A 54484-nucleotide genomic window follows, 5' to 3' on the forward strand; every position below is an offset into this window, starting at 1 on the left:
CGAGGGGGCAGGGCGGCACGCGGGCCCGGCGGGCGCGGAGCCGGAATCGCGGGAGGGCCGGGCCACTGAGCAGGTCGACCTGGCGATCATCGCGGTGCCCCCCGCCCACGTGGCGACCGAGCTGCTCGAGCTGCAGCGGCTCCAGGCGGCCAGGTTCTACACCGACGTCGCCAGCGTCAAAGCCGAGCCCATCCACCGGGCCGCGCAGCTCGGCTGCGACCTGTCCGCCTACGTCGCCTCCCACCCGCTCGCCGGCCGCGAGAAGTCCGGCCCGGGGGCGGCGAGGGACGACCTCTTCCTCGGCCGGCCGTGGGCGCTGTGCCCCACGGAGGAGGCCGACCCCGAGGCGAAGGCGGCTGTGCTGCGCCTGATCGAGTTGTGCGGCGCCAACGCGGTCGAGGTCAGCGCCACCGACCACGACCGTGCTGTGGCCGTCGTCTCCCACGCGCCCCACGTCGCGGCCTCCGCCGTGGCCGCGCGCCTGGCCGACGCCACCGATGTCGCCCTCGGCCTGGCCGGGCAGGGCGTGCGCGACGTCACCCGGATCGCGGGCAGCGATCCCGGGCTCTGGCTCGGCATCCTGTCGGGCAACGCCTCCCCGGTCGCCGAGGTGCTGGAAGCCGTCGCGCACGACCTGGCCGACGCGGCGAGCGCGCTGCGGGCCCTGGCCGAGGGCGACGGCACCGCGACCGGCGAGATCACCCAGCTGCTCAAGCGGGGTGTCGTCGGGCACGATCGCATCCCCGGCAAGCACGGCGGCCCCGCCTCCTCCTACGCCGTCGTCCAGGTCGTCATCGGCGACCGTCCGGGCCAGCTGGCCCGGCTGTTCCAGGTGTGCGACGAGGTCGGCGTCAACGTCGAGGACGTGCGCCTGGAGCACGCCCCAGGGCTGCCGCTGGGCATCGCCGAGCTGTCGGTGGAGCCCGACGCGGCCGCCACGCTCTCCGAGGCCCTGCGCGAACGCGGCTGGCAGGTTCCCTAGCCGCCGATGTCACATCCGAGCCTCCTCGATCCGTCTTCAGGGCGAATCGAGGAGGTGAGGAAGATGAGTGACATCCTGGTTCTGGGCGCGGGTTACACCGGCATGGCGGCGGCCGTCAGGGCCGCCTCCAGAACCCGCCGCGTGGGCGGCAGGGTCACGCTGGTGAACGCCTCACCCACCTTCACCGAGCGGCTGCGGCTGCACCAGACGGCGGCGGGGCAGTCGCTGGCCGTGCATCCGCTGGAGGAGATCGTCGCGGGCACCGGCATCGACGTCGTGCTGGGCCGGGTCACCGGGCTCGACGCGGAACGCCACGAGGTACGCCTCGATGACGGGCGTGTGCTCGGCTTCGACAAGCTGATCTACGCGCTCGGCGCCGTCACCGACGCCTCGGTGCCCGGAGTCGACAGCCACGCGTACACCTTCGCCGACCACGAGCGGGCCGTACGGCTTTCCGAGCAGCTCGGCTCGCTTCGCAGCGGCACGGTGGTCGTGGTGGGCGGCGGGCTGACCGGCGTCGAGTCGGCGGCGGAGATCGCCGAGGCGCACCCGCGCCTGCACGTCGTCCTGCTGTCGAGGGAACGGCTCGGCTCCATGATGGGGGAGTGCGCCCGCGCGCACCTGGATGCGGTGCTGGAGCGGCTCGGCGTCGAGGTGCGCACCGGCGTGGAGGTCCGCAAGGTCCTGCCGGACGCCGTCGAACTGGTCGGCGGAGAGCTGATCCACTCCGACGCGACGCTCTGGACGGCCGGCACCAGGGGCCTGCCCCTGGCCGCCGGGTCCGGGCTGAGCGTGGACACCCGTGACAGGATCGTGGTGGACTCGGTGCTCCGCTCGGTGTCACACCCCGACGTGTACGCCGTCGGCGACGCCGCCGCGGTCACCCAGAAGTTCGGGGTGCTGCACGGCACCTGCCAGGGCGGCATCCCCACCGCCCTGCACGCGGCCGACTCGCTGGCCGCCACCCTGCGAGGGAAGACCCCGAAACAGTTCAGGTTCGGATATATCCACCAGCCGGTCAGCCTGGGACGGAAGGACGCCGTCATCCAGTTCACCCGGCCGGACGACAGCCCCCGCCGGTGGTATCTGAAGGGACGGCTCGCCGTCGCCTACAAGGAGGCGGTCAGCAGCAGCCCGCTGCCGACGTACTGGCTGCTCAAACGCGGGCTCGTGCCCGTCAGGGCGTTCGCGCTGAGCGCAGGGCTCCCGTGAGACGTGAGCGGCGCGGCGGGCGGGACCCCCAGTCCCCGCCCGCCGCGTCCCAGCGAGTCAGCGTTTGGTGACGGCCTCGCTCACGGCGTTCGGGCCGTCGTACTGGCGGTCGGGCATGGCCTCCAGGGCTTCGACGATGTCCTTGCTCGCGTTGTGGTCGCGCGCGGCCTTGATCAGATCGGCCTTGTTGGCCGGGTAGTCGACGCCACCCAGGTGTTTCTGCAGGTCGATCGGGTTAGGTGCGGTACTCATGACCGCCTGCTGCCCCCGTTCCGCGAGACGTAACCGCACGCCCGTGCTCAGCCGCCGGCCCGTTCCAGCCGCCGTCGTGCCCGCTCCACGGCACGTGGCAAACCCCGTCTGTCCGCCAGCGCTCCTGGAAGGCGCGGTACGGCCGTGCGCAGCCCTTCCCACCCGGCGGGTCCCGCACGCAGGGCGTCGAGCGCCCGCCTTGCCACCACAGGCCACGGGCGGCGCAACACCGCGGTCAGCACGGCGTTGCGCAGGGCCAGCGCCTGCCTGCCGCGCGGGTCCTTGGCAGGCGACGGGTGGTGGTGGGCCACGACGTCGTCCACGTACGCCAGCCCCCATCCCTTCGCGGCCAGGTCGACCGCCAGGCGCTCCTCCTCGCCGAAGAAGAAGATCACGTCGTCGAAGCCGCCCGCCTCCAGGAACGCGTCCCTGCGCACCACCGCCCCGCACGCCAGGAACCCCAGCACGCTCGGCCCCGGCAGGTCGGGCTCCATGCCGAGCGGCGATTGCCGCATCAGCTCCGACACCGGATCCAGCCGCTCCTCGGGGCCCACCAGCACGCGCGCGCCGAGCACGGCCAGCCGGGGATGGGCGTCCAGCACGTCGGCGGCCCGCTCCAGCGCTCCAGGCGCCCACCAGGAGTCGTCGTCGGCGAAGGCCACGTACGGCGTTCCGGCCATCCGCACGCCCAGGTTGCGGCCGGGCGCGCCGAGATTGGCACCCGGCTCGACCAGCAGGACGTCGGGGAAGTGGCGGCGCACGAACCAGGCCGTACCGTCGGTGGAGCCGTTGTCCACGAGGATCACCGGCCGCGGGTGCATCGGGAGGGATCGGGCCAGTGCCCGAAGCCTGTCCTTGCTGGCCACGACGACTGTGACGCGTGCTCCGTCTGTCACAAGAGGTCACTTACCGGGGCGGCGGCCGTTAGTCCTGCCGCGCCCGGCCCGCCGCTCGGTCGGTCACCCCCCTTCAGGTGAGCTCACTGTTTCGGGATGCGCTGGGTGATGGCGTGTTCGAAACCGTCGAGGATGGCGTGCAGGCCGAACTCCTGGGTCGTGGTGGCCGAAGGGGTGGCATGGGTGGTGGCGAGCAGCGGGAACCGGTCGGCGTTGAGGAGGAGCAGGTCGCGCATGATCGGGGCGGCGTCGCCGTCTGTCCAGATCTGGGTGCCGGGGGTGGCGGCCGCGTGGGTGGCGCGGATGTGGTTGGACACCAGCATGATCGCGTCCAGGCGTTCGGGTTCGGTCAGGGGGGTGTCGGCCAGGGCGCTGAGGGCGCTTTCCGGCCACGCGGTCTCGCGCGGGCCCATCACGCGGTCGCCCGTGGTGACCGACGGCAGCCAGGGGTGGAGCCGCCAGGCCGCGGAGAGCTCGCGGGCGTACTCTTCCAGCTTGGCCCGCCATCCGGCGACCCCGCTCAGCCGGGGGGCTGCGCCGACCGCGGCCTCGATCATGACGGCGATCAACTCGGCCTTGTCGTTGACGTAGCGGTACAGGGCCATCTTGGTGAAGCCGAGCTCGGCGGCGATGCGCTGCATGGAGACCGCCTCCAGCCCCTCGGCGTCGGCGACCTGCACGGCGGTTTCGGCGATCTGGGCGACGTCGAAGGCGGGCCTGGGGCCTCTGCTGGGCGGTTTCCTGAGGCCCCACAGCAGTTCGGCCAATGCTTTCGGATCCTCGTTGGCCGACATCGCCGCCCTCCCTCTTGCCATGCTCCGTGAACTGTATCTATCGTACACAGTGTCCGCAAGAAACAGTTTACCTCCGAGAGGCAGAGAAAACGATCATGGGTAAGCTCCGCGTCCACAACTTCACGATCTCGCTGGACGGCTTCGGCACCGGCGAGGGCCAGGCCGCCGATGCCCCGTTCGGCCACGCCGGCGAGCGCATCCACGACTGGATGTTCGCCACCAGGTACTGGCACGAGATGGGCGGCGGCAGCGGTGGGAGTGCCGGCGCCGACAACGCTTTCGCCGTGATGCACGGTCGCGGCATCGGCGCCGAGATCATGGGCGCCGGCAAGTTCGGCCCGCCCGGCTGGCAGGACGACCCCGGCTACAAGGGCGCGTGGGGGCCCAACCCGCCCTTCCACACGCCGGTCTTCGTGCTCACCCACCGGCCGCGGCCATCGATCGAGATGAAGGGCGGCACCACGTTCCACTTCCTCGACGCCGCACCCGCCGAGGCGCTCAAGATCGCCTTGGAGGCGGCCGGCGGCCAGGACGTGCGCCTCGGCGGCGGGCCGTCCGTCATCCGCGACTTTCTCACCGAAGGGCTGGTCGATCACATGCACGTCGTCCAGGTCCCGATCCTGCTCGGCCGCGGCGTCCGGCTCTGGGACGGCCTGGAGTCGCTGGAGGAGGCGTACCACATCGAGGCGGTCTCCACGCCTTCCGGCGTCACCCACCTGACCTTCACCGCCAAGAGCCGGTGACCGCGACCGCGACCGAGTCGTAGGGAAGTGGAGACCATGGACACCTTCATCAAGGACGTGACGTCGCTGGTCAGCGGCATCGACGACGAGTACGAGCTCACGAATCAGATCGCGGCCCGGTTGTCCGACCTGCTGGCCGGCGACTACCGCCTACCCCGGAAGTTCACCCGGGCGTCGGACGAGCACCATGTCACGTACCCGCTGTACATCGCCCCCGACGCCAGCTGGTCGCTCGCGTGCGTCGTCTGGAACGTAGGCCAGCGCACACCCGTGCACGGACACGAGACATGGGGTGTCGCCGGGATCTACTCGGGGGCCGAACGCGAGTTCCGCTACGTCAAGCCCGCGGCGTCCGAGCAGGGCAGGCCCCTGACGCCGGCCGGAGAGCAGGTGTGGGAACGCGGGCAGGTCACCGTGTGCTGTACGACCGACGACGACGTCCACGCCGTCACAGCCCTCGGCGACCAGCCCACCGTCGGGATCCACGTCTACGGAGGCGACATCGGCACCATCAGCCGGCGGTTGTACGATCCAGCCACTGGAGCGGTCCGGTGGTTCGTCTCCGGCTGGGACAGCCCGGCAGACGCATGAGAGCGCCCGGCCCTTCCGGCCCTTCTGGTCCTCTCCGGCCCTTCCGGCCCTCGCGCCGTTCGCGGACGGATCCAGGCCCACCTCGTCGCCCAGCTCCGGCCAGGACCCCGGCCATGTGCTCGCCGGCCTGAGACGCGGGTGACGCTCCCGCGGGAGCGGTCGCCGCCCCGCACCCGCCGGCCAGGGGGCGCCCGGCTCGTATGGAAGCTGGATCGCCGACCGAGCCGGAGGCTGTAGCCTCTTCAGGTCGGGTGGAACAAACGTGAAGAAGGAGAGACCGTGACCGGTCTGGTCGTCGCCATGGACGGCCCTTCGGGGTCGGGCAAGTCGAGCGTCTCGCGCGGAGTGGCCCGCGCGCTGGGCCTGCGATACCTCGACACCGGGGCGATGTACCGCGCGATGACCTGGTGGATGCTCCGGCAGGGCGTCGACCTGGCCGACCCCGGCGCGATCGCGGCCCGCTGCGGCGAGCCGCTGATCGTCTCCGGCACCGACCCCGACAGCCCGGCGATCCATGTCGACGAGGTCGACGTCGCGGGGCCGATCAGGGAGGCCGACGTCACCGGCGCCGTCTCCGTCGTCGCCGCCGTCCCAGAGGTGCGCGCCCGCCTGGTCGCGCGGCAGCGGGAAATCATCGGCGCCGGCGGCATCGTGGTCGAGGGCCGCGACATCGGCACGGTCGTCTGCCCCGGTGCCGCCGTCAAGATCTACCTGACGGCCAGCGCCGAGGCCCGCGCCCTGCGGCGCAGCGCGGAGCTGGCCGGCTCGACCGTCCGGGCGCAGCAGGAGGCCATGGCCAGGCGTGACACCATCGACTCGACACGTAAGGCCGACCCACTCTCGATGGCGGATGGCGCCGTCGAGCTCGACACCACCGCGATGAGCCTCGACGAGGTCATCGCGGAGGTGCTGAGACTGGTCGCCGAGCAGACGGGCCCTGGCGGGCCCGGCGGCGACCGCATTCGCGAGCGCACCTGACGAGCAGGTGCGGTACTCACTAAGGACGAAACATCGTGTCAACGGGGGATTGGGTCGAGGCCGACCTCGACGATCTTGAGATCACCGAGCACGGCGACGCCGTGCCGCTGCCGGTCGTCGCCATCGTGGGGCGGCCGAACGTCGGCAAGTCCACGCTGGTCAACCGCATCATCGGCCGCCGCGAGGCGGTCGTCGAGGATGTGCCGGGCGTCACCCGCGACCGCGTCACCTACGAAGCCAACTGGCGCGGCCGCCGCTTCACCGTGGTCGACACCGGAGGGTGGGACCCTGACGCGACCGGCATGAACCTGCGCATCGCCGAGCAGGCCCAGATCGCGGCCGAGCTGGCCGACGTGATCGTGTTCGTGGTCGACACCACCGTCGGCGCGACCGACGCCGACGAGACCGTGGGCTCGGTCCTGCGGCAGTCGGGCAAGCCGGTCATCCTGGCCGCCAACAAGGTCGACAACCAGCAGCTGGAGCTGGAGGCCGCCGCGCTGTGGTCGCTCGGCCTCGGCGAGCCCTACCCCGTCTCCGCCCTGCACGGCCGCTCCAGCGGCGACCTGCTCGACGTGGTGCTCGACGCGCTGCCGGAGACGCCCGAGATGACGTTCGGGGCCGAGCGCGGGCCCGCCCGCGTCGCCCTGCTCGGCAAGCCCAACGTCGGCAAGTCCTCCCTGCTCAACAAGCTGGCGGGAGAGGAGCGGGTCCTGGTCGACCCGATGGCCGGCACCACCCGCGATCCGGTCGACGAGCTGGTCGAGCTGGGCGGGCGCACCTGGCGCTTCGTCGACACGGCCGGCATCCGGCGGCGCGACCGCGAGCTGCAGGGCGCCGACTTCTACGCCGCCATGCGCACGCGCGCCGCCCTGGAGCGCACCGAGGTGGCGATCGTGCTGATCGATGCCAGCCAGCCGCTCACCGAGCAGGATCTCCGCATCATCGGCCTGGTCATCGAGTCGGGCCGGGCAATGGTGGTCGCCTTCAACAAGTGGGACCTGGTCGACGAGGACCGCCGCTATTACCTGGAGAAGGAGATCGACCGGCAGCTCGTACGCACTCCGTGGGCGCTGCGCGTCAACATCTCCGCCAAGACGGGGCGGCACGTCGACCGGCTGGTCCCCGCGCTGGAGAAGGCGCTCGACTCGTGGTCCACGCGGGTGCCCACGGCCCGGCTCAACGCGTTCCTGACCGAGCTGGTGCAGCAGACGCCGCCGCCGGTGCGCGGCGGCAAGCAGCCGAAGATCCTCTTCGCCACGCAGGCTTCAGTTGAGCCGCCCAAGTTCGTGCTGTTCACCTCGGGCTGGCTGGAAGACACCTACCGCCGCTTCGTCGAGCGCCGCATCCGCGAGGAGTTCGGCTTCGCCGGGTCGCCGATCGAGGTCACGATGAAGATCCGGGAGAAGCGCTCGAAAAAGGACCGATAGCGCGTTGGGGGCGGCAAAGGTTTTGCCGTCCCCTCCACGAGCTCGTAGGATATACCGCAAACGACGACGGAGACGAGTAGCCGAGGTCCCGCACGGGCCGAGAGAGCCGCCGGCAGCTGTGAGGGCGGTCCCGTGCCCCTCCGGCGAAGACACTCCCGAGTGCGGGGAGGAAATGCCCCGCCGCCTGACCCCCGTCACCGGGTCATCGAGGCCGCCCCGACCAGGGGCGGCGAAAGTGCGGTGGCACCGGGAGTTCCCTTCTCCCCCGCACTCCCAAGGGATCATGCATTTCCTCATGAAGGAGCTGTGATGATCTCTCGTGTCATGTCGGCGGAGCTCGCTGAGCACGCCGGGCAACGAGTGACGATCGCCGGCTGGGTCCATCGCCGCCGGCAACTGAAGTCCGTGTCCTTCCTCGTCGTCAGGGACCGCACCGGCCTCGCCCAGGCGGTGACCGCGCGCGACCTGCCGGGCGAGGAGAGCGTCGTCGAGGTCACCGGCACCGTGACGGCCAGCCCGCAGGCCCCAGGAGGGTTCGAGCTGGTCGCGCCGGAGATCGAGGTGCTGGCGGAGCCGTGCACGGCGCCGCCGTTCGACCTCTACCGGCCGGAGCCGGGCGCGACGCTCCCGACGATCCTCGACCACGCGCCCGTCGCGCTGCGGCACCCCCGCCTCAGGGCGCCGCTGGAGATCTCGGCCGCGAGCGTGGCCGGGTTCCGCGAGACGCTCGACGGGATCGGCTTCACCGAGATCCACACCCCGAAGATCGTCGGCTCGGCCACCGAGTCCGGCGCGAACGTCTTCGGTATCGACTACTTCGGCAGGCCCGCCTACCTGGCGCAGTCACCGCAGTTCTACAAGCAGGCGATGGTCGGGGTGTTCGAGCGGGTCTACGAGGTCGGGCCCGTCTTCCGCGCCGAGCCGCACGACACCGTACGCCACCTGGCCCAGTACACCAGCCTCGACGCCGAGCTCGGTTTCGTCCGCGACCACCGCGACGTGATGGCGGTGCTGCGCGAGGCGGTGGCGGGCATGCTGGAGTCGGTACGCCGCCGCGCCGCCTCCGCCGCCGCCCTGCTCGGCGCCGAACTGCCCGAAGTGCCCGCCGAGATCCCGGCCATCCACTTCACCGAGGCGCAGCGGCTGACGTCCTCCTCGGAGCCCGACCTGTCGCCGGCGCAGGAGCGGTGGTTGTCGGAGTGGGCGCTGCGGGAGCACGGGTCGGAGTTCCTCTTCGTCACCGGCTACCCGATGTCCAAACGGCCCTTCTACACCCACCCCGACCCCGCCAGGCCGGACCACTCCAATGGCTTCGACCTGCTCTTCCGCGGGCTGGAGCTGGTCACGGGCGGGCAGCGGCTGCACGCGTACGCCGACTACGTCGCCGCGCTGGCCGCCCGGGGCGAGGGGACGGAGGCGTACGAAGGGTATCTGCAGGCCTTCAAGTACGGGATGCCGCCGCACGGAGGGTTCGCGCTGGGGCTTGAACGGTGGACGGCGCGGCTCACGGGCGCCGCCAACATCCGCCAGACCACCGCCTTCCCCCGCGACCTGCACCGCCTCTCCCCGTAACCCGCCCGCCCGCCGCCATCGCCCGGCGCCCCTCACCGGGCCCGGGCGATGGACGGCATGAGCAGCGCGACGCCCGCGCCGAGCACGCAGATGAACGCCGTGACGAGGAACATCTCGGTGTACTCGACGTGCAGCGCCGCCTGCACCTTCGCGGTGTAGTCGGCCAACTGCCGCTGGTAGGTCACGGCGTCCACGCCGAACGGGAGCGGCGTGTCCAGATGGGCGGTCAGCGACTGGAACCGGTAGAAACCCCACGCCGACACGGCCGCGATGCCGATCAGCATGCCCATCATCCTGGCCACCACGACCGCCGCCGAGGCGACGCCGTGCTGGGCCGCCGGGCTCACCCGCAGCACCGCCGACGACACCGGCGCGATCACCAGCCCCAGGCCCAGCCCGGCGACGACCAGGTGGAGGTCCATCAGCAGACCTGCGCTTGCCAGGTCGAGCGGCCAGCGGCTCATCAGCCAGTAGCCGGCCGCCGCCAGCACCATGCCCGCCACCGCCACGGCCCGGTCACCCGCCTTGCGCGCCAGCAGCCCGCCGAGCAGCGCGCCCACCGTCAGCGCGGCCAGGAACCTGGCCAGGACCAGCGACGCCCCCAACGCGTCGGCGCCGAGCAGCGTCTGAGCCGTGAACTGGACGAACACCATGGTCACGAGCAGCGCGGCCCCGGCCAGGAAACTCACCGCCAGGGTGGCGAGCAGCGGGCCCTTGCGGGTGCCGGACAGGTCGAGCAGGCGGACGGGGGAGCGGATCTCCCACCAGACGAAGATCACGGCCGCCAGCGCGCCGGCGGCGATCACGGGCAGGCCCCACGGGGGGAGCACGGCCTTGGCGGGGTCGGGGTTGTACAGGCCGACCACCAGCAGCCCGAGTGCCAGCGCCAGCAGCCCGCCGCCGACCACGTCCACCCGCCCGCCCGCGTGGGCGAAACGTCCCTGAAGGGTGTCCGCGGGACCGTCGCCCGATCCGGCTCCTGAGGGGATCGACCGCCCTGCGGTTGCATCGGTGGGGACGTCGCCCGTTCCTGTTGTGTGTGCGGGGGTGGATCGCCCTTGGGGGACGTCGCCCGTTTCGGTGGTGTGTGCGGAGGTGGATCGCCCTTGGGGTGCGTCGCCCGTTTCGGTCGCGTGTGCTGGGAGCGACCGTCCTCCGGCCGTGCCCGCGGGGAGCTGTCCCGATCCGGTGGCTTCCGCGGGGACGGTGGCCGTTCGGGGAGAGCGTACCGGGCGGCCGGGGACCGTGAGGTGGACGGCGAGGGCGGCGAGGGCGGCGAGGGGCAGGTTGATCCAGAAGATGGCGTGCCAGCCCCCCAGCTCCACCCCCGCCACCACGGTGCTGGGAATCAGCGCCAGCACCCCGCCGTACAGCGGGCCGAGCGCGCTCCCCAGCTCCTGGGCCGCCCCCACCGCCCCCAAGGCCACGGGCCGCTCGTGCTCGTCCCACAGGTCACCGATGAGCGCCATCGTGATCGGCAGCAGCGCCCCGCCGGCCACCCCCTGGACGGCGCGCCCGGCCACCACCATGACCTCCCCGGCCGCCAGCGCCGTCAGCACCGAGCCGAACGCGAACGCCGCCAGGCACGCGTGGATGAGCGGCCGCCGGCCGTAGCGGTCGGAGAGCTGGCCGAGCAGCGGCATCGCGGCGACGTACCCCAGCAGGAAACCCGTGACGATCGGCGTGGCCCGCTCCAGGTGGTTCAGCGGGATGCCGACGTCCTCGGCGATGTCGATCAGGACCGTCACCACGACGTACGCGTCGAGCGCGGCCAGCAGCACCACCGCGCCGCCCGCGCCGAGCACGATCCGGCGGGCACGCCTCATTCGGCAGCGGGCGGGGTGATCGTGACCGGCGCGTCGTAGTCGCTGAACGACACCGTCACCGTGCCGCCCTGCAACGGCAGGCTGGCCCTGGTGAGCCGGCTGGAAGCCTGGTCGAGCCAGACCTTGCCGGTGACGCCCTGCGTGACGCCGGGAACGATCTGGCCGACGACCTGCCCGGGGAACGTCGTGACGACGCGGTAGGCGCCGTCCTCCACGCCTTCGACCTTCGGGTCCGTGGCCGAGGCCAGCAACTGGGCGATGCCCTTGGTCGGCTCGAGGATCACCGAAGGGTCGTAGAACTGCGCCAGTTGTTGCCGGGTCATCTTCTGGAAGCCACCCGTCGGGCCCTTGAAGTGCACGGTCTCCCCGACCAGGGCGAAGCTGACCTCCTGCAGGGTGCCCAGCACGTCAAGCGTGATCGTGCCGTCGGCGTCCCCGGCGGCGGTGAGCCTGCCGTCGGCCTTCTTGACCGGCACCTTCGGCTCGCCCTCGGTCGCGATCGAGAAGGTGGCCGACTTGACGGCCTTCATGGCCTCAGCGGCCTTCTTCATCAGCTCGGGCCCCGCGGGCAACTCGCCCGCGTCACCGCCGGACGAGCACGCCGCCGCCAGCGCCAGCACGGCCACGATCAGTAGCTTTCTGAGCATGAGCGGATCGTAGCGAGCGGTACGGAGGTCCGCGCACCCTCGGCGATATCGGTTGGGTGTCAGCGCAACTTCTTCAAATGCTCCACGAGCGGCGCATAAGCCGCCTCGATCGTTTCGAGCTGATCGTCGGTGAGCCGGTCGACGAAGTGCTCGCGCACGCTGGCCACGTGGAACGGCGCCACCCGCTGGATGGTCTCCCACCCCTCGTCGCTCAGCACCGCGAACGTGCCGCGCCGATCGTCGTGACAGTCTTCCCTCGTGACCAGGCCCTTGGCCTCCATGCGGGAGATCTGGTGCGACAGCCGGCTGCGTGACTGGATCGTCGCGTCGGCCAGGTCGCTCATGCGCATGCGCCGCCCGGGGCTCTCGGAGAGGTTGACCAGGATCTCGTAGTCGTTGACCGAGAGCGAGAACTCCTGGAGCTCGCGGTCGAGCCGGTGCATGAGCAGCTTGTGCAGCGCCAGGTGCGTGCGCCAGGCACGCTGCTCGGCGGGAGAAAGCCAGCGAGGCGTGCTCATGATCCCCAATCTAGCGCACCTGACCTGCCTCCCTGCCCCCTGGTACGGAGGAGGGGTTCCCGTGCCGCTATGCGGCAGCTCGTGCCGTTGTACGGCGCCTGCTGTGGAACGGGGTGCTTGACGTTTCGCGGACCCGGGTGGGTCTCCACGTCCTGAGACGGCTTGCCCGCCTGTCCGTCGGTTCTGATGTTCCTCGCGCCCACGACGTCGGCGTGCTCGATGTACCCGGCGAATGCCCGCTGCCCGAAATCGAACTCCTTGCGGTATTTCCGGCCCGCCAGCATGCGTAACGCCCCCTCTTGCGGGGGACCTTTAAACCCACCAGTTCGAACATATTCCCGTACATGGTCGGCAGAGTGGAATATCTGCGCGGCAGACACGCGGTTTCCGCGATGCACATCCATCTGGTCTTCGTGATCAGATGCCGGCGTAAGGTGTTGACCGGCTCGAGGTAGCGCCGGCCGCTGCGAGGGCATCATGATCGAGGCGTGTGAGAGTTATGAGGCCGAGCTACTCCACGGCTTTGGCGTGCACGACCACGTCCACTTGCTCATCCACTGCCCGGCCGAAGAGGTCGGGCATACCCCCATGAGAACCGCATGCACTCCCGATCTGGAGGGCAGAGGCTTCGGCCGACCTCCGGTAGGGCCTCCATCATGAAGGGGGAGAGCCTGCGCACCGTGCTCGTGGCGGCCGCGGCCAACCTCGCCATCGCCGTGGCGAAACTCGTGGCGGGCCTGGTGGGCGGCTCGGCGGCCATGTTGTCGGAGGCGGCACACTCTGCCGCCGACACGGTGACGGAGCTGCTGTTGCTGGTGGCGGTGCGCCGTTCGGGCAGGCCCGCCGACCGGCGGCATCCGTTCGGGCACGGCAAGGCTGGCTTCGTCTGGGCGCTGATGGCCGCGGTCACAACCCTGGTGGGCGGCGCCGGGTTCTCCATCACGAACGGCCTGCACGAGATCGGTCACGGCGAGGACCTGTCGAACCTCACCCCGGCGTACATCGTGCTGGCGGCCTCGTTCGTGTTCGAGGGCATCTCGTTCGCGCGGGGGCTCACGCAGTTGCGCGCCGAGGCCGCCCGGCACCGGGTCGGCGTCGTACGCCTGGCGCGCATGACGTCTGACACCGCGTTGAAGGCCGTGCTGTTCGAGGACGCGGCCGCGCTGTGCGGGCTGCTGGTCGCGGCCGCCGGGCTGGTCGCCTCGCAGCTCACCGGCTCGGCGCTGTGGGACGGCGCGGCGTCGGTCGTGATCGGCCTGTTCCTGCTGGTCGTCGCGCTCATCCTGATCCAGGCGAACATGTCGCTGCTCATCGGCCAGGCCGCGACCCAGCGGACCGAGACCGGCATCCGGGCGGTGCTGCTGGCGCAGCCGGAGGTGGAGGACGTGGTCGAGTTGCTGACCATGATGATCGGCCCGGGGGAGATCCTGGTCGCCGCGAGGATCGATTTCAGGGACGAGTCGAGCGCGGCGGGCGTGGAGCGGGCCTGCGAGGAGGTGGACCGCCGGCTGCGAGCCCAGATCTCCGGGGTCAAGCACGTCTTCCTCCACCCGACCCCGGCCCGCCGCTGAGGTCGCCCGGCGCTCAGCTGAACGCCATGACGATCGCGACTCCGACGACGTGCATCAGCACGACCGCGACGATGAGCGACACGAACACGAACTTGGCCGGTCCGTGCTCGAAGGTCTTGCCCTCTTCGAGCGGCTTGCGCTGCGCCATGCGGTCGGCGATGCGCTCCTCAAGGGGCTTGCGGTAGAACATGGGGCCGAGTCTATTCGGGGAGGGGCACCCTCCTGGCGGGGGCGTCCGTGATGACCGCCACCCTGATGTCCGGCCCGACGCTCCACTCCAGCAGATGCCGGCCCGACAGGTCGTCCTCGCAGGCGCGCAGCTTGTCCATGGTCAGCTCGCCGCGCTTGATCAGCGCCTCCTTCCGCGTCCAGTGCCTGATCAGCTCGTCGTTGCCGGTGAGCAGCGAGCGCTCGCGCGGGTTGAGCACCCGGTCGGCCAGCAACGTGTCCAGCGGGCCCGGCGGCACGTGCTCGGCGTCCACGCCGACCTTGCCGGGCCCGGCGGCCGCGCACACGTAACCGCGGGTGTGGCTGAAGCTGACCCCCAGCTCGGGGGCCTGCTCGATGGAGGGTCTGCCGTGCCCGGGGCCGTGCAGATGGCAGTGCTGCAGCAGCGTCAGCTCGCGCGGCTCGACGCCGAGCGCGGCGGCGGCGCAGACGCGCACGAGGAGGTGCGCGGCGACGAAGCAGTCGCGGTCGGCCTCGAACCTGAACCGCGCCGCCCGCTCGCGTTCCACCTCGGTCAGCCAGTCGTCAGGGGCTCGCACCTCGTCGGGGCGGCCGCCCATCGCTAAGGGGCCGATCGTCAGTCCTTCTTCTTCTCGTCGCCGTCGAGGGTGTACTGGTCCTCCGAGGACGCGCCGAGCACGGTCACGTCATGGATCTTCCAGGTCCCCTTCTCCTTCACAAGAGAGATCTTAAGGTGCGAGTCCTTGACCGAGCGGATCGCTTCCGAGGTGTTCACCTGCTGATCGACGACCACGATGGCGTGCGCCGTGGCCTCGTCCACGTCGGCGAGGTAGACCTCGCGCACCGTGGCCTGCGAGGTAGCCTTGAGCTTGACGATGACCTGCGCCATCGCGCCGCCGAACGCCGCGTCGTAGGTGCTCAGGAAGTCGCCCGTGGCCTGGGCGGCCAGGGCGGAGCGGGTGGTCTGCAGGTCCTGGTAGTCGTAGCTGAGCAGGGCCTTGCTGAACGCGCCCGCGGCTCCCGACACCTCCAGGCGCAGCGCCCGCTCGGCCTCGAGCGCGGCGCGGGCGTCGCGGGCCTGGGCGGCGGAGATCCCTTGCAGGACGGCCGTGGCGGCGATCGCGGCCACCACCATGGCCGCCAGCGTCCACAACACGCGAGCCCTGGAGAAGCGCCCGGCCACGGCGACGTCCCGCCGCCCGCCGCCTCCCGCCTCCACCTGCTCGCGAGCAGCAGGCTCGCCGTCCCCGGCTTCCGCGGTGCCCCGCCGGGCCGGCTCGTCGGCCACCGGAGTCACGGCCTCGGGTGGCGCGGTCTCGGGTGGTGCGGCCTCGGATCGCGTGGTCTCGGATCGTGTGGTCTCGGATCGTGTGGTCTTGGCTGATGTGGTGCTCGGAGGCGGGGGGTCGGCGAGTGGGGTCTCCGGACGGGCCTCGTCGGTACGGGGGGCTGTGGAGAGGTCCTGCTCGGTGGTCATCGTGACTCCTCACGGCGGCGGGCGGCCCGACCCGCCGCGATCCAGCCCACCATGCCACCAAGGGCCACTACGGCGAGGAAAATCGCGGCAATCAGGGGGGCGGTGTTCGGCGGGTCAGGGGACGTGGCGCCGGTGGCGGCCACGTCACTGGACGATGGTGCGGGCTGCGGGCTCCTGCCCGGCCTGGTGGCGTCCCCGGCGCCCGGTCGTCCGGAGGCGCCCGGGCGCGCGGTCCGGTCCGGTCGTGCCGTGCGGTCCGGCCCTGAGGTGCGGTCCGGTGGTCCGAAGGCGTCCGGGCGACCGGCGCTGTCCGGCCGGCCCGAGCCGGCCGGGCGGGCGGCGGTGTCCTGGCGATCTCGCTCGGACCGGTCGCGGCCGGTACCGGCGCCGTCCTCGGAGGCGTCGGAGACGGGCGCGCGGTCCGGGCAGGCGCGCAGCTTCGGCACGGTGGGCGGCCCGACCGCCCGCGCGTACTCCTCGGCGGGCTGCGGCCCGCCGGGGACGCTGAAGATGAACGACGCCTTGCCGTACACGGTGTCGCCGCGCCGGTCGCTGATGTCGTCGGCCAGGCTCAACGCGGTCGGCATGATGCTCAGCAGGTGGTGCACGTTGCGTTCGGTCTCGGGGGAGAAGACCGGTTTGTGCGGCAGCCCCGCCGCGGTCAGCAGGCACGAGAACCCGGGCCTCGACCGCCGGACGGCCTCGTCGAGCTGCGCGAACACGCCCGGTCCCCGGTCGAGGAAGGTGTTCAGGTCGGCGCGGGAGGCGCGCAGGGTGGCCGTCACCGTGCTGAGGTCGGTGATGCCTGAGGCCAGCTCGCCCCGCTTGCCGGCAAGCGTGTGGGTGAGCCGGGTGAGCTGCACCGCCAGCTCGTCGAGCACCTCGGTGTTGTCGGCGAGGGTGCCGGTCAGGGTGTGGGCGTCGTCGATGATGCGCCTGATCGCCGGTGCCCGGCCGTCGAGGGCGACGGCCAGCTCGTGGGTGATCGCCTTGGCGTCCTCGGGCGGCACCGCGTTGAGCAGCTTGCCGACGCCTTCGAACAACTCCTTGTAGTCGAGCGGCACCGACGTCTTGGCCAGCGTGATCGTGTCACCGGCCGCGAGCGGCGGGCCGCCCGCTCCGGTGGCGGGCGGCGAGAGCTCCACGTACGGCTCCCCGATGGCGGACCTGCGCCGCACCTCGGCGGAGACGCCCTTGGGCAGCCGGATCTCCCGGTCGATGTCGAGACCGACGACGATCTTGCCGGGCGCCAGCCGTACGTCGCCGATCTTGCCGACCCGGACGCCCAGGTACGCCACGTCGAACCCGCGGACGAGACCGGGCGACGAGACGAACTCGGCCGACACCCGGTACGGCCGCTCGATCGCGTCGAGCCGGATGATCGTGCTGAACGCCCACACCGTCATGACGACGCCCAGGACGACGAAGAACCCCAGGTTCAGGTAGATCCGTTTGCTCATCGCGGCGGCTCCAGGAGCAGGCGGAAGTCCTCGATCCTGTTCGGCAGCGCCGGCCGGTCGGCGCCGCGCCGCTGGGGCAGCAGCACGCCCTTGAGCCACAGGTAGATCAGCACCTGCCCGTTCACCGTGATCGGCGGGGCGTCGATGAACTTCTGCAGTTCGGCCACCAGCGCCTTCAGGTCCTCTCCGCCTCGCTGCATGGCCGAGGAGATGGCCGCCAGCTCCCGCAGCAGGGTGCGCAACCGGGCGGCGTGCCGCGGGTAGACGGTGAGGTTGGCCTCCTTGGCCAGTTTGGTCAGCGCGACGATGGCCTTCTTCACGTGTTTGCGCCCGTGCGCGATGCGCGTGGTGGCCGAGGCGAGGGTGCCCGGCAGCCGGTCCAGCTCTGTGCTGCCCTTGGCGAGGTCGTCTCCCAGCTCGGCCAGGGCGTCGATGCTGGTGCCCAGGTCGCGGCGGGCGGCGGCGTAGGCGTCGGTGACCTCGGCCGTCTGCTTGATCAGCTTGTTGACGTCGTCGCCCTGCCCGGCGAACGCGGTAGAGGCCGCGTCCAGGATGGCGTTCACGTCCTGCGCGCCGAGCGCCTCGATGAGCGGCCCGGCCTTGGCGGTGACCTGCTCGATGTCCGGCTCGACCGAGGTGTCGGCGATGGTGGCGCCGCTCCTCAGGTACGGCCCCGTGGAGAGGTCCTTGCCCTTGGGCGGGGCGAGCAGCACGTAGTTCTCGCCCAGCACGGACGTCTTGGCCACGGTGGCCGTGCTGCCCTCCGGCAGCCGGTGCTCCGACTTGATCGACATGGTCACCCTGGCCCGGTAGCCCTGCAGCCGGATGCCGGTGACGGTGCCCACCCGTACGTCGGAGATCTGCACGCTGTGCCCCGCCACCAGGCTCTGCACGTCGTCGAAGACGGCGTGCAGGGTCAGGTCGCCGGTGGTCGCGCCGAGCGTCTGCAGCGAGCACGACGACGTCGTGAGCGCCAGCACGAGCAGCGCGGCCGGCGCGCCCGCCCTCATCGCGGCCTCCTCTGGTAGGGGCAGTTGCTCAGCCCGGCGGGCAGGCACGGCACGTCGCCCAGGTTCAGCGAGTCGAACAGCGGCGTCAGCCATGCCCTGGTCAGCGCGTTGAGCACGACGCGGATCTTCAGCACGTGCTGTTTCCTGTCCCACGAGTCGATGATCACGTCGGCGAAGTCGGCCGCGCCCTTGACGGCCTGGGCCGCGGACGCGCTGTTGGCCCTGACCGTCAGGACCAGCTCGGCCAGGGTGCTCGCGGCCTGCGGGAGCCGTTGCGCGTACTGCTCGATGATCACGTCGCCGCGGCGCACGAAGCCGGCCATGCTGGAGACGAACCCGCGCAGCCGGCGCCGCTCCTCCGCCAGGATCGAGCTCGCCTCGGCGAAGGAGTCGATCGCGCCCGTCACCTGGCGTTCCCGCTTGTTGAGGCCGGCGGCCAGCCGGTTCAGCCCTTTGGCCAGGGCGACGAGCTGCTGGTCCTGCTCGGCCAGGACGCCGGTGAGCTTGGAGGTGTCGGAGACGGCGTCGCCGATGGTCCTGCCGCGTCCCCTCACGCCGTCGGCCAGGTCGCCGGCCACGTCGCCGAGTTTCTCGTCGTCCAGCGCGTCGGTCAGCTTGGTGAACGCGTCGAGCGCGTCGTCGATCTCGACCGGCAGCTCGGTCCGCTCCAGCGGGATCGTCGTCCCCGGCTGGATCCGCCGGTTGCCGGGCTTCCAGGGGGGATAGAGCACGACGTTGCGCTCGCCGAGCGTGTTCTGCGGCGCGACCACGGCCTTCACGTCCGCCGGGAGCGGCACGTGGCGGTCGACGCGGAGCGAGACCCGTACGCGGTCGCCCTCGATGCGGATGTCGTCGACGTACCCGGCGTCGAGCCCCATCACCTTCACCCGCGCCTCCTCGTACAGGGAGGGCGCCTTGCTGAAGATCGCCACCAGCCGGTACGGCTCCGCGCCCAGCACGGAGCAGCCCGACGCCAGCAACGCCCAGGCCAGCAGCGCCGTGACCAGCCGGGTCATCGGGCGGCCCTCCTGTCCTTGGCGATGGCGGCGAGCACCTCCGGGTCGATGGGGCCGAGGCCCGTGGCGATGGCCTCGAGCCACGGGCCCTGGCCGCCCATCGTGGACAGGCCGGAGAACGTCGGCCCCGCCCACGCCAGCAGCGAGTTGAGCTGCTTGTTGTCGTCGCCGAGCTTCGTCGTGATGGCCGCGTTGTCGTCGAGGACCTGCACGAGGCTCTTCTCGTGCCGGTCGATCAGGCGTGTGGTGCTGCGTACCAGGTCGCTGCCGTCGCCGAGCAGCGTGCGCAGCTCGGCGCGGCGGTGGCGCAGCTCGGCCAGCATGACCTCGACGGCGTCGACGAGCCGGGCGAGCTGCTCGTCCTTCTTCTCGATGACCTTCATGATCTTCGTGCCGTTGTCGAGCAGCCGCCGCAGCTGCGGCTCGCTCTTGCTGATGGTCTCCGACAGGTCGCCGACGTTCTCGAGCAGCCGGGTGACGCGGCCGCGCTTGAAGGTGTCGATCTTGCCGAGCTCGGTGAGCAGCTCGTCCACGGCGTCGGTGTCGAGCCGCTCGACGAGCCGGGTCGCGTCGTTGATGGCGTCGTTGATCAGGGTGGGCACGCCGGTCCGCGTCACGGGGACGCGCCGCTGGGCTTCGGGCAGCTGGTCGAGGTACGGGGGCGAGACGGGGCCGGTGAGCTTGACGTAGCGGCCGCCGAGCAGGTTGGACAGCGCGATGTCGGCGCGGGTGCCGCGGCCGAGGCGTACGTCGCTGTCGACCTTCCAGGTGACGACCACGTGACCTCGCGTGTAGTCGGGGCGCACCTCGGTGACCTTGCCGACGCGCACGCCCGCCACCCGTACGTCGTTGCCGGTGCGCACGCCGCCGGAGTCCACGAAGATGCCGGACATGTGGTAGCCGCTCTCCAGCAATCCCAGGCTGCCGACCAGGAAGGTCGCGACGAGCAGCGTGGCGAGCGTGGCCACCGACACCAGGCCGACGGCGATCTTGTTGCGGTCGCGGAAGGACTTGAGCGCCATCAGTCGCCCACCAGGAGCTTCCGCAGGTCCTCGGTGCTCTGCACCCTGGTGTTGCGCAGCGGCGGCGGCTTCTTCATCGGGTACGGGCACGGCGCGGGGCCCAGCGCCACGCACGGGACCGCGGTGATGAAGTAGTGGCCGCGGTCGACGGTGGAGTGGGCGCGGGTGAACAGCGGCGGGAAGGTGCTGACCGTCCTGCCGATGCTGTCCACGTTCCGCCTGATGCCGCCGGTCAGGCCGGACAGGTTGTCGACCAGGGCGCCGAGCTCGTCGGCGTTCTTGCCGAGCACCTCGTTGGAGGTGTGCACGGTCGCCGACAGCTCCACCAGCGCGTCGTCGATGAGCTCGCGGTTGTCGGCGAACGCCTCCGTCAGCGTGACGAGGTTGTCGACGAGCTGCTCGAGCTGCTTGTCGCGCCTGGCGACCACGCCGGTGACGGTGGCGTAGTCCCGCAGGAGCTGCTCGATGGTCTTCTTGCGCGCGTTGACCGTGGTGGTGATGGCGTTGACGTTGTCGAGCAGCCTGGGGATGTTCCTGTCGTTGCCCTTGAGCGACTTGGCGGCGGCGGTGAGCAGTTGGTTGATCTGGTCGGGGTCGAGGCTCCGGGTGAGCGGGCCGAGGTCGCTGACCAGTTCGCCGATGTCCACGAGGGAGGTGGTGCGGGCGATGCGCGACCCGGGCGGCAGCATGCCGGGCGCGGTGCCGGGCAGCAGGTAGATCACCCGCTGGCCGATGGCGTTGCGCCAGCGGACGGCGGCCTCGGTGTCGGCGGGCACCCTGACCGCGTCCTGCACCTCCATGGTCACCTCGGCCCGGCCGTCGACCACCCTGATGGTGTCCACCTGGCCGACGGGCGCGCCGGCGATCTTGACCTGGTCGCCTTCGACCAGCCCTGACACGTCGTCGAACATGGCGACGAGCCGGTACCCGCCGCCCGTGCTCACCCTCGCGATCTGCACGCTGATCACCACGATCAGCGCCACGGTCAGGCCGACGAAGAGCACGAACTTGACGAACGTCCACCAGCGGCGGGTGCGCTCCATCAGCGCCTCCCGTCGGTGGGGCCGCAGACGCCGACGATCAGCTCGCAGACGTCGGTCGCGACGAAGGCCTCCACCTGGAGCTGGCGGGTGCCGCCCGGGCCCGGCGCCTCGATCAGCTCGTTGAGCAGGTCGACCAGCCGGTTCAGGCCGCGTACGCCGTCGCCGGCCAGCCCGAGCTGGGCGTAGATGAGGGCGGCGACCCGCTCGCCGGAGTGCACGCCGGCCCGCAGGTTGCCCCGGTGCTTGGCCAGCCCGTGCGCGGTCTGGCCGCTGACCGAGGTGACCTCCTGCAGCAGCGCGCGCACCTTGTCGGCCCGCGCCAGCAGATCGGGGGTGATCACGTTGACGTCGGACGAGATCGCGACGATCTCGTCGCCCTTGTCCGACAGCGTGGTGCCGAGCAGGGCGCCGTCGCGCAGGAACCGCCTGGCCCTGTCCCGGTGCCGGTGCGCGACGCCGACGAGGTCGCCGGCGTCGCCGATCAGCTCGCGCAGGTGCTCGCCCTTCCCGTCGAGTCCCTTGGCCAGGGTGTGCACGATGACCGTGACCTCGCGAGGGTCGACGGCGTCCAGGCCGCGGTAGGCGGCGCCGAGCGTGTCCGACAGGTCGAGCGGGCCCTCGGTGTCGGTGATGACCGCGCCGCTGCTCAGGTAGGGGCCGGTGGTCTCGCCGGATCCGGGCTTGAGGTTGACGTACTTGGGGCCGAACACCGACGTCGGCTCGACGGAGGCGACCGTGGAGGCGGGCACCTTGACGCCGGGCTCGACGTGCATGGTCACCACGGCGTCGCCCTTGGCGTCGAGCGCCACGCCCGTCACGTCGCCGACGGTGATGCCGCGGATCTTGACAGGGGAGTTGGTGTCCAGGCCCTGACCGGCCCGGGCGAACACGGCGTCGATCCTGGTGCCGCTGATCTCGGTGGCGGTGCGCACGACGTACAGCGTGGCCGCGGCCAGTACCACGAGGACGGCGAGCGCGACGCCGGCCCGGGCGGGGAGGGAGAGTTCGGATCGGCTCACCGGCTCACCCCGTCAGCGGGATGTTGCCCCCGCCGCCCCAGAACAGGTACGACAGCAGCAGGTTGAGCAGGACGATCGTGACGATCGACTGGCGGATGGCGCGCCCCGCCGCCACGCCCACGCTCACCGGCCCTCCGGTGGCGTGGAAGCCGTAGAAGCAGTGGATCACGATGACGGCGAAGGCGAACACGCCCACCTTGGCGACGCTGAACACGATGTCGCTGACCGGCAGGTACAGGTAGAAGTAGTAGTCGTAGACCCCGGGCGCCAGCCCGAACAACGCCGTGCACATCAGCCGGGTGGCGAAGAAGCTGGCGAACAACGCGATGAGATAGATCGGCATCAGCGCCAGCAGCGCCGCCACCACGCGGGTGCAGACGAGGTAGGTGAAGGCGTTGATGCCCATCACCTCCAGCGCGTCGATCTCCTCCGAGATGCGCATCGCGCCCAGCTCCGCCGTGAACGACGAGCCCACCTGCGCCGCCAGCGCCGTGGCCGCGATGATCGGGGTGATCTCGCGGACGTTGGCGAACGAGCCCACCAGGCCCATGAACGACTCGGCGCCGATCGCCTGCAGCCCCTGGTAACCCTGCAGGCCGACGGTCGCGCCCACGACGAACGCCATCGTGAACACCACGAAGATCATGCCGCCGCCGATGACCGTCGCACCGACGCCGACCACGACGTCGCTGACCTGCCTGACGACGACCTTGGCGTACTTCAGCCGCAGCACCACGTCGCGTACGGAGTAGAAGAGCACCTTCCACACGAACAGCGGCCAGTCGGCCAGCGTCGCGAACCGCTCGGCGATGTCCCGGCCACGCAAGGCGAGCCTGAGACCTGCCGTGCGCGTCATGGCCATCAGAGCGACCTCGGCGGGTAGGCCAGGAAGTAGACGGCGGAGATCACGTAGTTGAACGTGAACACCAGCATGAACGTCACCACGGTCGACTGGTTGACCGCCCGGCCCACGCCGACGGGGCTGGTCGCGCAGGTCATGCCCTTGTAGCAGGCGACCGCCGCCGCGATGAAGCCGAAGATCCACGCCTTGAACAGGGTGACGTACAGGTCGGAGGCGACGACCAGCGACAGCGCGCCGTCGAAGTACGCGCCCGGGGTGACGCCCTGCACGATGACGTTGAAGAAGTAGCCGCCGCTCGCGCCCGCCAGGATGACCAGCGGGCACAGGCACACCGCGATCGTGCTGGCCGCCCACATGCGCGGAGTGACCAGCCGGTGGATCGGGTTGACCGACATGACCTCCATCGCGCTCAGCTCGTCGCGGATGTTGCGCGCGCCGATGTCGGAGGTCATCGCGCTGCCCCCGGCCCCGGCGATCAGCAGCGCGCTGGCCAGCGGCGCCACCTCGCGGATGAGGCCGACGAAGACCGCGCTGCCGGTGGCCGAGCCCGCGCCGAGCTGCCAGGCCAGCTCGCCCACCTGGAGCGCCACGGTCGCGCCGAGCGGCAGGGAGACGAGCAGCACGGGCACGCTGGTGACGCGGGCCAGGAACCAGCACTGGTCGACGAACTCCCACCACCAGCGGCGCACGTCCCAGCTGCGGCGCAGCCCCTCCAGGACGATGACGAACAGGTCACCGACCTGGCCGAGCACCGACCCGGCCCTACGTCCGACGAACCCGGACAAGGCCATCAGCTGACCACCTCCGCCGCCTACGGATCAGTCACCCTACTGACGGGTTGTCCGGCAGTCGATGCTCTGCCGGTAATTTGAGGAAAAGGTATGAGACGCAGCTCACACCTTGTCAGCTCCGCACGAAACGTGATCGGCCCGTTACGCCAGGGTGGCCATCCAGGACTCGATCTCGTCCGGGTGGCGGGGGAGCCCGCCGGACAGCAGGGTCGCGCCGCCGGCGGTGACGACCAGGTCGTCCTCGATGCGGATGCCGATGCCGCGCAGCTCCTCGGGCAACGTCAGGTCGTCGGGCTGGAAGTACAGGCCGGGCTCAACGGTGAGCACGTGCCCCTCCTCCAGCACGCCGTCCAGATAGACCTCCGAGCGCGCCCGCGCGCAGTCGTGCACGTCGAGGCCGAGCATGTGGCCGCTGCTGCACAGCGTGTAACGCCGGTAGAGGCCGCTCTCCATGAGGGAGTCGGTCGAGCCCTTCAGCAGGCCCCAGTCGCGCAGGCCGTCGCAGATGACGCGCATGGCCGCCAGGTGGAAGTCGCGGAAGCGGGCGCCCGGCCTGAGCGTGGCGATGGCCGCCGTCTGCGCTTCGTACACCAGCTCGTACGCCTGCCGCTGGATCGGGCTGAAGCGTCCCGACAGCGGGAACGTACGGGTGACGTCGGCGGTGTAGAGCGTGTCGGCCTCGACGCCCGCGTCCATCAGCAGCAGGTCGCCGGGCGACAGCCGGCCGTCGTTGCGGATCCAGTGCAGCACGCAGGCGTGCGACCCGGCGGCCACGATGCTGTCGTAGCCGGTCGCGTTTCCCTCCAGCCGCGCCCGCAGCCCGAACACGCCCTCCAGGTAACGCTCGCCGCGCGGGTGCCCGAGCGCCTGCGGCAGCGCGCGGACCACGTCCTCGAAACCGCGTGCCGTCGCGTCCACGGCGTGCCGCAGCTCGCCCAGCTCCCACTCGTCCTTGACCAGCCGCATCTCCGACAGGAAGGACTCCAGCTCGGCGTCGCCGTCGCCGCGCGCCGCCCGCGCGTCCACCGAGGCGTCCACACCGCGCAGCACCCTGGCCGGGCGGCCCTCCAACTCCAGGTCGCGGATGTGCGCGCAGCGCAGCTGGTAGAGCTCCTCGGCCTCCGCCAGGTCCGGCCTGGGACCGGCCCAGAACTCGCCGTAGCGGCGGTCGCGGTAGAACTCCTGGCCCTCCTCGCGCAGCGCGCGCGGCCTGACGTACAGCACCGCCTCGCCGGACGGCTCGATCACCAGCACGTCGTCGGACTCTCCCGCGCCCGTCAGGTAGGAGTACGCGCTGTGCGGCCTGAACCGGTGGTCGCTGTCGTTGCTGCGCACCTTGAGCGTGCCCGACGGGATCACGAGCCGCTCGCCGGGGAAGCGCGCGGCCAGCGCGGCGCGGCGCTTGGCCGCCCACGGCGCGATCGGCCGCGCGCGCACGCCGTCCCGCCGGGCCGGCGCCCAGCCGGTCCGCATGAACGCGGCCAGCTCGTCGGTGACGGGCAGGTCGTGGCTTCCGATGTTGAGCGGCTCGGTCATGCGGCGGTCCCCTTCGTGCCGGACGTGGTATATGGCAGGCAGCCTACGTGAGCGCTTGACTCCATTCTCGAGGGGCAGTTTGCCTTGACGCCGGGGTTGGAACACTGAGGGGCAGAGGTGATGCAGATGCTCATCGGGACGATCCTTCGCGACAAGGGCAGTGAGGTCACGACCGTGACCCCGGCGGCGACCGTGCGGGAGCTGCTCGCCAAGCTCGCCGAGCACAACATCGGGGCCGTCGTGGTCTCCAGCGACGGGGCCGTCATCGAGGGCATCGTGTCGGAGCGCGACGTCGTACGCCGCCTCCACGACCGTGGTGCCGCGGTGCTGGACGACCCCGTGTCCGCGATCATGACCACCGAGGTCCACACGGTCGGCCCCGGCGAGAACGTCGAGTCGCTGCGGCGCACCATGACCACCGAGCGGGTGCGGCACATGCCCGTGGTCGACGGCGGCCGGCTCGTGGGCATCGTCAGCATCGGCGACGTGGTCAAGAGCGCGATCGAGGAGTTGGAGACGGAGAAGGCGTCGCTCGTCGACTATCTGCATCGTTGACAGTGATGGGACGCTTGGTCCGTGATGTACGGGCCTCCTCCTCCACCTGAGTATCCCCGGGCGACGAGCAGTCCGACGATCATCCTGCTCGTGTCGGGGCTAGCGGCCCTCCTCGGGTTCCTGCTGGGGGTGTTCGTGGGGTTCGGCGCGAGCACGTCGACGGAGGCGCCCCCGCCCAGGATCACGGTGACGACCGAGGTGACGGGCGCGCCCGATCCCACGGCGCCCGATTCCGCGCCTTCCCAGACGGCCCCGTCGCAGACCGTCCCCTCGCAGCCCGTGCCGTCCGGGACGGCTCCCTCGCAGCCCGTTCCCTCGCAGACCGGACCCGTGCAGACCGGACCCGCGCAAACAGGGCCCGCGCAGACCGGCGGCGCGAGCACCGCGCCGGCCGGCAATCCCGCGTCCCTGCGGACGCTCGTCGTGGGCAGGGACGTCCAGCCCGGCACCTACAGAACGTCCGGGCCGGCGGCCGGGTTCGGCATGTGTTACTGGGCCCGCATGAGGAGCGCGGACGGCGATGTGATCGCGACCGGCATGCCGACGGGCGCCGCCACGGTCACCATCGAGGCCACGGACAAGGCGTTCCAGACCGGCGGATGCGCGGAGTGGACTCCTGCATGACGCTTTTATGCGTCAAAGTCTGGACAACAGAGCAGGAACGCGCAATTCTGGCGGGCAATAGAAGGGAGGTATGCCTGAGCGTGCTGGCGTGACGTCCTACGGTATGGGCCACGCCACTCCGGTGTCCCTGGCCCGGACACGCAGCGGAGAGTGCGGAACAGCGCGCATCGCCACTTGTCCCGAACTGTGTCGTTCGCGAGGAGTGTCCATGCGTCTTCCCGCCCTGATATCCGCAGCCACCCTGGTGGCCGCACTGTCCGTCCCCCCGTTCGCCCTCCTGCCCGCCGCCGCGTCCGCCGCGTCCGCTACCGTGTCCGCCGCCGCATCGGCCCGGGTCCCGGCCACAACACCGGTCGCGACCGGCCTTCCCGCGCCGGTCCCGTGCGACGGCTGCTGGCGGCCCGCACTGAAGACGAGCTGGCAGTGGCAGCTCTCCTCACTCCCCGTCAAGCCCTATCCGAACGTGCGGATGTTCGACATCGACGGCTTCGACGCCGCCGAGGACGGCACGATCGTCGCGTCGCTCAAGGCCGGCAGGCCGGACCGCGGCCTCCTCTGCTACATCAGCGCCGGCACGTTCGAGGACTGGCGCCCCGACGCGGCGCGCTTCCCCGAGGAGTGGGAGGGCGAGCGGTGGCTGGACATCCGCGCGTACACCGGCACGCTCGGCGAGATCATGAAAGCCAGACTCGACATGTGCAAGGCCGCCGGATTCGACGCGGTGGAGCCCGACAACGTCGACGGATACGGCAACGACAGCGGTTTCCCGCTCAAGGCGGCCGACCAACTGGCCTACAACGCCTGGTTCGCCAACGAGGCGCACAAGCGGGGGCTGTCCGTCGCGCTGAAGAACGACGTGGCGCAGATCCCGCGGCTCCTGCCGTACTTCGACTTCGCGGTGAACGAGGAGTGCTGGCAGTACACCGAGTGCACCACCGCCCAGAACGGCGGCGACTACGGCTACGACCAGTTCGTCAAGGCGGGCAAGGCGGTGTTCCAGGTCGAGTACGACCTGGCGCCCTCCGCCTTCTGCGCCCGGTCCAACGCTCAGAACTTCAACTCGCTCAAGAAGAAGTACGAGCTCGGCGCCTACCGCGTACCCTGCCGTGGCGCGTGACTTCGACCTGCTGGTCGTGGGCGACGCCAACCCCGACGTGGTGCTCTCGGGGGCGCCGCGCGGGCTGGCGTACGGCCAGCGGGAGCAGCTCGTCTCCGGCGGCGACCTGGTGCTCGGCGGGTCCGGCGCGATCACCGCGTGCGGGGCGGCCAGGCTGGGCCTGCGCACCGCGTTCGCCGGCCGGGTGGGCGACGACGCGGCCGGGCGCTTCGTCCTGAACGCCATGGCCGAGCGCGGGGTGGACGTCTCCCACTGCGTGCTCGGTCCCCGGCCGACCGCCATGACCGTCGTGCTGGCCGACGGGCCTGACCGGGCCATCCTCACCTCGCCCGGCTGCCTGCCCGACCTGACCGTGGACGACGTGCCGCGCGGCCTTGCCAGGCACGTGCACGTGTCATCCTATTTCCTGCAACCAGCGCTGGCGGCCGGTCTGCCCGGTTTCCTGGCGGGGGAGCGGCGGGTCGGCGCCACCACCTCCCTGGACACCAACGACGACCCGGCGGGGGCATGGGACGGCCTCGGCGACGTGCTGGGCGAGGTGGACGTGTTCCTGCCCAACGCCGCCGAGGCCGTGCACATCGCCCGGTCCGTCGCCGCCCGCCTGACCCACAGCGCGGGCCCGCCCCCGGCCGGTCCGTCCGCCGCGACCGGTCCGTCCGTCTCCGCCGGTCCGTCTGCCGGCGCAGGAGCGTCCGGCACGGGTCAGGAGGGCGTGGAGGCCGCCGCGGCGCGGCTGGGCGCGCTCGGGCCCGCCGTGGTCGTCAAGAACGGCGGCGACGGCGCGCTGGCATGGGAGCGGGGGCGGCTGGTCCGCGCGCCCGCCGTGCCCGTGGAGCCGGTCGACACCGTCGGCGCCGGCGACAGCTTCAACGCCGGGTTCCTCGCCGCCCGGCTGCGCGGGATGAGCCTGCCCGAATGCCTGCGCGTAGCCGTGACCTGCGGCTCCCTGTCGACCCAGGCGGCCGGAGGCACCGCCGCCCAACCCACGTGGAAACAACTATGAAGATCGTCTTTCTCGGCGCAGGCAGCGTCGAGTTCACCCAGGGCCTGCTGGCGGACCTGGTCGCCTTCCCCGACCTGGGGGAGTTCGAGGTGGTGCTGCACGACATCCACCGCGAGCGGCTCGACACCGCCGAGGCCGCCGCCCGCGTCATCGCCGCCGACCGCCCCGTCAAGATCAGCGCCCACCTCGACCTGCGGCGGGCGCTCGAAGGCGCCGACTTCGCGATCAACATGATCCAGGTCGGCATGATCGACGCCACCCGCGTCGACTTCGAGGTGCCCGCCCGCCACGGCCTGCGCCAGACCATCGCCGACACCATCGGCGTGGGCGGCATCTTCCGCGCCCTGCGCACCTTCCCCGCGCTGGACCGGATCGGGCAGGCCATGGCGGCGGCCTGCCCCGACGCGTGGTTGCTCAACTACACCAACCCGATGGCCATGAACGTGTGGTACCTGGCCGCCGCCACCCCCGTGCGCAACGCGGTCGGGCTGTGCCACTCCATCTACTGGACGGCCCACGACCTGGCCGAGCTCGTCGGGGTGCCGTACGAGGACGTGTCGTACCTCGCGGCGGGCGTCAACCACCAGTCGTGGATGCTGCGGTTCGAGTCCGGCGGCGAGGACCTGTACCCGCGGCTGGACGAGGCCGTCGCCCGCGACCCCGGGTTGCTGCGCCGGGTGCGCGTGGACATGTACCGCAGGCTCGGCTACTACCCGACCGAGACCAGCGAGCACTCGGCGGAGTACGTGCCCTGGTACCTGCACGACGAGGCCGAGATCGAGCGCCTGCGCATCCCCGTCGGCGCCTACGTCGGCATCAGCGAGGAGAACGTGCGCCAGTACGAGGCCACCCGCGACGCGCTCAGAGCGGGCCGGCCGATCACCGTGGAGGGGACCATGGAATACGCCCCGCAGATCATCCACAGCATCGCCACCGGAACCACCCGGACCGTCTACGGCAACGTCCAGAACAGGGGCCTGGTCGGCAACCTGCCGGCGGACTGCGTGGTCGAGGTGCCGTGTGTCGCCGACGCGCTCGGCGTACGACCTCTCGCGGTCGGCGACCTGCCCGCCCAGTGCGCGGCGCTCAACCGCGCCTACGTCAACGTCAACGAGCTCACCGTGCGCGCCGTCACCGAGGGCCGCCGCGACCATGTGCGGCACGCCATGATGGCCGACCCCAACACGGCCGCCTCCCTCACCGTCGAGCGGATCGACGCCCTGTGCGAGGCGCTCTTCGAGGCCCACGGCGACCTGCTCCCGGAATCGCTCAGGAGGCGGTCATGAAGGTTCACGGCGCGGCGGCGCTGCTCCTCGTCGCGGGACTGCTGGCCGGCTGCGGCTCGTCCTCCTCGGACGACGCCGGCGGGCCGGTCGAGATCACCTGGTGGCACGGCCAGGTCGAGACCCAGGCCAAGGTCATCGAGAGGCTGGCGGCCGACTACAACAAGGCGCACCCGGACGTGAAGATCAGTCCCGCGGTCGGCACCACGAACGTGGACGACATGCTGCAGAAGGTCCAGGCGGTGCTGGCCGGCGGCAAGGCGCCCGACATCGCGTACATGTACGGCACTTGGATGCCGCACCTTGCCAAGAACCCCAAGGTGTACGACCTGACCGCCACCGTGAAGGCGCCGGAGTTCGGCTGGGACGACTTCTGGCCGTCGGAGCGGGCCGTGTCGGAGGTGAACGGCAAGGTCGTCGGCGTCCCCGCGGTGGTCGACAACCTGGGCGTCATCTACAACAAGAAGCTCTTCGACGCGGCCGGGCTGGAGTACCCGGACAAGGACTGGACCTGGGACGACTTCCGCGCCGCCGCCGGGAAGCTGACCAAGGACGGCGTGTACGGCACCGCGTACCCCGTCACCGGGGCCGAGGACACCGTGTGGCGGTTCTGGCCGATGATCTGGCAGCAGGGCGGCGCCATCGTGACGCCCGACGGCAAGAAGTCGGCGTTCAACACCCCGCAGGCGGCGCAGGCGCTCGGCCTGTGGAGCGCCATGGCCCGCCAGGATAAATCCGTTTATCTCGACCAGAACGGTGAGAAGTTCCTGCCGCTGTTCCAGAGCGGCAAGGTCGGCATGATCATCGCTGGTCCGTGGGCGCTGCTCGACATCATCGACCACAAGATCGAGTACGGCGTCCAGGTGCTGCCCGGCTACAACGGCAACCACGAGACCATCGCCGGGCCGGACAACTGGGTCGTGTTCGACAACGGCTCGCGCCGGGCCAAGGCCGCCGCCGACTTCCTCACCTGGCTCACCCGGCCCGAGCAGGACGCCCGGTGGACGCTCGGCCTGGGCAACCTGCCGATCCGCAAGGCCACGACCGAGCTGCCGGCGTACGAGAAGTTCATCAAGGACATCCCCGACATGGACGTGTTCACCGCGAACCTCGACAACGCCAAGCAGGCCAGGCCGCACCTGCCCGCGTACCCGGAGTTCTCCGAGAAGGTCGGCAACGCGATCAGCGAGGCTCTCGTCGGCGGCACGCCCCCGCAGGAGGCGCTGGCCACGGCCGCCACCGAGGCCGACACGGTGCTCGGGCGGGCCCGATGACGGTGTTCGCCGCGCAGGCGGGCGGGCGGCGGCGCGGGGGCCGCCGCCTGCTGCCCGACCTGACCGGGTGGGGCTTCGTCCTGCCCGCCACGCTGGTGATCGTCGGATTGAGCCTGTTCCCCGCGGCGTGGGCGCTGCTGCTCTCGCTGCGGGACGGCGACCTGCTCACCGGCGGTGACTACGTCGGGCTGCGGAACTACAGCGACATGCTCGCCGACACCGAGCTGGCCGCGGCGGCCGGGCACACGGCGGTCTACACGGTGCTGTTCGTACCCGGCTCGGTGGTGCTCGGGCTGGCGCTGGCTCTTGCGCTGAACCTGAAGATCCGGCTCATCGGCTTCTACCGCACCTGCTTCTTCGTCCCCTACGTCGTCTCGGCCGCCGCCACGGGCATCCTCGCCAACTTCGTGTTCGACCCCGACTTCGGCATCGTCAACGCGGGGCTGAAGGCCGTCGGCCTGCCCGCCATGGGGTTCCTGCAGGACCCGGACCAGGCCATGCTCACGCTCGTCCTGATCTCCATCTGGGGCGGCGTCGGGATGCCCGCCGTGGTCTACCTCGCCGCGCTCCAGGACATCCCGCGCGAGCTGGTCGAGGCGGCCAGGGTCGACGGAGGCGTCGGCCGGCACGTGCTGCGCCACGTGGTGCTGCCGCAGCTGCGCCCGGCGACCGTCTTCCTGCTGATCTGGCAGACGATCACCGCGCTGCAGCTGTTCGACCTCGTCTACACCACGACGAAGGGTCAGCCGCTCGACTCCACCACGACGATCGTGTTCTACCTCTACCGGCAGGCCTTCCAGCTGTTCCACTCCGGCTACGGCACGGCCATCGCCTACGTCCTGTTCCTCGTGACGCTCGCGATCTCGGGCGCCGTCCTGTGGCGGAGCGCACGGTGAAGCCCAAGCTGAAGGGCAGGCACCTCGCCCACCTGATCCTGATGCCGGCCGCGCTGCTGTTCGTTGCGCCGCTGGCCTGGATGGTGCTGACCGCCTTCATGCCGGACAGCGACATCAACACCTACCCGCCCAAGCTCTGGCCCGAGCACTTCACCATGGCCGGGTTCACCCGCATCTTCACCGAGGACGACTATCCGCTCTGGCTGGCCAACACCGTGATCGTGGCCGTGGCGGCCGTCGCCGGGCACGTGGTGCTCTGCTCGCTGGCCGGCTACGGCTTCGCCCGGATCGGCTTCCGCGGCCGCGGGCTCACCTTCGGCGCTCTTATGGCGACCATCATGGTGCCCACCCAGGTGCTGATGATCCCCACGTTCCTGCTGTTCAAGAACATGGGACTGATCGACACCCTCGGCGCGGCCATCGTCCCGTGGCTGGCGTCGGCGTTCGGCGTGTTCCTCATGCGGCAGTTCTTCCTGTCGCTGCCCAAGGAGCTGGAGGAGGCCGCGACCATCGACGGCTGCTCCCGGCTCGGCGTGTTCTTCCGGGTGGTGCTGCCGCTGGCCCGGCCCGCGCTGGCCACGCTCGTCGTGTTCACGCTGCTCGGCGCCTGGAACGACCTCCTGTGGCCCCTCATCGCCATCTCCTCCGAGGACAGCTACACGCTGCAGCTCGGCCTGGCCACCTTCTCCGGGGCCCGGCACACCGAGTGGTCGGCCCTCATGGCCGGCAACGTCGTGGCCGTGCTGCCGCTGGTCGCCGCCTTCGTGCTGGCGCAGCGCCACTTCGTGGCCACCATGAGCTTCAGCGGCCTCAAGGGCTGAACGTGAGAGGTTTGCGCGGGTAGGGCGTGCGTAGGAGGATGCGCACAGCCCACGAAGGAGGAAGTCATGTCGGTGTTGAAGAGCCTTGTCGACAGCGTGCGCGGCGGTGCGATCGAGGTGGTCGACCTCACCGCGCCCCTGTCGTCAGAAACGCCGATCCTCCAGTTGCCCGAGCCGTTCAGCAACACGATCCGGTTCTCTCTCGAGGAGATCAGCCACTACGACGACCGCGGCCCCGCCTGGTATTGGAACGACATCCACACCGGCGAGCACACGGGAACGCATTTCGACGCCCCCGTCCACTGGATCACCGGGCGTGACGGCGAGGACGTCTCCCAGGTGCCCCCGCGCAACCTGATCGCGCCGGCGGTCGTCCTCGACTTCGCCGACGAGGCGGCGAAGGATCACGACTTCCTGCTGAGCATCGACCACGTCAAGGAGTGGGAGCGCGCTCACGGCCCGCTGCCCGACGGTGGCTGGCTGCTCTACCGCACGGGCTGGGACACCCGCTCCGGCGACCAGGACGACTTCCTGAACGCCTCCCACACGCCCGGCATCTCCGTGGAGTGCGCCGAGTGGCTGGCCGCCGAGACGCCGATCGTCGGGCTCGGCGTCGAGACCGTCGGCACCGACGCGGGCGCCGCCCACTCCTTCGCCCCGCCCTTCCCCTGCCACTCCTTCCTGCTCGGCGCCGGCAAGTACGGGCTGACCCAGCTGCGCAACCTCGACCGCCTGCCCGTGACCGGCGCCGTGGTGCTCGCGCCGCCGCTGCCCATCGTGGGCGGCTCCGGCAGCCCGGTGCGCGTGCTCGCCCTGGTGGAACGTTGATCGTCGCGGAGGCCGTGGGCCGGGCCCTGGCCGCCTGCGGGGTCGAGACCGCCTTCGGGGTGGTCGGCAGCGGCAACTTCCACGTCACCAACGCGCTCGTGGCCCACGGGGTGCGTTACATCGCCGCCCGCCACGAGGGCGGGGCCGCCACCATGGCCGACGCGTACTCCCGCATGAGCGGGCGCGTCCCGGTGGTGTCGGTGCACCAGGGGCCGGGGCTGACGAACGCGATGACCGGCATCGCCGAGGCGGCCAAGAGCCGCACGCCGCTGATCGTGCTCGCTGGGGAGGCCACCGACGTCCACTCCAACTTCCACGTCGACCAGGACGCCCTGGCCACCGCGGTGGGGGCGGTGCCGATGCGGGTCACCTCGGCGGGCACCGCGACGGCCCAGGTCGCCGAGGCCTTCCGGGTGGCCGTGGAGGAGCGGCGTACGGTCCTGCTGAACCTGCCGCTCCCCGTCCAGGCCGCCCCCTTCGACCCCGCCTCGACCGGGGACGCCGAGCCCGCCGCGTCGGCTGCCGGGGGAGCCCCGGTGGCAGACCGAGCGGAGGGCGGCGAAGCGTTCGCGAAGGGTGGAGAGGCGTTCGAGGACCTGGCGCGGCTGGCGGAGGAGGGCGAGGCGTTCGAGGACCTGGCGCGGCTGCTGGGCGCGGCCCGGCGGCCGGTGTTCATCGCGGGGCGCGGAGCCCGGCACGCGCGTGGCGAACTGGAAGAGCTGGCCGGCCGGGTGGGCGCGCTGCTGGCGACCTCCGCGGTGGCCAGAGGCCTGTTCCGCGGCAACCCCTGGGACCTCGACGTGAGCGGCGGCTTCGCCACCCCGCTCGCCACCGAGCTGATCAGGGGCGCCGACCTCGTCGTCGGATGGGGATGCGCGCTCAACATGTGGACCACCGGCCACGGCGGCCTGATCTCGCCGGGGGCGAAGGTGGTGAAGGTCGATCTCGACCCGGGCGTCTTCAAGGCGTACACGTCCCCCGACCTCGGCGTGGTCGGCGACGTGGCCGCCGTGGCGAGGTCCGTGACCGCCCGCGTCGCCGGAGCCGGCGGTTACCGCTCGCCCGAGATCGGGCGGCGCATCCAGGCCGAGGGGCGCTGGCGGGACGTCCCGTACGACGACGAGAGCGCAGGCGGCCGGATCGACCCGAGGACGCTCACCATCGGGCTGGACGACCTGCTGCCGCACGAGCGGATCGTCTCTCCCGATTCCGGAAATTTCATGGGATACCCGTCGATGTTGATGGATGTCCCTGACGAGTTCGGGTTCTGCTTCACCCAGGCGTTCCAGTCGATCGGGCTGGGCCTCGCGACCGCGATCGGCGCCGCCGTGGCCCGTCCCGACCGGCTGCCGGTGGCGGCGCTCGGCGACGGCGGCGCCCTCATGGGCCTCGCCGACCTCGAGACCGTCGTCCGGCTGGGCCTGCCGATGGTGATCGTGGTCTACGACGACGAGGCGTACGGCGCCGAGGTCCACCACTTCGGCCCCCACGGGCACCCGCTCGGCACGGTCACCTTCCCGCCCGCCGATTTCGCCGCCATCGCCAGGGGCCACGGGCTCGACGCGGTCACGGTCACCGAGCAGGCCGACCTGGCGGGCGTGGCCGCCTGGCTCAACGGTTCCCGGGAACGTCCGCTGCTGGTGCACGCCAAGGTCACCCGGGACCACGGCTCCTGGTGGCTGGAGAACGCCTTCAAATCCCACTGACCCCGCGCACCGTGGGACCCCTCCCACGACCGACCACGCGACCCTACAGGCAAGCCCATGGTGTCCCGCGGGTCCCTTCCTCCGGCGCACCACAACGGGCACCCCCGACGGGACTTCCCACGCGCAGCTCCGCCGGGCGCCTTCACCGGCACCTCGTGCCATGTCTCCACACGGGGTCTGCGTCCGGGGTCTGCGTCCGGGGTCTGCGTCCGGGGTCTGCGTCCGGGGTCTGCGTCCGGGGTCTGCGTCCGGGATCTCCGCCCGGGGTCTCCGTCCGGCCGGGGCGTTAGCCCGGCGCCTCCGTTCGGCACCTGCTGTCGACACGTCGGGCGGCATCGCCGGACCGTGAGGGCCTCGGTCACGCAGGCCGGCACAGCAGGCCGGTCCGGCACCCGTCGGACGGGCACGATCCACGCTGGAGCGTGCGGGTCACAGCTTGCGGAAGGTGCGGGACTCCTCGGCCGAGGCGAGCACGTCGGCGAGTGGCGCGTCCGCGCCGGCCGCCACCGCCGCCGCGATCGCGCCCTCCACGAACGGGACGTCCGCCACCACGATGCGCCCGTCCTCCTCCAGCAGGCGGGCGGTCAGCACCGAGCTGCCCAGGTCGGGGATGAGCACCACGCCGTCTCCCTGGTCGACGCCGCGCACCGCCGCCTCGACGAGGTCCACGCTCGTGCCGAGACCGCCGTCCTCGGTGCCCCCGGCGGCCGCCACGGGCACCCCGGCACCGGCGATCCCCTTGGCCAGCGCCACGGCCTCCGCCGCCAGTCCGGCACTGTGCGAGACCAGCACCAGTCCCACCATCACGCCACCCCACCAGCGGCGCACACCCACGGCCGCATTGTCACGCCTCCGCCGCGCCCGGTCGTGGCGCTTCTCGCCTCACGCGTCGTGGAGCCTCCCACGTCACCGGTCCTGGCGCCTCCCGTGCGGCCGGTCATGACGCCACGGTCGCCAGGGCCGCCATGAACAGCGCCGACGACGCCGCCCCCGGATCCTCGTGCCCGATGCTCCGCTCGCCCAGGTAGCTGGCACGGCCCTTGCGCGCCTGCATCGGGATCGTGGCTCTCGCGCCCTCCGCGGCCGCCCGTGCCGCCTGCTCGAACGCCTCGCGCACCCCCACCCCGTCGCGTACGGCCAGCGCCAGGGCCCGCGAGGCCGGCGCCAGCGCGTCCACCATGGTCTTGTCGCCCGGCGCGGCCTTGCCCAGCCGCTCGACCGCCACGACGCCCTCGTCGAACGCCGCCGAGAAGCCGGCCAGCGTGACCGGCGAGTCCAGCGCCTTGCCCATCTGCCGGAACACCGACCCGTACAGCGGCCCGGAAGCGCCGCCGACGCGACGGATCAGCGCCGTGCCCGCCGAGGTCAGCACCTGCACCGGCGATTCGGGCGGCCATTCGGTGAGTGCCTTGCGGACCTCCGTGAGCCCGCGGTCGAGGTTGGTGCCGTGGTCGGCGTCGCCGATCGCCGCGTCCAGCCGCGTGAGGCGGTCGCGGTCGCGGCGGACGAGCCGGGCCGTCTCCTCGAACCAGGCCACGAACAGGTCGGTGTCCATCGGATGCGCGCGAAGCGCCCCGCCTGCTTCGGCCGGCGGGGGAGTCCGCGCTCCCTCCCTTCAACAGGTGTCCTGGCGGATCGGCGGTCGCACGGTGCGCCTCGCGATCCGGCTTCTGGTGCGGCCTGGCGGGCAGGCGCTTCCGCCGGGGAGCGGAGACGTCACCATCGCAGGCCCGGCGTATCGACCGGGGCGTCCCACAGGCGGGTCAGCGTGTCGTCGAGCCGGCACACGGTGACGGAGAAGCCCTGCATGTCGAGGCTCGTCACATAGTTGCCGACCAGCGACCGCGAGACCCGCGCTCCCTTGCCCTTGACGTACGCCGCCACCTCCGCGAAGACGACGTACAGCTCCATGAGGGGCGTGCCGCCCATGCCGTTCACCATGACGAGCAGGTCGCCCTGCAACGGCAGGTCGCCGTGGATCGCCTCCATGGCGGTGGCCGCCAGCTCGCGCGCCGGCGCCATCGGCACCCTGGCCCTGCCGGGCTCGCCGTGGATGCCGATGCCCAGCTCCACGTCCGTCTCCGGCAGGTCGAACGTCGGCTTGCCGGCGTGCGGCGTCGTGCACGAGGTCAGCGCGATGCCGAACGACCTGCTGCGTTCGTCGACCGCGCCGGCCACGGCGGCCACGTCGTCCAGCGGCGCGCCCTCCTCGGCCAGCGCCCCGGCGATCTTCTCGACGAACAGGGTCGCGCCGGTGCCCCGGCGGCCCGCCGTGTAGAGGGAGTCCTGGACGGCCACGTCGTCGTCGACCAGCACGCTGGCCACCTCGACGTCCTCGACCAGTTCGGCGGCCATCTCGAAGTTGAGCACGTCGCCGGTGTAGTTCTTGACGATGTGCAGCACGCCGGCGCCGCCGTCCACGGCCTTGGTCGCCTCGATGATCTGGTCGGGCACCGGCGAGGTGAAGATCTCGCCGGGGCAGGCCGCGTCGAGCATGCCGTACCCGACGAAACCGGCATGCAGCGGTTCGTGCCCCGAGCCGCCGCCCGACACCAGGCCGACCTTTCCCCGGCGCGGGCCATCGGCCCGGTAGACCACCTGGTCGCGGATCCGCAGCGTGGGATGGGCCGCGGCCATGCCCTTCAGCGCGTCCGCAACGACGGAGTCCGCCGAGTTGATGAGCTTCTTCATGGTGAGTACATCTGCCCGTTTTCACGACCACGCAAGCGTCGTGACGCGGACGGGCGGAGGCCGCCCGGCGCCCACGCGAGAACGGGCGCCCGGGGTGCGGCCAGGAAGGGCGTCACCCGGCGCCTCGCGCCCCCGACTACCGTGAGACCCGCCTGAGCAGCTACCTTCTGCTCATGGCTGAGATCGTGTACCCGCCGGTGATCGCCGCCGCGCGGACCCTCTTTCGCGTGCTCGACATCCGCTTCCACATGGAGGGGACCGAACACGTGCCGCAGACGGGGGGAGCGGTGCTGGTGAGCAACCACATCAGCTACCTCGACTTCATCTTCGCCGGGTTCGCCGCGCTGCCGTCGAAGCGGCTGGTGCGCTTCATGGCCAAGCAGGACGTGTTCGAGCACCGGATCTCCGGCCCGCTGATGCGGGGCATGCACCACATCCCCGTCGACCGGGGCGCGGGCGCGGGCTCGTACGCGACGGCGCTGCGGATGCTCAAGGCCGGTGAGGTCGTGGGCGTCTTCGCGGAGGCCACGATCAGCCGGTCGTTCACCGTCAAAGAGATCAAGAACGGCGCGATCCGGATGGCCCAGGCGACCAACGTGCCGGTGATCCCGGTGGCGCTGTGGGGCAGCCAGCGGCTGTGGACCAAGGGGCGGCCGAAGAAGCTCCTGCAGCGGCACGTGCCGCTCACCATCCTGGTGGGCGAGCCGATGCACCCCAAGCGCGGCGAGAACGTCAACGATCACGTGACGGACCTGCACACGCGGTTGTCGGAGCTGGTCGACCGGGCGCAGCGCACCTATCCGGAGGTGCCGCAGGGCGTGTGGTGGCAGCCCGCCCATCTCGGCGGCACCGCGCCGACCCCCGAGGAGGCGGCGGCCATGGACGCGGCCGAGGCGGAGGCCAGGGTCAGGAAGGACTGACCGCCGACGCACGTGCCCCCCGCCCGGTGATCGGTGCGGGGGGTGTCAGATGGCCGCCTGGTAGGCGCTGGCGCGCATGCCCGCCAATAAACCCGCCGTCTGCTCCGGGGTGTAGCGGCGCACGGGGTCGTGGTGGAGCAGCCCCTCGATCAGCGGGCGCATCACGCCCGCCCGCCGCGGCGGCGGATAGGGCCCGCTGCGGGCCATGCCGAGCACGGTCGCCGCGTCCTGCCCAGGGTAGGGAGGCTGGCCCTCGACGGCGCTGTAGAGGGTGGCGCCGAAGGACCACATGTCGGCCTCCTTGCTGGCCGGCCCTCCGTGCAGCCGCTCGGGCGCCATGAACGCGGGCGTGCCGCGCAGGCGCCGCGACGTCGTCATGCGGATGTCGCCCTCGGCGGTCGCTATGCCGAAGTCGGTCAGCACCACCCGGTCACCGGTCAGCATGACGTTGGCCGGCTTCACGTCACGGTGCAGCACGCCGGCCTGGTGGGCGGTGCGCAGCGCGGCGAGCAGGTGCTGGCCGATGGCCGCCACCGACTGTGCGGGCAGTGTGCCCACCTGGGAGAGCAACTGGTGCAGCGAGAGCCCGTCGAGATATTCCATCACGATCCAGAGCTTGCCGCCCTCCTCGATCAGGTCGTGCACCGTGACGATGTTGGGGTGCGTCAGCCCGGCAGCCATCCTGGCCTCACGCAGCACCCGCCGGCGCACCATCTCGGCCTCGCCGGCCAAGGTAAGCTCCTTAAGCGCCACCGTACGGTGGAGAAGCTGATCGAACGCGCGCCAGACGACGCCCATACCCCCACGACCGGCCTCCTCGTTCAGGAGGTACCGTCCGCCGATCTCCCGCATACCATCCCCTCAAGCTCGGGGATAATCATGTCACCTCAGCACAGGCCTTAGGGTGCCTAACGTGATCTGGATATGTCGGAATGTGCGGCTGCGCTGGTCAACGGCCTAGAAATTCGATCCGACACAGCGCGCCACACCAGTCCGACCCCTGCCGGACATACGCCGGCGGCGCCCGTCAGGACGCCCCGCCGCCCGGGTGCCGGTCAGGCGAGGAGGCGGAGCGCGCGCTCGGCCAGCCCCTCCGGCGCCGTCTTCGGCGACCCGCACGTGAAGGGCGGCTGCGGATCGTACTCGATCACCAGCTGCACGCTCTGCGCGGTCAGCTCGTCCGTGGCCTGCGCCAGCAGCGTCAGCGCCATGTCGATGCCCGCGGACACCCCGGCCGCGGTCACGATCTTGCCTTCCGTGACCACACGCTCGCTGACCGGCTCGGCGCCGACCTGCTTGAGAAAGTCGAGCAGGGCCCAGTGCGTGGTCGCCTTCAGCCCTTTCAGCAGCCCCGCCGCGCCCAGGAGGAGCGAGCCGCTGCACACCGAGGTCGTCCATGTGGTGTGCTCGTGCGCCTGCCGGATCCAGCCGGTCAGAGCGGTGTCGGACATGACGTCCAAGGTGCCGAGGCCGCCGGGGACGATGATCACGTCGGGCCGGGGCATGTCGGCGTAGGAGGCCGTGGCGGCCAGCGTGAGCGTGCCCTGGTCGTCGACGACGGGGCCGGCCTCCTCGGCGACGAACGTGACCGTGCAGCCCGGCGCGAAGGCCATCACGGTGTACGGCCCGACCGCGTCCAGCGCGGTGAAACGAGGATAAAGCGGGATAGCCACCTGCATGGTTAAGTCTCCTTCGACTGGAACCGGCGACGGTAGTCGCCGGGTGAGATCCGCCAGTGACGGCGGAAGACGCGGTAGAGCGTCTCCGGCGTCCCGAGCCCCGACTCCCTGGCCACCGTGGCCAGCGGGTGACCGGTGACCTCCAGGAGCCGCCTGGCGGCGTCGGCCCGGCTGCGCTCGACGTACCGGCCGGGCGACAGGCCCGTCTGCTCGGTGAAGACGCGGGAGAGGTGGCGCTCGCTCATGCCGGCGAGCGCGGCGAGCGCGGCCACGCTGAGGTCGGCCCCGGGGTTGGCGTCGATGTGGACCTGCAGCTCCCTGATCGGCTCGCTGCGCGGCGTCATGGCCCGCATCGGCGTGCTGAACTGGCTCTGCCCGCCCGGCCGGTGCAGGTAGACCACGAGCCCGCGGGCGACGTCGCGGGCCAGCGCGTGGCCGTGGTCCCTGGCCACCAGCGCCAGCGCGAGGTCCACCCCGGACAGGACGCCCGCCGACGTCCAGACGTGGCCGTCCTCGATGTAGAGCGGGTCGGGGTCCACCTCGACGCACCCGTAGCCGGCCGCGAGCTCGTCCGCGACCAGCCAGTGCGTGGTGGCCCGCCGGTGGTCCAGCAGCCCGGCCTCGGCCAGCACGAACGCGCCGTTGCAGACGGAGGCGACGCGCCGCGCGCCGCCGGCCAGCCGGGCGACCTGCGCGACCAGCTCGCCGCCCGCGATCTGCTCGGGCACGGAGAACCCACCCGCCACCAGCAGCGTGTCGACCGGCCCTTCGACCTCGCCGAGCGGCGCGGCCATGACGGTGACCCCGTTGCCGGCCGGCACGGCGCCCCCGCCCACGGCCGCCACCTCGACCTGGTAGCCGCCGCGCGCGAACAGGGCCGCCGTCGCGAAGACGTCGGCGGGCCCGGCCATGTCGAGCAGCTGGAAGCAGGGAAAGACGACCACCAGGATGCGTCGCTGCATGCCTTCATGCTGGCCGCGCACCCTGGTGGCGTCAACGACACGTCCATTGCAGATCACGCCATCCCGGGCGCGCGCGATCGGCGCCCCGCACGACGGACGCCCCCGGCACGCGGTGGCCGGGGGCGTCAGGAACGATCAGCCCATGTGCGGGTAGCGGTGGTCGGTCGACGGGACGAAGGTCTCCTTGATCGTGCGGGCGTTCACCCAGCGGATCAGGTTGAAGATCGAGCCCGCCTTGTCGTTGGTGCCCGAGGCGCGGGCGCCGCCGAACGGCTGCTGGCTGACGACCGCGCCCGTCGGCTTGTCGTTGACGTAGAAGTTGCCCGCCGCGAAGCGCAGCCGGTCGGAGGCCGCCTTGATGGCGTAGCGGTCCTGAGCGATGACCGACCCGGTCAGCGCGTACGGGGCGATGCCCTCCATCTGGTCGAGCACCGCGTCGAAGTCGCCGTCGTCGTAGACGTGCACGCCGAGGATCGGCCCGAAGTACTCCTTGACGAAGATCTCGTCCGCCGGGTTGGCGCACTCCATGACGGTCGGCTTCACGAAATAGCCGACGGAGTCGTCGTACGAGCCGGTCAGCACGTCGATGTTCGAGGACGCCCTGGCCCGGTCGATGGCCTCCTTGTGCTTGGCGAAGGCCCGCCCGTCGATGACCGCGCCCATGAACGTCGACAGGTCGCCCGCCACGTCGCCCACGCTCAGCGACTCGGCCACGGAGACGAAGTCGTCGCGCATCCGGTTCCAGACCGAGCGCGGCACGTACGCCCGCGAGGCGGCCGAGCACTTCTGCCCCTGGTACTCGAAGGCGCCCCTGATCAGCGCCGTCGAGAGCACCTCGGGGTCGGCCGACGGGTGGGCGAGCACGAAGTCCTTGCCGCCGGTCTCGCCCACGATGCGCGGATAGCCGTGGTAGGAGGCGATGTTGGCCCCGATCGTGCGCCACAGGTGCTGGAACGTGCCGGTCGAGCCGGTGAAGTGGATGCCCGCCAGCGCGGGGTGGGCGAGCGCCACCTCGGAGACGGCCTGGCCGTTGCCGGTGACGAGGTTGATCACGCCCGGCGGCAGCCCCGCGGCCTCCAGCACCCGCATCGTGAAGTGCGCCGCGAGCTGCTGGGTGGGCGACGGCTTCCAGACGACGACGTTGCCCATCAGCGCGGCCGACGTCGGCAGGTTTCCGGCGATGGCGGTGAAGTTGAACGGCGTGATCGCCAGCACGAACCCTTCGAGCGGGCGGTACTCCATCCTGTTCCACACGCCGGGCGACGAGTTCGGCTGCTGGGCGTAGAGCTGCCGCGCGTAGGACACGTTGAACCGCAGGAAGTCGATCAGCTCGCAGGCGGCGTCGATCTCCGCCTGCTGCACCGACTTCGACTGGCCCAGGATGGTCGCCCCGTTGATCGTGGCCCGCCACGGCCCCGCCAGCAGGTCGGCGGCCTTCAGGAAGACCGCGGCCCGCTCGTCGAACGGCAGCGCCTGCCAGGCGGGCGCCGCCCGCAGGGCGCTGTCGACGGCGTCCCGCACGTCCTGGACCGTAGCGTCGTTGGTACGGCCCAGGACGTGCGCGTGGTTGTGCGGTTGCACCACGTCGATGGGGGCGCCGCCGCCGAGGCGCTGCTCGCCTCCGATGGTCATGGTCAGGTCGATCGGCGACCCGGCCAGCTCCTTGATGCGGTCCTCCAGCGTGGTCCGCTCGGCGCTGCCGGGCGCGTAACCGTACACCCGCTCGTTGGCGGGGACGGGGACGTTGCTGATGGCATCCATTTACTTACCCCCAAGGGCACGAAGGAAGAAGGCGACGTTGGCCGGGCGCTCCGCGAGACGGCGCATGAAATAGCCGTACCAGTCGTCGCCGTAGGGCACGTACACGCGGACCGTGTGGCCGGCCCCCGCCAGGGCCTCCTGCAGGTCGGTCCTGATTCCGTAGAGCATCTGGAACTCGTGGTCGCCGATCGTCCGCCCGAACCGGTCGGCGAGCAGTTCCGTGATCGCGACCATGCGATCGTCGTGCGTCGCCACCATGGGGTAACCCTTCCCCGCCATGAGGATGCGCAGGCATCGTACGTACGCTTTGTCCACGGCGGTCCGGCCCTGGTGGGCGACCGAGGCGGGTTCACGGTAGGCGCCCTTGACCAGGCGTACGCGGGAGCCCTCCGAGGACAGGTCGCGGCAGTCCTGCTCGCTGCGGAACAGGTAGGCCTGGATCGCCACGCCCGTCGAAGGATGGTCCTCGCGCAGCTTGCGCAGGACGGCCAGGGTGGAGTCGACGGTGGTGTGGTCCTCCATGTCGAGCGTCACGGCCGAGCCGGTGACCGATGCGGCGGCGCAGATCTCGCGGGCGTGCTCCAGCGCCATGGTCTCGTCGAGGCGCTGCCCGAGCGCCGACAACTTCACCGACACCTCGCCTCTCGCGCCGAGCTCCAGCGGCCTGATCGCGCGGAGCAAGGTGAGGTAGGCGTCCGTGGTGGCGGCCGCGGCCCGCGCGTCGCGCGTCTCCTCGCCGAGATGGTCGACGGTGACGGCGAGCCTGGCGTCGCGCAGCCGTTCGACCGTGTCGCGAGCCTCCTCGACACCCTCCCCGGCGACGAACCTCCCGACCACTCTCCTGGTGAGCGGGAAGCCCGACACGGCGCGACGCACGGCACCGCTCCTGGAGGCGGTGAGAAGCAGTTGACGCAGCATGCTTCCAGTCTAAAAACCCAGCTCAGCGGGGGCCATCGACGCGCGTAACGCCGGATGTGGCAGGCTGTCATACACATGCACAAATCGGCAGACCTGCAGGAGATCGTCGACGAGATCGCCGCCCGGCTGGGGGCGTCCGCGACGCTGGAGGACCGCTCGTTCCGGCTGCTGGCCTACGGCGCGCAGCACGGCGCCATCGACACGGTCCGCCAGGAGTCGATCCTGCGCAGGCGCGCGACGGGAGAGGTGCGCGACTACTTCGAGCGCTACGGCATCGCTTCGGCCGAGGGCCCGGTCAGGATCCCCGCGGACGCCGAGCTGCAGGTCCTGGCCAGGGTCTGCTGGCCGCTGCGCCACCGCGGCGTCACCTACGGCTACCTGTGGCTGCTCGATTCGGGCGAGCTGGGCGACGCGCCCCTGCACGCCGTCGCGCCGCTCGTCGCCAGGGCGGCCGCCGTGCTCGCCCAGGAGGCCAGGAGCCGGCAGGACGTCGGGCGCGGGCTGCTCGGCCTGTTCTCCCCCGACCCCGAGGAGCGTGCCGAGGCCGCCATAGAGGTTCCTGGCCCGGTCGCGGCAGTCGCCGTCCGTGAGTCGCACGAGCGCGTGGCCGCCCTCTGGACGTTGCCGCGCGGCGTGCTCGCCCGCGCCGGCTCGCCCGTCGCGCTGCTCGCCCCCGCGCACCTCGCGGGCGAGGTCGCGCAGACCCTCCAGAGCGCGTACGGCACCGCGGCCGGCATCGGCGGGCCACGGAGCGACCCGGCCGACGCCTGGCTCAGCTGGCGCGAGGCCCGCCACGCCCTGCGCATCGCCGAGCACTTCCCCCGCCACGCGCCGGTCGCCCGGTGGGAGGACCTCGGCGTGCACCGCCTGCTGGCCCGGCTCGGCCCGTCCGACCTGCGGGAGCTGGCGGCCGAGACCGCGGCCCTCGACGGGGAGCTGGCCCACACGGTGGAGGCCTACCTCGACCGCGGCGGCCACGCCCAGAAGACCGCCGCCGAGCTCGGCATCCACCGCCAGACGCTCTACTACCGGCTGGGCAAGGCCGAGCGCCTCACCCACAAGGATCTGTCGGACGGCGACGACCGCCTGGCCGTGCACCTCGGTCTCAAGGCCGCCAGGCTGCGTGGTCAGGACGCCCGGTAGACCTTCACCCAGTCGACGTACATCGACACGGTGCGGGGCGTGGAGGAGTCACGGCAGCGCGGCTCGCACACCACGTCGTTCTGCAGCGCCAGGCCCATGCGGCGGCCGCTGGGCACGTGCGCGCCCCGGTAGTCCCAGTACTTCTCGCCGTCCAGCCAGACCGTCAGGCGGCCCGGCAGCCAGTCGACCGCCACCGTGTGCCACTTGGTGAAGTCGGCCTTGAGCGTCTTGCGCGCCCGGCTGTGCCCGTCGTGCACGAAGATGCCGCCACCCTGCCGCTTCGGGTCGACGATCTCGGCGAAGTCGACCTCAGCGTAGCCGCCGCCCTCACCCTGCCGCGTCGGCCACAGCAGCGCCACCGGCGTGTACCCGGCGCCCGCCTCGGCCTTGAACCTGACCTCCCACCGCCCGTACTCCTGCGCGAGCCGGGTGGCCACGCCGCCCGACAGGTCCTTGCCGCCGTACATGCCGCCCTTGAGGCGCAGGGCGCCGCCCGAGACGGACGCGGCCCTGCCGGTGCGGGGGTTGCGCTCGGCCTGGGGGGAGTGATAGATCATCCACTTCTTGGTGTTGATCGACGAGCCGTTAAAGTTCTCCACGAGGACCGGGTCGCCCCAGCCCGCCGTCTGTGCCTGCGCGGTCTGGGGGAGGGCGGCTACGCACGCGAGCGCCGTGGCCGCCAAGATCGGACTGCGTTTGGACATGCGCTCCATCGAAGCAAAGATTTCACTCCGATAACACCCCATCTGTCACATCAGTCAGCTTCGTCACACGGACCGGCGGACCGGGGGCATCGTGCTCCGGACACATCAGTCAGATTCGTCACACGGACCGGCGGACCGGTCATCGTGCTCCGGACATGGTGCCGGCAGGTGGCTTGCGCCACCTGCCGGAGCATGTGCTGGGCGGAGCAGGGGATGGTTACGTCAGGCGCAGGCCGCCTCGTAGACGCGTACCAGTTCCTGGCTGACCCGCTCCCAGGAGTAGCGCGAGCGCGCCCGGTCGGCGCCCGCGTAGCCGAGCGCGGTCCGCAATGTCGGGTCCCACAGCAGCTCGCGCGCCAGGCGCGCGGTGCGCGCCGGCTGGTCGGGCGGCACCAGCAGGCCGGTGACGCCGTCGACGATGGAGTCCAGGTGGGCGCCGACGGCCGAGGCGATCACCGGCACGCCGCAGGCCATCGCCTCCAGGGCGACGATCCCCGTGACGGCCTCGCGCGGAACCGACACCACGGCGTCCGCGCTGCGCATCAGCTTCGGTACGGAGGTTCGCTTCACCTGACCGAGGAGCGTGACCCGGTCGGCCACGCCGAGCTGCTCGGCCAGCTCCCGCAGGCGCTGGGCGTCCTTGTCGTTCTCCAGCGCCTCGGGGTCGGGGCCGCCGGCGATGACCAGCTCGACGTCGCCGAGGCCCTGCAGCGCCCGCACGATGGTGTGCGCGCCGCGTTCGGTCGACAGCGGGCCGACATGCAGGAGCCGCTTGCGCGAGCCCTTCGTGGCCACCGCGCCGCGGCGGTGGAAACGTTCGGTGTCGACGCCGTAGGGGACGATGGCGATGTTGTGGCGCGGCACCCCGAGCCGGATCAGCGCCGACTCCTCGTCGCCCGAGCCCGCGATGACCGCGTTGGCCCGGCGGCCCAGTGCCCGCTCCAGCTTCTGGTGGGCGGCGTCGACCGTGTGGAACGTCTGCGTGACCGGCACGTCGAGCCCCTTGGCGCCCGCCACGGCGGCCAGGCCGCTGGTCCACGAGTGGGCATGGATGATGTCGGGCCTGTCCTGGCGCCAGCGCTTCATCAGGTGGACGCCGACGTCGTTGAGGTAGGGAACGACGTCGTCGGCGGAAAGATCACAGGCCGGGCCCACGTCGATGTGCTCCAGGGTGACTCCCGGGGCCACCCGCGTCCTGGGCTTGCCGTCGGAGTCGTCACGGCGGGAGTAGATCGTGACGTGGTGCTCGCGCCCCAGCTCCCGTGCGACCGAGAGGATGCGGTGGCGCTGGTTTCCGTTGGACGAAGCGACGATCGCGATATTCATGGCACACCCCAGCGTGAAAAAGCTACAAAGGTGTGCCTGCGTCTTAGGCACGTCGTTCTGAGTCCGACCATACCCAGGTTTCGCGGGAACGCAAACCCTTACAGATCAGACACCTCGGAGCGCGAACACCACAATCTCATCCCAAACCTGGCCCTCGGAGAATGTGTGCCGGTCCGCCTCCACCGCCTTGACCACGGTGGACGGCGACTGGCCCGCGCAGCGGCCGAGCACGTCGGCCAGCCGCTCGTCGCCGTAGGGCTCGCCCGCGGCGTTCCTTGACGAGACCAGGCCCTCCGAATAGAGCACCAGCGTCTCGCCGGGGGGGACCGTCAACGTCTCGACCTGCGTCTCCGCCTCGCCCGCGATGCCCAGCGGCACGCCGCCGCCCGCGACGAAGCGCACGGTGCCGTCGTTCCGCACCCGAGCCGCCGGATGGTGCCCCGCCGACGACAGCCGGATCGTACGTCCCTGCACGAACCCCGCCACGGCCATCACGAACAGGCCGGAACCCTGGGCGACCAGGGCCTCGTTGACCTTCCGCATCACCAGGTCGGGATCGGACTCCCAGACGCTCAGCACCCGCAGGCCGCCCCGCACCATGGCGGTGACCGACGCGGCCTCCTCTCCCTTGCCCGCCGCGCCGCCGAGCGCGAACCCCCACCCGCCGGCGACCGGGAACACGTCGTAGAACTCCGCGCCCACCGACGACCCCGGGTGGTAGACGGCCGCCGCCTCGTAGCCGGGGATGTCGGGCAGGTTGCGCGGCGCGACGCTCGCCGACAGCGCGTCGGCCGCCCGCGAGCGGCTCTGGAAATTGCTCTGCGCGCGCACCGCCAGGCCCAGCTGCAGTCCCACCTCCTGCATGACGGCCAGGTCGGCCAGCGCGAACGGCTGCCTGTCGTGCGTGCGTACGAGCGTCAGCACGCCGTCGGCGCAGCCGATCGGGACGCTCAGCAGCGAGCTCGCGCCCATCGCCGTCAACACCGGCCCGTCGGCGCAGAAACCGAGCAGCGTCTCGTCCTCCACCATCTCGTGCACCACGCCGGAGGCCCGGTCGAGAACCTGCAGCACCACCTGGCTGGTCGCCGGGTCGGCGGACTCCACCTGGCGGGCGAGCTCACCGAGAGGCTGGTCCTTCGGTGCCATCACGGCCGAACGACGCGGCACCCCGTCGCGCACCACGTCGGCGATCACCCAGTCGGCCCACTCGGCCGCCAGCAGCCGCGTCGCCCGCGGGAGCGCGACCGGACGCCGCAGGGCCTCCTCGTCGAGCAGCAACGTGGCCATCTTGACCAGCAGGTCCTGCCGCTTGGCCGCCGCCAGCAGCAGCGCTCCGTCGGACTGCTCGGGCCGGCGCGCGCCCGGCTCGGGCAACTGCACCTCGATCGGCAGCGCGATCGCCGCCACCATCTGCTGCGGCTCGCCCGGCATGGTCAGCCTGATCATCGCCAGCTGCACGGTGTGCGTGCGCCCCTGGTGCGCCAGCCGGGTCTCGAACGCCGCCGGCTGCCCGGTCTGCAGCGCCGACGTCAGGTGCGACCGGAACGCCGCCCGCCGCGACACGTCCACCAGCAGCGGGAACGACCGGCCCACCAGGTAGCCGTCGGGGCTGCCGAGCATCCGCGAGGTCTCCGGGTTGATCCGCCGCACCACGCCGCCGCCGTCGAGCACGATGACGGGCACGGGGAAGGCCCTGAACACCTGGCGCAGCAACTTCAGCTCGCGCTGCGCGCCGCCGTCCTTCTTCGCGCCGCCCCGCTTCGGGGACTTGCGCAACTGCTCCCTGGCCTCGGCCAGCAACTCGGCCGCGGTGTCGAGCTCCGCGAGCGCCGCGTCCAGCGTGGGCGCGAGGTCCGAGGGATAGGCGGCCCTCGCCGCACGCAGCGATGAGACGCGCCCTGCCAGCGCGTCCAGCGCGTGTTCGAAGTCCGGCGTGGTCATGGTCTGACGCTACGCCACTCGGGATAATGCTAGCCATAAGGGGTAGAGGCTTGTTGCTATGGAATCCACCGCGATGCTCACCCCCGGACTCGCCCGTGACCTGGCGGCATTGGGCCGCCTCGGTGAGGACACCTCGACGGAGAGCGTGCTGCGCGGCCTGACGACCGCGCTGACCGCAGGAGTGCCCGGCTGCTCCGGAGCCTCCGCCGAGCATTGGCGCGATCACCGGGTGCTGGTCTCCGGCTCGCACAGCGAGCTCATCATGCTCGTCGAAGGCGAGCACGAGCTGGGGGAGGGGCCGTCCACCGAAGCCAGGCAGAGCGGCGGGCGGGCCACCGTCACCGACGTGCTCACCGAGACCCGCTGGCCGCGCTACGACGCGCTGGCCACCCGCTGGGGCGTGCGCTCGGTGCTGGCCGTCCCCATCGACGTGGCGCCCGCCGTGCTGGTCGTCGGCCTCTACTCGGTGCGCCCCGGCGCGTTCTCGCCGCAGGGCGCCCACTCGCTCTCCGACATGCTCACCGAGCAACTCGGGGTGGCCATGGCCAACCTGTCGGAATTCGACGAGGTGCGTACGGACGCCGCCCAGCTGCAGGAGGCCCTCGCCGGCCGGTCGGTGATCGACCAGGCCAAGGGCATCATCATGCAGACCAGCGGATGCACGGCCGAGGCGGCCTTCGAGGAACTGCGCAGGATCTCGCAGCACCACCAGGTCAAGGTGGCCGACCTGGCCAGGCTCCTGGTCGAGGAGCACCAGCGCAAGTCGAAGGGCTGAGCGTCACCCGATGGCGGCCAGGGCGTCGTCGAGCGTGTCGTAGATCGGCAGGCGCTGGGCCAGCCCCGTGATCCACATCACTTTCGACTTGGAGTATTCGACCCCGATCAGCGCGAACTTCGCGCCCGAGGACAGACTCGTCTGCCAGTGGTGCACGATCAGGCCGAGCGCGCGCGAGTCCATGAACGTCACTCCGGCCAAATCGAGGATCAGGTCGGTGCCCGCCAACGACAGGTAGTCGGCGAACTGCTCGCGCGTCGTGGCGTCGAGCACGCCGTCGACCCGCACCACGGTGACCGAGTCGACGGTCGACGACGTCAGGCTCAGGGCCGCCGCGGGCCCGTCGCCGTTTTCCGGCATTGTCACGGAGCAACCCTACTGTCACCACGCGAGGGAGGAATACTTCTGGCGGCACGGGGGACACTTCTCGCGAGGTCCAGCAGAGGGCTTCCGTCTCGAGAGTTGAGCGAGGCGTGCCTCTGCCTGGGCTCTTTTGGCTTGGGGGAGGCCGCCTGCGAGCCATACGAGGAGCAGCCATGGCTGTGCAGGAGTACATCCTCGAGGAGATGAGCGCGGAAGAGCTCCTGGCCGAAATGGTCAGGGAAGGCACCTCCGGCAGCCACCGCGAGCGGCTGCGCGAGCGCATCGTCGAAATGCACCGTCCGCTCGCCATGGAGATCGCCAGGCGATACCGCTACCGGGGCGAACCACTGGAGGACCTTCTCCAAGCCGCGTACGTTGGCCTGATGAAAGCGGTCAACGGCTTCGACCCCAGCCTCGGACACGCGTTCAGGGGCTACGCGGTCGTGACGATGACGGGTGAGGTCAAGCGGCACTTCCGCGACCGCACCTGGGCCATCCGGGTGCCGCGCCTCTACCAGGAGCGCCGCTCCGAGCTCAACAGGCTCGTCGCCGATCTCAGCCAGGACCTCGGCAGGTCGCCCACCGTGGCCGAACTGGCGGCGAAGATGAACATCAGCGAAGAGGACGTCCTGCTCACGCTCGACGCCTCCGCCGCCTACAGCACCCTGTCGCTCGACGCCCCGCTGGGCACCGACGACGACGCGGCCTCGCTCGGCGACGTCATCCCCGAGGACGACGACACGCTGAGCACCATGGTCGACAGGGAGGCCGTCAAGCCGCTCATCGACGCCCTGCCCTCCCGGGAGAAGCACATCCTGCTGCTGCGCTTCTTCGGCAACATGACGCAGGCCGAGATCGCCGCCGAGTTCGGGATCTCGCAGATGCACGTGTCCCGCATCCTGCGCAAAGTACTCGATCAACTACGCGCCGAACTCGTCGGCTGAACAGGGCGGTCGCCGGGTGAACGAGGACGTGGAGCCCCAGCCGGGCCACACGGGCCCGCCCCCCGGCGCGCCCGTGAAACGACTACGTTTCCGGCTGCCGGACCTGCCTCAGGTCCGGCAGTTCGCCGAGGACGAGGCCCGCGAGGCCGGCATGCCGGAGGACGCCGTCGCCGACTTCGTCATCGCGATCAACGAGATCGCCACCAACGCCGTCACCCACGGCAGCGACCAGGGCCTCCTGCGCACCTGGGCGGCGGGCGGTGACCTGGTCGTCGAGGTTCACGACAAGGGCGTTTGGAAACCCGGGCCCCTGCCGGACGCCGTGGGGGGCATGGGGCTCTGGGTGGCCCGCCTGCTCTCCTCAGAGCTGACCGTGCACGCCGGCGACGCGGGCAGCAGCGTCGTCATGCGCTTCCCCGGCAAAGCATGATCAGCTGGGCTCCCGGCAAGCGTGAACGGGCGAGGAGCTCTCGCCAAGGCGTGAAGGGGCGAGGAGCTCTCGGCCAAGCGTGACCGGGCCCGGAACTCTCGGCAAGGCGGGACCGGGCCCGGAACTCTCGGCAAGGCGTGAGGCGGAGGGCTCGGGGCGATGCGTGACCTGGAGAAGGGTGACGATGACGCGCGACACCGCGCGCCGCCGGATCACCCCGGGCGGCGCGCGGACCGCGCGTCGTCAGCGCCTGGCGCGGCCACGCCAGTTGCCGTAGCTGCGTACGCTCGCCGTGCCGATGCCCGCCTGGTGCAGAGCCAGCAGAGTCAGCCCCAGCAGGACGAACGTCATGCCGGAGACTCCTCCGGGGATGTTCACGCCCAGCAGGTCGAGCAGTAAGCCCAGCCCGAAGACGATCGCCGCGACTATCGCGAGCATGTCAGATCACCTCATCCCGTGGCTGTGGCCCTGGTCGTGCGTCTGGACGGGCGCCTGGCCGGGGCCCTGGCCGGGCGTTCCCGACAGGGCGAGCAGGCGCTCCAGGACGTTCCGGTAGTCGCGCAGCGCCAGCCGCAGATGCTCGGTGTCCTGCGCACCGGTGTCCTTCCAGCCGTCACGCAGGGCGTCCGTGCGGCTCGTCAGGCTGCTGGTGAAGGACTCCACCACCTCGCCGAGCAGACCGTCGGCGCGCCGTACGGCCTCGCCGGGGTCGTCCACGAACGACGCCTGCAGATCGCGCCAGCGAGCCTGCACCTCAGTCGGGTCCTGGTCGAACAGGACGACGTCCTGGGGAGCCGCGTGCGCCGGGACCTCCTCGGGCGCGGCCTGGACGCCGACCGGGTCGGGCTCCGGCTCGGCCAGCATGTCGCCGCCGGTCCGCGCGTACGGGTCCCGGTAGGCGGCGTCGTCACCGGCCTCGGGCGGCGGGACGGCGCCGGGGACAGCGCCGGGAACGGCGGTGTCGTACTCGTCGGCGGAGCGCACCGGACCTTCGGGCTGGTCGGTGGCACGCTCCATGGTCTCGGGACGGCCGGCGATCGGCCCTCCGGCCTCCTCGCCGGGCCCGCGGCCCGCGACCGCCCGGTCGTCGTCACGGTCGTCGCCACGGACCTCGTCAGCGCGTTGCGACGGCACCTTCAGCTCATCGTGGCTGTTCTTCATCACCCTCACCGTCCTCGCGTGGTCTCGTGCAGCAGCTCCTCGAACAGCGCGCGGTAGTGGACCATGGCCTGCCGGAGCTCCTCCGTGGAGGCCTCCTTCTTGGCCGCCCGCCCGCTGATCTCGTGGGCCGTCCTGTAGTGGTCGAGGGTCGCCGCGTGCCCCACCGACAGGTCGGACAGCCGCTGCTCGAAGTCGTCCGTCGGATAGCCCCGCTCCGCCATGACCGCGGTGACCAGCTGGTCCGCCTCGGTCACCGCGTAGCCCGGCGCGTCCACGAAGCGCTCCTGCACCTCGGTCCACCGGTTGGCGTACGTCTCACGCGACTCCTCCGGCAGGGGACGGATGTCGAGCTCGGAATGCCGCTGCTCGCGGTCGAGCAACTCCTGCTCGGCGTCGCGGCGGTTGTCATGGTCTGCGACTATGCGCTCGTACTCGGGGCCGAAACGCTCACGGAGGTGGTTACGGCGCTTCTGCTGCTGCACGACGTAGGCAACTGCGGCGAGCGCCACCACCGCGATGACGACGACGGCCACCCAGATGTAGGTGGTCATGATGTTCGCCTCCGGTCTCTTTGTCGAGACCAGCGACTTCCCTGGAGAGCCCTGCCGAAACTTTTGCGCTCAGCTGGGTTCGAGCGCCTTACGCGCCGCGGCCAGCACCGTTGCGACATGTGAGCCCGCTGGTGAAGCCGGGACCTCGCTGAAACCCGCATCGGGGTCGTACCGCACGTCCAGCCCCTCGTCCACCAACCGCTGCGCCCACCGCAGCGCCGTGTTCAGCCGGTCGGACGCCGGCGGCTTCCCCTGAGCGGCCGCCGACAGGTTACGCAGATTGGTGGCGGGCCCCGACTGGGCGTGCGCGCGGGCCAGCTTCCACGGGACGGCGGCGCGATGGTCGAGCATCGGCTTGGCCAGCCCGGCGGCCCGCTTGGCCTGCAGCACCCCGGACGCGCTGACGCCGAAGTGAACGGCCAGCTCCTGAACGCTCCTCCCGTCGGCGACCAGCCTGGCCAGCTCATCCCGATCGATGGTCGGCTTACGCCCCACCCGGCCCCCTCCGCTCCCGCTCTCCGTGTACGCGTACACCTTCGATGTGCGCTAAGGTTATGACGTCCCGCCCCGCAAGGGGGCGGCCGACACAACCGGGACGTAGCGCAGCTTGGTAGCGCACTTGACTGGGGGTCAAGGGGTCGCAGGTTCAAATCCTGTCGTCCCGACGGTGTGAT

General features: G+C 71.3%; 58 protein-coding genes and 1 tRNA gene. 25 read left to right on the forward strand and 34 right to left on the reverse strand.

Annotated elements, in window-relative coordinates:
• Together E1292_RS11835 and E1292_RS11840 are read left to right on the forward strand one after the other, a co-directional pair.
• Positions 1-982, forward strand: a 982-nt coding sequence (locus E1292_RS11835; RefSeq protein ID WP_132594988.1) for a prephenate dehydrogenase, incomplete at its 5' end; no start/stop codon positions are given.
• 63 nt (positions 983-1045) lie between these two features.
• The gene (locus E1292_RS11840) at positions 1046-2194 is read left to right on the forward strand and encodes an NAD(P)/FAD-dependent oxidoreductase (RefSeq protein WP_132594990.1); all 1149 of its coding nucleotides are present in this window, start codon (positions 1046-1048) and stop codon (positions 2192-2194) included.
• 57 nt (positions 2195-2251) lie between these two features.
• Here E1292_RS11840 and E1292_RS11845 read toward each other — a convergent pair whose 3' ends face one another.
• The 3 genes from E1292_RS11845 to E1292_RS11855 form a co-directional block, all read right to left on the reverse strand.
• Positions 2252-2446: a DUF2795 domain-containing protein gene (locus E1292_RS11845; protein WP_132594992.1), complete on the reverse strand. Its 195-nt coding sequence runs from the start codon at positions 2444-2446 to the stop codon at positions 2252-2254.
• 47 nt (positions 2447-2493) lie between these two features.
• A complete protein-coding gene (locus E1292_RS11850; RefSeq protein WP_246090069.1) occupies positions 2494-3267 on the reverse strand; it encodes a glycosyltransferase in 774 nt (257 codons plus the stop codon).
• Positions 3268-3425: 158 nt separating this feature from the next.
• Positions 3426-4136: a TetR/AcrR family transcriptional regulator gene (locus E1292_RS11855; RefSeq protein WP_132594996.1), complete on the reverse strand. Its 711-nt coding sequence runs from the start codon at positions 4134-4136 to the stop codon at positions 3426-3428.
• Positions 4137-4231: 95 nt separating this feature from the next.
• On the opposite strand from E1292_RS11855, the gene E1292_RS11860 reads away from it, so the two are divergent.
• From E1292_RS11860 to aspS, 5 genes are all read left to right on the forward strand, one after another.
• The gene (locus E1292_RS11860; protein ID WP_132594998.1) at positions 4232-4879 is read left to right on the forward strand and encodes a dihydrofolate reductase family protein; all 648 of its coding nucleotides are present in this window, start codon (positions 4232-4234) and stop codon (positions 4877-4879) included.
• Positions 4880-4915: 36 nt separating this feature from the next.
• The gene (locus E1292_RS11865; protein WP_132595000.1) at positions 4916-5470 is read left to right on the forward strand and encodes a cysteine dioxygenase family protein; all 555 of its coding nucleotides are present in this window, start codon (positions 4916-4918) and stop codon (positions 5468-5470) included.
• Between the two features lie 279 nt (positions 5471-5749).
• Positions 5750-6448, forward strand: a complete 699-nt coding sequence (cmk, locus tag E1292_RS11870) for a (d)CMP kinase (RefSeq protein WP_132595002.1) — start codon at positions 5750-5752, stop codon at positions 6446-6448.
• A 35-nt stretch (positions 6449-6483) separates the two neighbouring features.
• Positions 6484-7875, forward strand: coding sequence for a ribosome biogenesis GTPase Der (gene der, locus E1292_RS11875; protein ID WP_132595004.1), 1392 nt, complete (start codon positions 6484-6486; stop codon positions 7873-7875).
• 309 nt (positions 7876-8184) lie between these two features.
• A complete protein-coding gene (aspS, locus tag E1292_RS11880) occupies positions 8185-9447 on the forward strand; it encodes an aspartate--tRNA(Asn) ligase (RefSeq protein ID WP_132595006.1) in 1263 nt (420 codons plus the stop codon).
• A gap of 32 nt (positions 9448-9479) precedes the next feature.
• On the opposite strand, the gene E1292_RS11885 is transcribed toward aspS, so the two are convergent.
• Genes E1292_RS11885 through E1292_RS11895 form a run of 3 tightly spaced genes read right to left on the reverse strand, consistent with a single transcriptional unit; the run spans position 9480 to position 12438 of the window.
• Positions 9480-11273, reverse strand: a complete 1794-nt coding sequence (locus E1292_RS11885; RefSeq protein WP_132595008.1) for an MFS transporter — start codon at positions 11271-11273, stop codon at positions 9480-9482.
• Positions 11270-11920 (reverse strand): LppX_LprAFG lipoprotein, encoded by a 651-nt coding sequence (locus E1292_RS11890; RefSeq protein ID WP_132595010.1) that lies wholly within the window; start codon positions 11918-11920, stop codon positions 11270-11272. The genes E1292_RS11885 and E1292_RS11890 overlap by 4 nt, the downstream gene beginning before the upstream one ends.
• A gap of 59 nt (positions 11921-11979) precedes the next feature.
• The gene (locus E1292_RS11895) at positions 11980-12438 is read right to left on the reverse strand and encodes a MarR family winged helix-turn-helix transcriptional regulator (RefSeq protein ID WP_132595012.1); all 459 of its coding nucleotides are present in this window, start codon (positions 12436-12438) and stop codon (positions 11980-11982) included.
• A gap of 474 nt (positions 12439-12912) precedes the next feature.
• Here E1292_RS11895 and E1292_RS55710 point away from each other — a divergent pair, with 474 nt between their 5' ends.
• On the forward strand, positions 12913-13098 hold the full coding sequence (locus E1292_RS55710; RefSeq protein ID WP_369334336.1) for a hypothetical protein: 186 nt from the start codon (positions 12913-12915) through the stop codon (positions 13096-13098).
• Entirely contained in the window at positions 13095-14009 is a 915-nt protein-coding gene (locus E1292_RS11905; RefSeq protein WP_132595016.1) for a cation diffusion facilitator family transporter, read from the forward strand. The genes E1292_RS55710 and E1292_RS11905 overlap by 4 nt, the downstream gene beginning before the upstream one ends.
• A 13-nt stretch (positions 14010-14022) precedes the next feature.
• Here E1292_RS11905 and E1292_RS50990 read toward each other — a convergent pair whose 3' ends face one another.
• From E1292_RS50990 to E1292_RS11960, 12 genes are all read right to left on the reverse strand, one after another.
• Positions 14023-14199: a hypothetical protein gene (locus E1292_RS50990; protein ID WP_165974486.1), complete on the reverse strand. Its 177-nt coding sequence runs from the start codon at positions 14197-14199 to the stop codon at positions 14023-14025.
• Positions 14200-14209: 10 nt separating this feature from the next.
• Complete coding sequence (locus tag E1292_RS11910) at positions 14210-14797, reverse strand: 4'-phosphopantetheinyl transferase family protein (protein ID WP_132595019.1); 588 nt, start codon at positions 14795-14797, stop codon at positions 14210-14212.
• Positions 14798-14814: 17 nt separating this feature from the next.
• The gene (locus tag E1292_RS11915) at positions 14815-15675 is read right to left on the reverse strand and encodes a hypothetical protein (RefSeq protein WP_132595021.1); all 861 of its coding nucleotides are present in this window, start codon (positions 15673-15675) and stop codon (positions 14815-14817) included.
• Positions 15672-17135, reverse strand: a complete 1464-nt coding sequence (locus tag E1292_RS11920; RefSeq protein ID WP_132595023.1) for an MlaD family protein — start codon at positions 17133-17135, stop codon at positions 15672-15674. The genes E1292_RS11915 and E1292_RS11920 overlap by 4 nt, the downstream gene beginning before the upstream one ends.
• Complete coding sequence (locus E1292_RS11925; protein ID WP_132595025.1) at positions 17132-18145, reverse strand: MCE family protein; 1014 nt, start codon at positions 18143-18145, stop codon at positions 17132-17134. Before E1292_RS11925 ends, E1292_RS11920 begins: the two co-directional genes overlap by 4 nt.
• The gene (locus tag E1292_RS11930; RefSeq protein WP_132595027.1) at positions 18142-19161 is read right to left on the reverse strand and encodes an MCE family protein; all 1020 of its coding nucleotides are present in this window, start codon (positions 19159-19161) and stop codon (positions 18142-18144) included. The genes E1292_RS11925 and E1292_RS11930 overlap by 4 nt, the downstream gene beginning before the upstream one ends.
• The gene (locus E1292_RS11935; protein ID WP_132595029.1) at positions 19158-20183 is read right to left on the reverse strand and encodes an MlaD family protein; all 1026 of its coding nucleotides are present in this window, start codon (positions 20181-20183) and stop codon (positions 19158-19160) included. Before E1292_RS11935 ends, E1292_RS11930 begins: the two co-directional genes overlap by 4 nt.
• Positions 20183-21226, reverse strand: a complete 1044-nt coding sequence (locus E1292_RS11940) for an MCE family protein (RefSeq protein ID WP_132595031.1) — start codon at positions 21224-21226, stop codon at positions 20183-20185. The genes E1292_RS11935 and E1292_RS11940 overlap by 1 nt, the downstream gene beginning before the upstream one ends.
• Positions 21226-22245, reverse strand: coding sequence for an MCE family protein (locus E1292_RS11945; RefSeq protein ID WP_132595033.1), 1020 nt, complete (start codon positions 22243-22245; stop codon positions 21226-21228). Before E1292_RS11945 ends, E1292_RS11940 begins: the two co-directional genes overlap by 1 nt.
• A 4-nt stretch (positions 22246-22249) precedes the next feature.
• Complete coding sequence (locus E1292_RS11950; RefSeq protein WP_132595035.1) at positions 22250-23107, reverse strand: ABC transporter permease; 858 nt, start codon at positions 23105-23107, stop codon at positions 22250-22252.
• Positions 23107-23898, reverse strand: coding sequence for an MlaE family ABC transporter permease (locus E1292_RS11955; protein ID WP_165974487.1), 792 nt, complete (start codon positions 23896-23898; stop codon positions 23107-23109). The genes E1292_RS11950 and E1292_RS11955 overlap by 1 nt, the downstream gene beginning before the upstream one ends.
• Before the next feature lie 141 nt (positions 23899-24039).
• Positions 24040-25434: an aminopeptidase P family protein gene (locus E1292_RS11960; RefSeq protein WP_132595037.1), complete on the reverse strand. Its 1395-nt coding sequence runs from the start codon at positions 25432-25434 to the stop codon at positions 24040-24042.
• 126 nt (positions 25435-25560) lie between these two features.
• On the opposite strand from E1292_RS11960, the gene E1292_RS11965 reads away from it, so the two are divergent.
• The 10 genes from E1292_RS11965 (at position 25561) to E1292_RS12010 (ending at position 35541) form a co-directional block, all read left to right on the forward strand.
• Positions 25561-25989 (forward strand): CBS domain-containing protein, encoded by a 429-nt coding sequence (locus tag E1292_RS11965; RefSeq protein ID WP_132595039.1) that lies wholly within the window; start codon positions 25561-25563, stop codon positions 25987-25989.
• Between the two features lie 90 nt (positions 25990-26079).
• The gene (locus E1292_RS11970; protein ID WP_132595041.1) at positions 26080-26613 is read left to right on the forward strand and encodes an Rv1352/Rv1906c domain-containing protein; all 534 of its coding nucleotides are present in this window, start codon (positions 26080-26082) and stop codon (positions 26611-26613) included.
• 208 nt (positions 26614-26821) lie between these two features.
• Positions 26822-27730 carry an endo alpha-1,4 polygalactosaminidase gene (locus tag E1292_RS11975; RefSeq protein ID WP_132595043.1) on the forward strand — a complete coding sequence of 303 codons (909 nt, stop codon included), beginning with the start codon at positions 26822-26824 and terminating at the stop codon, positions 27728-27730.
• Positions 27720-28733: a carbohydrate kinase family protein gene (locus E1292_RS53630; RefSeq protein ID WP_132595045.1), complete on the forward strand. Its 1014-nt coding sequence runs from the start codon at positions 27720-27722 to the stop codon at positions 28731-28733. Before E1292_RS11975 ends, E1292_RS53630 begins: the two co-directional genes overlap by 11 nt.
• Positions 28730-30019 (forward strand): alpha-glucosidase/alpha-galactosidase, encoded by a 1290-nt coding sequence (locus E1292_RS11985; protein ID WP_132595047.1) that lies wholly within the window; start codon positions 28730-28732, stop codon positions 30017-30019. Before E1292_RS53630 ends, E1292_RS11985 begins: the two co-directional genes overlap by 4 nt.
• Positions 30016-31290 (forward strand): ABC transporter substrate-binding protein, encoded by a 1275-nt coding sequence (locus E1292_RS11990; RefSeq protein ID WP_132595049.1) that lies wholly within the window; start codon positions 30016-30018, stop codon positions 31288-31290. The genes E1292_RS11985 and E1292_RS11990 overlap by 4 nt, the downstream gene beginning before the upstream one ends.
• Positions 31287-32186, forward strand: a complete 900-nt coding sequence (locus E1292_RS11995) for a carbohydrate ABC transporter permease (RefSeq protein ID WP_132595051.1) — start codon at positions 31287-31289, stop codon at positions 32184-32186. The genes E1292_RS11990 and E1292_RS11995 overlap by 4 nt, the downstream gene beginning before the upstream one ends.
• A complete protein-coding gene (locus E1292_RS12000) occupies positions 32183-33007 on the forward strand; it encodes a carbohydrate ABC transporter permease (RefSeq protein WP_220446779.1) in 825 nt (274 codons plus the stop codon). The genes E1292_RS11995 and E1292_RS12000 overlap by 4 nt, the downstream gene beginning before the upstream one ends.
• A 66-nt stretch (positions 33008-33073) precedes the next feature.
• Positions 33074-33835, forward strand: coding sequence for a cyclase family protein (locus E1292_RS12005; RefSeq protein ID WP_132595053.1), 762 nt, complete (start codon positions 33074-33076; stop codon positions 33833-33835).
• Positions 33832-35541, forward strand: a complete 1710-nt coding sequence (locus tag E1292_RS12010; protein ID WP_132595055.1) for a thiamine pyrophosphate-binding protein — start codon at positions 33832-33834, stop codon at positions 35539-35541. Before E1292_RS12005 ends, E1292_RS12010 begins: the two co-directional genes overlap by 4 nt.
• Positions 35542-35970: 429 nt before the next feature.
• Here E1292_RS12010 and E1292_RS12015 read toward each other — a convergent pair whose 3' ends face one another.
• The 3 genes from E1292_RS12015 to dhaK all read right to left on the reverse strand — a co-directional run bounded on the left by E1292_RS12015 (position 35971) and on the right by dhaK (position 38232).
• Entirely contained in the window at positions 35971-36375 is a 405-nt protein-coding gene (locus E1292_RS12015) for a PTS-dependent dihydroxyacetone kinase phosphotransferase subunit DhaM (protein WP_246090070.1), read from the reverse strand.
• Between the two features lie 103 nt (positions 36376-36478).
• Positions 36479-37096: a dihydroxyacetone kinase subunit DhaL gene (gene dhaL, locus E1292_RS12020; RefSeq protein WP_132595057.1), complete on the reverse strand. Its 618-nt coding sequence runs from the start codon at positions 37094-37096 to the stop codon at positions 36479-36481.
• A 161-nt stretch (positions 37097-37257) separates the two neighbouring features.
• Positions 37258-38232, reverse strand: a complete 975-nt coding sequence (dhaK, locus tag E1292_RS12025) for a dihydroxyacetone kinase subunit DhaK (RefSeq protein WP_132595059.1) — start codon at positions 38230-38232, stop codon at positions 37258-37260.
• Positions 38233-38405: 173 nt separating this feature from the next.
• Here dhaK and E1292_RS12030 point away from each other — a divergent pair, with 173 nt between their 5' ends.
• The gene (locus E1292_RS12030) at positions 38406-39152 is read left to right on the forward strand and encodes a lysophospholipid acyltransferase family protein (protein ID WP_132595061.1); all 747 of its coding nucleotides are present in this window, start codon (positions 38406-38408) and stop codon (positions 39150-39152) included.
• 45 nt (positions 39153-39197) lie between these two features.
• Here E1292_RS12030 and E1292_RS12035 read toward each other — a convergent pair whose 3' ends face one another.
• The 5 genes from E1292_RS12035 to E1292_RS12055 all read right to left on the reverse strand — a co-directional run bounded on the left by E1292_RS12035 (position 39198) and on the right by E1292_RS12055 (position 44472).
• Complete coding sequence (locus E1292_RS12035; RefSeq protein WP_132338522.1) at positions 39198-40004, reverse strand: serine/threonine-protein kinase; 807 nt, start codon at positions 40002-40004, stop codon at positions 39198-39200.
• Between the two features lie 203 nt (positions 40005-40207).
• Complete coding sequence (locus tag E1292_RS12040; RefSeq protein WP_132595063.1) at positions 40208-40831, reverse strand: DJ-1/PfpI family protein; 624 nt, start codon at positions 40829-40831, stop codon at positions 40208-40210.
• A gap of 2 nt (positions 40832-40833) precedes the next feature.
• A complete protein-coding gene (locus E1292_RS12045; protein ID WP_132595065.1) occupies positions 40834-41793 on the reverse strand; it encodes a GlxA family transcriptional regulator in 960 nt (319 codons plus the stop codon).
• 135 nt (positions 41794-41928) lie between these two features.
• The gene (gene pruA, locus E1292_RS12050; protein ID WP_132595067.1) at positions 41929-43554 is read right to left on the reverse strand and encodes an L-glutamate gamma-semialdehyde dehydrogenase; all 1626 of its coding nucleotides are present in this window, start codon (positions 43552-43554) and stop codon (positions 41929-41931) included.
• On the reverse strand, positions 43555-44472 hold the full coding sequence (locus E1292_RS12055) for a proline dehydrogenase family protein (RefSeq protein ID WP_132595069.1): 918 nt from the start codon (positions 44470-44472) through the stop codon (positions 43555-43557). It lies immediately after the preceding gene.
• Between the two features lie 75 nt (positions 44473-44547).
• On the opposite strand from E1292_RS12055, the gene E1292_RS12060 reads away from it, so the two are divergent.
• Positions 44548-45615, forward strand: coding sequence for a PucR family transcriptional regulator (locus E1292_RS12060; RefSeq protein WP_132595071.1), 1068 nt, complete (start codon positions 44548-44550; stop codon positions 45613-45615).
• On the opposite strand, the gene E1292_RS12065 is transcribed toward E1292_RS12060, so the two are convergent.
• The 3 genes from E1292_RS12065 to E1292_RS12075 form a co-directional block, all read right to left on the reverse strand.
• Positions 45600-46319, reverse strand: coding sequence for a glycoside hydrolase family 16 protein (locus tag E1292_RS12065; protein WP_165974488.1), 720 nt, complete (start codon positions 46317-46319; stop codon positions 45600-45602). The genes E1292_RS12060 and E1292_RS12065 overlap by 16 nt on opposite strands.
• Positions 46320-46541: 222 nt before the next feature.
• Positions 46542-47645, reverse strand: a complete 1104-nt coding sequence (locus tag E1292_RS12070; RefSeq protein WP_132595075.1) for a glycosyltransferase — start codon at positions 47643-47645, stop codon at positions 46542-46544.
• 105 nt (positions 47646-47750) lie between these two features.
• Entirely contained in the window at positions 47751-49586 is a 1836-nt protein-coding gene (locus tag E1292_RS12075; protein ID WP_132595077.1) for a SpoIIE family protein phosphatase, read from the reverse strand.
• Between the two features lie 58 nt (positions 49587-49644).
• Between E1292_RS12075 and E1292_RS12080 the strand changes: the two genes are divergently transcribed.
• The gene (locus E1292_RS12080) at positions 49645-50361 is read left to right on the forward strand and encodes an ANTAR domain-containing response regulator (protein WP_132595079.1); all 717 of its coding nucleotides are present in this window, start codon (positions 49645-49647) and stop codon (positions 50359-50361) included.
• Between the two features lie 3 nt (positions 50362-50364).
• On the opposite strand, the gene E1292_RS12085 is transcribed toward E1292_RS12080, so the two are convergent.
• Positions 50365-50721 carry an STAS domain-containing protein gene (locus tag E1292_RS12085; RefSeq protein WP_132595127.1) on the reverse strand — a complete coding sequence of 119 codons (357 nt, stop codon included), beginning with the start codon at positions 50719-50721 and terminating at the stop codon, positions 50365-50367.
• Positions 50722-50897: 176 nt separating this feature from the next.
• On the opposite strand from E1292_RS12085, the gene E1292_RS12090 reads away from it, so the two are divergent.
• Positions 50898-51668 (forward strand): SigB/SigF/SigG family RNA polymerase sigma factor, encoded by a 771-nt coding sequence (locus tag E1292_RS12090; protein WP_132595081.1) that lies wholly within the window; start codon positions 50898-50900, stop codon positions 51666-51668.
• Positions 51669-51684: 16 nt separating this feature from the next.
• Entirely contained in the window at positions 51685-52098 is a 414-nt protein-coding gene (locus E1292_RS12095) for an ATP-binding protein (RefSeq protein ID WP_132595083.1), read from the forward strand.
• A 243-nt stretch (positions 52099-52341) separates the two neighbouring features.
• Here the strand turns inward: E1292_RS12095 and E1292_RS12100 are convergent, their stop codons facing one another.
• From E1292_RS12100 to E1292_RS12115, 4 genes are all read right to left on the reverse strand, one after another.
• A complete protein-coding gene (locus tag E1292_RS12100) occupies positions 52342-52536 on the reverse strand; it encodes a hypothetical protein (RefSeq protein ID WP_132595085.1) in 195 nt (64 codons plus the stop codon).
• Between the two features lie 6 nt (positions 52537-52542).
• Entirely contained in the window at positions 52543-53259 is a 717-nt protein-coding gene (locus E1292_RS12105; protein WP_132595087.1) for a hypothetical protein, read from the reverse strand.
• Positions 53260-53264: 5 nt separating this feature from the next.
• A complete protein-coding gene (locus E1292_RS12110) occupies positions 53265-53810 on the reverse strand; it encodes a hypothetical protein (protein ID WP_132595089.1) in 546 nt (181 codons plus the stop codon).
• Between the two features lie 69 nt (positions 53811-53879).
• Positions 53880-54305, reverse strand: a complete 426-nt coding sequence (locus E1292_RS12115; protein WP_132595091.1) for a helix-turn-helix domain-containing protein — start codon at positions 54303-54305, stop codon at positions 53880-53882.
• Between the two features lie 96 nt (positions 54306-54401).
• Here E1292_RS12115 and E1292_RS12120 point away from each other — a divergent pair.
• A tRNA-Pro gene (locus E1292_RS12120) sits at positions 54402-54475 on the forward strand.
• Positions 54476-54484: the final 9 nt, after the last annotated feature.

Origin of the sequence: Nonomuraea deserti (genome assembly GCF_004348685.1) — a bacterium.
In the GTDB taxonomy this organism is placed as follows: domain Bacteria; phylum Actinomycetota; class Actinomycetes; order Streptosporangiales; family Streptosporangiaceae; genus Nonomuraea; species Nonomuraea deserti.

What these genes read in the sequence shown, in the direction of transcription:
- E1292_RS12100 (WP_132595085.1), bottom strand. Translation starts at nt 52,536, where the DNA reads ATGCTCGCGATAGTCGCGGCGATCGTCTTCGGGCTGGGCTTACTGCTC.
- dhaL (WP_132595057.1), bottom strand. Translation starts at nt 37,096, where the DNA reads ATGGACACCGACCTGTTCGTGGCCTGGTTCGAGGAGACGGCCCGGCTC.
- E1292_RS11855 (WP_132594996.1), bottom strand. Translation starts at nt 4,136, where the DNA reads ATGTCGGCCAACGAGGATCCGAAAGCATTGGCCGAACTGCTGTGGGGC.
- E1292_RS11990 (WP_132595049.1), top strand. Translation starts at nt 30,016, where the DNA reads ATGAAGGTTCACGGCGCGGCGGCGCTGCTCCTCGTCGCGGGACTGCTG.
- E1292_RS11935 (WP_132595029.1), bottom strand. Translation starts at nt 20,183, where the DNA reads ATGGCGCTCAAGTCCTTCCGCGACCGCAACAAGATCGCCGTCGGCCTG.
- dhaK (WP_132595059.1), bottom strand. Translation starts at nt 38,232, where the DNA reads ATGAAGAAGCTCATCAACTCGGCGGACTCCGTCGTTGCGGACGCGCTG.
- E1292_RS11950 (WP_132595035.1), bottom strand. Translation starts at nt 23,107, where the DNA reads ATGGCCATGACGCGCACGGCAGGTCTCAGGCTCGCCTTGCGTGGCCGG.
- E1292_RS11920 (WP_132595023.1), bottom strand. Translation starts at nt 17,135, where the DNA reads ATGAGCAAACGGATCTACCTGAACCTGGGGTTCTTCGTCGTCCTGGGC.
- E1292_RS11910 (WP_132595019.1), bottom strand. Translation starts at nt 14,797, where the DNA reads ATGGGCGGCCGCCCCGACGAGGTGCGAGCCCCTGACGACTGGCTGACC.
- E1292_RS11930 (WP_132595027.1), bottom strand. Translation starts at nt 19,161, where the DNA reads ATGACCCGGCTGGTCACGGCGCTGCTGGCCTGGGCGTTGCTGGCGTCG.
- E1292_RS12065 (WP_165974488.1), bottom strand. Translation starts at nt 46,319, where the DNA reads ATGTCCAAACGCAGTCCGATCTTGGCGGCCACGGCGCTCGCGTGCGTA.
- E1292_RS11865 (WP_132595000.1), top strand. Translation starts at nt 4,916, where the DNA reads ATGGACACCTTCATCAAGGACGTGACGTCGCTGGTCAGCGGCATCGAC.
- E1292_RS11940 (WP_132595031.1), bottom strand. Translation starts at nt 21,226, where the DNA reads ATGGAGCGCACCCGCCGCTGGTGGACGTTCGTCAAGTTCGTGCTCTTC.
- E1292_RS12080 (WP_132595079.1), top strand. Translation starts at nt 49,645, where the DNA reads ATGGAATCCACCGCGATGCTCACCCCCGGACTCGCCCGTGACCTGGCG.
- E1292_RS12070 (WP_132595075.1), bottom strand. Translation starts at nt 47,645, where the DNA reads ATGAATATCGCGATCGTCGCTTCGTCCAACGGAAACCAGCGCCACCGC.
- E1292_RS11915 (WP_132595021.1), bottom strand. Translation starts at nt 15,675, where the DNA reads ATGACCACCGAGCAGGACCTCTCCACAGCCCCCCGTACCGACGAGGCC.
- E1292_RS11965 (WP_132595039.1), top strand. Translation starts at nt 25,561, where the DNA reads ATGCTCATCGGGACGATCCTTCGCGACAAGGGCAGTGAGGTCACGACC.
- E1292_RS12085 (WP_132595127.1), bottom strand. Translation starts at nt 50,721, where the DNA reads ATGCCGGAAAACGGCGACGGGCCCGCGGCGGCCCTGAGCCTGACGTCG.
- E1292_RS12040 (WP_132595063.1), bottom strand. Translation starts at nt 40,831, where the DNA reads ATGCAGGTGGCTATCCCGCTTTATCCTCGTTTCACCGCGCTGGACGCG.
- E1292_RS11995 (WP_132595051.1), top strand. Translation starts at nt 31,287, where the DNA reads ATGACGGTGTTCGCCGCGCAGGCGGGCGGGCGGCGGCGCGGGGGCCGC.
- E1292_RS12055 (WP_132595069.1), bottom strand. Translation starts at nt 44,472, where the DNA reads ATGCTGCGTCAACTGCTTCTCACCGCCTCCAGGAGCGGTGCCGTGCGT.
- E1292_RS11840 (WP_132594990.1), top strand. Translation starts at nt 1,046, where the DNA reads ATGAGTGACATCCTGGTTCTGGGCGCGGGTTACACCGGCATGGCGGCG.
- E1292_RS12005 (WP_132595053.1), top strand. Translation starts at nt 33,074, where the DNA reads ATGTCGGTGTTGAAGAGCCTTGTCGACAGCGTGCGCGGCGGTGCGATC.
- E1292_RS11890 (WP_132595010.1), bottom strand. Translation starts at nt 11,920, where the DNA reads ATGCTCAGAAAGCTACTGATCGTGGCCGTGCTGGCGCTGGCGGCGGCG.
- E1292_RS12035 (WP_132338522.1), bottom strand. Translation starts at nt 40,004, where the DNA reads ATGCGGGAGATCGGCGGACGGTACCTCCTGAACGAGGAGGCCGGTCGT.
- E1292_RS12090 (WP_132595081.1), top strand. Translation starts at nt 50,898, where the DNA reads ATGGCTGTGCAGGAGTACATCCTCGAGGAGATGAGCGCGGAAGAGCTC.
- E1292_RS11860 (WP_132594998.1), top strand. Translation starts at nt 4,232, where the DNA reads ATGGGTAAGCTCCGCGTCCACAACTTCACGATCTCGCTGGACGGCTTC.
- E1292_RS11905 (WP_132595016.1), top strand. Translation starts at nt 13,095, where the DNA reads ATGAAGGGGGAGAGCCTGCGCACCGTGCTCGTGGCGGCCGCGGCCAAC.
- pruA (WP_132595067.1), bottom strand. Translation starts at nt 43,554, where the DNA reads ATGGATGCCATCAGCAACGTCCCCGTCCCCGCCAACGAGCGGGTGTAC.
- E1292_RS11925 (WP_132595025.1), bottom strand. Translation starts at nt 18,145, where the DNA reads ATGAGGGCGGGCGCGCCGGCCGCGCTGCTCGTGCTGGCGCTCACGACG.
- E1292_RS12030 (WP_132595061.1), top strand. Translation starts at nt 38,406, where the DNA reads ATGGCTGAGATCGTGTACCCGCCGGTGATCGCCGCCGCGCGGACCCTC.
- E1292_RS11960 (WP_132595037.1), bottom strand. Translation starts at nt 25,434, where the DNA reads ATGACCGAGCCGCTCAACATCGGAAGCCACGACCTGCCCGTCACCGAC.
- E1292_RS11895 (WP_132595012.1), bottom strand. Translation starts at nt 12,438, where the DNA reads ATGAGCACGCCTCGCTGGCTTTCTCCCGCCGAGCAGCGTGCCTGGCGC.
- E1292_RS50990 (WP_165974486.1), bottom strand. Translation starts at nt 14,199, where the DNA reads ATGTTCTACCGCAAGCCCCTTGAGGAGCGCATCGCCGACCGCATGGCG.
- E1292_RS11955 (WP_165974487.1), bottom strand. Translation starts at nt 23,898, where the DNA reads ATGGCCTTGTCCGGGTTCGTCGGACGTAGGGCCGGGTCGGTGCTCGGC.
- E1292_RS11845 (WP_132594992.1), bottom strand. Translation starts at nt 2,446, where the DNA reads ATGAGTACCGCACCTAACCCGATCGACCTGCAGAAACACCTGGGTGGC.
- E1292_RS11850 (WP_246090069.1), bottom strand. Translation starts at nt 3,267, where the DNA reads ATGCACCCGCGGCCGGTGATCCTCGTGGACAACGGCTCCACCGACGGT.
- E1292_RS12075 (WP_132595077.1), bottom strand. Translation starts at nt 49,586, where the DNA reads ATGACCACGCCGGACTTCGAACACGCGCTGGACGCGCTGGCAGGGCGC.
- E1292_RS11985 (WP_132595047.1), top strand. Translation starts at nt 28,730, where the DNA reads ATGAAGATCGTCTTTCTCGGCGCAGGCAGCGTCGAGTTCACCCAGGGC.
- E1292_RS12105 (WP_132595087.1), bottom strand. Translation starts at nt 53,259, where the DNA reads ATGAAGAACAGCCACGATGAGCTGAAGGTGCCGTCGCAACGCGCTGAC.
- aspS (WP_132595006.1), top strand. Translation starts at nt 8,185, where the DNA reads ATGATCTCTCGTGTCATGTCGGCGGAGCTCGCTGAGCACGCCGGGCAA.
- E1292_RS12060 (WP_132595071.1), top strand. Translation starts at nt 44,548, where the DNA reads ATGCACAAATCGGCAGACCTGCAGGAGATCGTCGACGAGATCGCCGCC.
- E1292_RS12110 (WP_132595089.1), bottom strand. Translation starts at nt 53,810, where the DNA reads ATGACCACCTACATCTGGGTGGCCGTCGTCGTCATCGCGGTGGTGGCG.
- E1292_RS11975 (WP_132595043.1), top strand. Translation starts at nt 26,822, where the DNA reads ATGCGTCTTCCCGCCCTGATATCCGCAGCCACCCTGGTGGCCGCACTG.
- E1292_RS12045 (WP_132595065.1), bottom strand. Translation starts at nt 41,793, where the DNA reads ATGCAGCGACGCATCCTGGTGGTCGTCTTTCCCTGCTTCCAGCTGCTC.
- E1292_RS11885 (WP_132595008.1), bottom strand. Translation starts at nt 11,273, where the DNA reads ATGAGGCGTGCCCGCCGGATCGTGCTCGGCGCGGGCGGCGCGGTGGTG.